Raw genomic sequence first — 57,671 nt, 5'->3', positions numbered from 1 at the left:
GGACCCGGACTGTTGCTGCAGTGTGTAGTACACGGTCCTTCCCTGCTTCGCCCGCTCGATGCTGCTCTTGGCGACGAGGCGCTCCAGGGTGTTGCGCACGGTGTTGACGTCACGGGCCCGCTCGGGGAACTGCTGCTCCAAGGCGACGGTGGCTTCGGCCGCGGTGCGCGGTTCACCGGAGGCCTTGTCCAGGACGCGCAACAGGAGAGCACCCAGGGGAGCCTCACCGGTCTTGGCTGTGGTCTTCGACGCCGTCTTCTGTGCGGCCGCCTTCTTCGCGGTCTTCTTCGCCGGGGGCTTGGCGGTTGTCTTCGCCGCCGCAGCCTTCTTGGCCCTGGCCGTCTTCTTCGTCGGGGCCTCAGAGCCGCTGGTTTCCTCCTGCCGCGGCTGCGGGATGGGCGCCTCGTTTGGCGCGGAGGAGGTCTGCGCCGTGTCGGCAAAGCTGGCTTCCGCAGCCGGCAGGGAGACCTGCACGCTGCGCAGCCACGCCTCCTCCGCCCTGAGCCGCTCCAAATGCGCCTGCAGCTTTTCCTGTTCGGCGAGGTTCTTCTCGAGGTCGGCGGCAAACTGTGACGCGTACCTGTCCTGGATAGAGATGCTGGCGGGCTCGTCGGCCACGGCAGTTCACGCTCCTTGGTCGCTGGTGTGTTGCGCCGGATGCTACCCATCTCAGCCCCACACGGCTGAGGCCCTGGCAGAGCACACCCGTACGAGAACACACCAGCAGCGGACTCACCCCCCGGGCCCGCCCAGGCGTTTGCTCCCCACCTGTGTTGAGCGGACCGGAGCTTATGAGCGTTGTTTCTGGTGGGCGGCGTAGGGTCGTAGCGGGAAGTTGAGGGGGAGCCATGACCAGCGTGCAATGGGTTGAGCTTGCGGCCTGCCGGAGCACCGACCCCGAGGAACTCTTCGCCCAGGGCGCTGAGCAGCACCGGGCGAAGACGGTGTGTGCTGGGTGTGCGGTGCGCACCGAGTGCCTGGCCGAAGCACTCGACCAGCGCATTGAGTTCGGCGTGTGGGGTGGCATGACCGAACGCGAGCGCCGGTCCTTGCTGCGCCGCCGACCGGACGTTGTCTCCTGGCGGACGGTTCTGGAGGAAGCGCGTCAGGCGTTCGAGCGGTCGGCTGTCGGTTGACTGCCCGGTGTGCACAATCGGCTCGTGTCCCGGCGGGTGCCTACCCACGGCCGGTCCTCGCGGGTTTCGGCAGCTCGCACGCTGGGAGGCCTCCGCACGTGCGCCGGGCGGCAGACGAGCAGGCCGCACCCGCGGGCGACGGTCACTCTCCTGTACCGATGAGCGTGCGAACCGCACTGCTTTTTCGTACGGTTCCAGTGCCCGGCTCAGACAGGACAGTAGGGCTTGGCGGTCCCGCGCTCCGATCGCACGCCGCGCGGGACCGTCTCAACGCTCTTGTCCGTCCCCCGCAGGCGGTTCTGCTCCACGACCGTTCACACACAGCCTCCCAGCACCAGTACTGACGGCAGACGTAGGCTGATGCATGCCGATGTGCCAGGTCCTCCTGGCCCTGTGGGGCCCGGCCAGTGAGATCCGGGCCCCACACACCACAGGTCATCGGCCCAGGCCGGCTCCGTCGAGTCGGCGGTGCACCATCGACAGGTCCCGGCCGGAGAAGCACCGTCGGGCTTTCCCCGGTCCCGCATACGCGGCCTTCGGGGATCGGCAGACAACCTGCTCTCGGGCGTAACCGCGCAGTCCTCCGCGCTCCTCGCTAGTGCCGCATCAGACAACGTTCGCCCTGTCGGCATCCCTGCCCGGGCCAGGGTGGAGTCCTTCGTGATACGTTCCTGCCGCCGTGCACTGCTGCGAACTGAGGAGGTGAGACCGATCAACGCTTTGACAGGTCGGGCCTCCCTCCCTCGCATGGCCTAGGGAGCGCCCGCAGAGGCATCCCGAAAGGCATAAACCGCTATGCGCTTCATATCTGAGACGTCGTCCGACGGCGTCCGCGAACAGCTCTTCACCCTCGGCGACATTCCTGGCGTGTTGTGGACGCCAGAAGGTGCCGTCGCCACTCGTCCGCTCGTCTTGATGGGATACGGTGGCGGTCAGCACAAGAAGGCCCCTGACGTCCTGGCTCGTGCACGCCGCTTCGTGACCGAATGCGGTTTCGCGGTCGTGGCGGTCGACGTTCCCGCCCATGGCGACCGGCCGAAGGTTGAGGAGTATGACCGGATCGCGACTGAGAACCAGGCTCGCGTGGAAGCCGGTGAAGAGTTGGCCCCGCTGATCGCCGACTTCCAGGCGCTCGTGGCCCGCCAGACCGTGCCGGAATGGCGGGCGGTCCTGGACGCGGTTCAGCAACTCGAGCACGTAGGCGCCGGCCCGGTGGGTTACTGGGGGGTTTCGCTGGGATGCGGACTCGGTGTTCCGTTCGTCGCTGCCGAACCGCGGGTCCGCGCGGCGGTACTGGGCTTGGGCGGGGTCCTGGCGTCGGCCGAGGCCGCCGCGCGGATCACCGTCCCAGTGGAGTTCTTGGTGCAGTGGGACGATGAGCGGGTGCCGCGGGTTCAGAGCTTGGCGCTGTTCGACGCCTTGGCCTCGGCCGAGAAAACGTTGCACGCCAACCCCGGCAAGCACGGGGAGATCCCGGCATTCGAGCTGGAGAGCACGCTGAGGTTCTTCGCCCGGCACCTCGGCTGATACCGCCGCCTGCAGTCCGCGACGCGCCGATCGGGAACCGGATCCCGATCGGCGCGTTCACTGAAACTGGTCGGCGTGGCCGACAGAGTTCAGGTTCGACACATCGACGATGACGAGGGACAACGCCTGCTGCGGATCATCCGCAGAGGCACCGGGGCAGTGGTGACATGGCGGCGGGCCCAGATGGTCCTACTGTCCGCGCAGGGCATGCCGGTGGCGAAGATCGCCGAGGTGTCGTTCACCAGCGCAGACCGGGTGAGGGATGTGATCCACAACTTCAACACGGACGGCTTCGACTCGCTGTACCCGAAGTACAAGGGCGGCCGGTCGAAGACCTTCACGCTGCCCGAGCGGCGCGAGATCAAGAAGATCGCGAAGTCGAAGCCGGCCAAGCACGACCTGCCGTTCTCCACCTGGAGCCTGACCAAGCTGGCGGACTTCCTGGTTGCCGAGGGGGTGGTCGACGACATCAGCCACGAGGGCCTGCGCATCCTGCTCCGCGAGGAAGGAGTCTCCTTTCAACGCCTGAAGACCTGGAAGACCTCCCGCGATCCGGACTACGCAGCCAAGAAGGCCCGGGTCGAGCACCTCTACGCGATCGTCGACGGCGAGGTCATACCCGAGGACGGCGAGCCCGAAGTGGTCTTCTGCATGGACGAGTTCGGGCCGCTCAACCTGATGCCGCACCCCGGCCGTCAGTGGGCCGAACGCGGGGGCAAGCACAAGGACCCCGACCGGGAACCGCGCCGCAGGCGGCGGGCCACCTACAACCGCTACGGCGGTGTGCGCCACCTCTTCGCAGCCCTGGACCTGGCCCGGGACAAGCTCTACGGCCACATCAAGCCGATCAAGAAGCGCACCCAGTTCCTGGAGTTCTGCCGCTACCTGCGCACTCTCTACCCGGCCCAGGTCCGCATCGCGATCGTCTGTGACAACTTCTCTTCGCACCTGACCACGAGGAAGTGCCAGCGCGTCGGCGACTGGGCCATCACGAACAACGTCGAGATCGCCTACACGCCGACGAACAGCTCCTGGCTCAACCGCATCGAAGCCCAGTTCACCGCCCTGCGCTACTTCACCCTCGACGGCACCGACCACACCACCCACAACGAGCAGGGCAGCATGATCCGCCGCTACATCATCTGGCGAAACCGCCACGCCGACGACCAACGCCTACAGGAGGTCGTCGACAGGGCGAACGTTGCCTGACGCAGCACTAGACAGACCCGGCCCGGGATCCTCGGCAATCATCCGGCGCTCAGGTCCTCTCCTCGCGTGCTTCGCGGTGTCTTCGGTTGTCTGCGGGGTTGGGCGCCGGGCGGCGGTGTCGGGCTGCTGGGCCGGGTGCCCGTGGTCCGGGTGCGGCACCACACCACGCTGCCGGTGGTGACCAGGACGGGCAGCGGCCGCAGGAAGCGGGAGCGGGCGATCGCGCTTTGAAAGGGACCCCGGTGCTGCTGCTCCCGAGTACGCGGGCGCCGAGCGCCCCGTCGACGCCCCATCGGCGTACCCCTGGCGGACCTTGCCTGTTGCTCTCTGGTGATGGCCGGCTTCGCCGTGTAGCGTCGCTGTCAGATGTCGTGGTTCGCAGTGCCCGCCCGCGCTCCGGTGCGGGCGCTTTGCTGTGCAGAGTGGGACCAGGGCATCACCCCGGGGCCGCGTGGTGCGGGTCCGATATCGACTGGAAGGCTGCGACTTCTCACTTCAGTGTCACCATGACTTCTCATTTTGATGTCACGCGTTACCGCTGGTCGTAGCGGCAACTGGGTGACATCTAATGAGAATTTCAAGTGACATCAAGTGAGAATCGCCAGCGCACCGAAATGAGAAGGCCATAAGGAATACCCTTTGACCTGCGGGTTTCTTCTGCCAACCCTATGGTGACGGGTGCTGGAGGGGGTGGGGGGAAGGGCAGTGCGATCATGAGGGGACCAGCCCTGCGCGATCTCCCCGACGTGCGGTCTCATAGCGGCCAGCCGTACTGGCGACGAGGGCCGAGGGCTGGATTCGCTACAACTGCAGGGCCGCTGACGGCCGGCGGCTGGACGCCTGTGATCAGCGCCAGGAGGTTGCGAGGCGCAGGGGCACGGTGATCAGGAGCCAGGTGAGATCCACGCGGTTGAGGACCAGGCTAGACCCCAGTGCCCGCGCGCGTGGGATGTACGGCGGGTTGTCCTGACTTGGGTCTGCTGACGGCGACGTGTGCGAGATCAGCAGAAGCTGCAGAGAGCACGCTTTCCCTCTGGCAGGCCCCCACATGTGCGGGGTAGCCCTTACCTGTCTGGGGAACTTCGCCCTCGCCGCGTGTCAGTGCCTGGGCTGGGAAGCTGCTCAGCCGACTACTAGGCGGGCAGACCCCCACACTCGTGGGGAGCATCGCGGGATGTAGTGGCCCAGCGGGTTGCTCGGGGACAGACCCCCACGCGCGTGGGGAGCATGGCCCGCGCTGCGGTGCCAAGGTCCGCGATCAGGACAGACCCCCACGCGCGTGGGAGCATCCAGCGCCGGACTACCGGTGCCCGGCAACATCGGACAGACCCCCACGCGCGTGGGGAGCATGCTCATTCACCTGCGAGTTTGATGATCGACATCCTCGCTTTTACTCACTTTACTCGATGTTCTGTCTGACTCTTGCGGCCAGTGGTTGCTCGGCTGCTGTTCGTATCAGGCCCCGTCAGTCCCGCCAGACCACCTGCTTGGTTTCTTCGACATCCCGGCCGTCGTTGGGAGATGCTGGCTGCCATGAGCGTGGTCCCTGCTGCCGCTGCCCTTCCGGGTGTTCCAGGTGATTCGTCTTGGGCTGTGGTGGATGTGGAGACCTCTGGACTGAGGCCCTATCAGCATCGGGTGCTGTCGGTGGCCGTGCTGACGTTGGATGCGTCAGGGAAGCTGATGGAGGAGTTCTCCACTCTGCTTGATCCCGGATGTGACCCAGGTCCGGTGCACATTCACGGCTTGACGCCGCAGCGGCTGCGCGGCGCACCCACGTTCGATCAGGTTGCCGACCGGATCGGTTCGTTGCTCACGGGCCGGATCATGGTGGCTGCACAACGCGCAGTTCGACTATGAGTTCCTGGCGCACGAGTTCGAGCGGGCCCGTTCCTGGCTGCCGGTCTCGCAACGCCTGTGCACCCTGGCGCTGAACCGAAGGATCTCTCCACCCGCCGACGACCTGAAGCTGGGATCTCTGGCCTCCTTCTACGGCGTGTCCCAGCGGCAGGCGCACGACGCCCTGGACGACGCCCGAGTGCTCGCCGGGATACTGCGAGGATCCCTCACCGCACAGACCCCCACGCGCGTGGGGAGCATGAACTCCAGGTCCGGCAGGCGTTCGGGCGACGGGACAGACCCCCACGCGTGTGGGGAACACTCCTGGAGCTCACGGAACCCGGAGGAGTTGATGGACAGACCCCCACGCGTGTGGGGAGAGCCGGAAGGGCCAGGTGTTCTGTCTGTTGGTCTTGGACTGAGCCCCACGCTTACGGGGAGCACCCGCGCATCGTCCAACTGGCCGCCCTATTGTACGACAGACCCCCACGTGCGTAGGGAAGGCCGCGCATCGCCCAGCTCGCTGCCCTGCTGTACGGCTGACCCCCACGCGCGTGGGGAAAGTGGCGCGGCTGGACGACTGGGGAGGCGTCACCGTGGACAGGCCGCCACGCGTATGGGGAGCATCCCAAGACGATCGTTGTCGACCGGGGCAAGGTCGGCAGACCCCCGCGTGAGCGGGGAATAATGCGGTCCGAGAGCACGTGATGACCAGCAGAGACACACCCCGCGGAGCGTCAATCAGGTGAAGGCCCGGGCTGCAGGTTACATCCTTGCGTACCTGCTGGGCGTCCATGGCAAGGGGTGATCGACATGCGGCAGGATGAGCGCTAACAGCCCTGACGAACAGGGGGAGTTGAGGCGTGGCGGGAGCGGTTGGTGGGGGTGCGGGAGGATGCCCGGTACGGCGGGATTGATCTGACGCCGTGGGGCAAGTTCGACCGCGGACAGGGGGCGGTGTATGCGCTGCTGTTTCATCTGCTGGATGTCGCGGCGCTCGCGGGCGTGGTCTGGGACCGGTATCTGACCCGCGGCCAGCGCCGGCTGATCGCCACCGGACTGGAAGTCACCGTGGCTGAGGCGCGCTGCCTGGTGATGTTCATCGCCGGCCTGCACGATCTGGGCAAGCTGTCCGCCTTCCAGGAGCAGGAGGCCCACCCCTGGGCCCGGGTCAGCGACACCCTGCGCGTGGACACCGGCAACTGGCGGCGTATGCCGCACGAACGGGCGTCCATGCACAGCGCGCTGCACCTGCTGGCCGAGGCTGGCTATCCAGCGGACACCTCCGACAGCCCCGGGGTGCTGGTGGCGCAGATCCTGGGTGGCCACCACGGCCGGTTCCTGCAGATTGACATCGACGGCGCGGCCAAGGCATCCCGGGTCAACCTCACCTTGGGCGGGCCGGCTTGGCAGGACCTGCGCCGCCGCTACTTCGCGCTGGTGCGCCACCTGACCGGCGCCATCATGGTGCCGACCGATGTGTCGGTGCCGGCGGCTGTACTGATCACCGGGGTCGGCGTCATCGCGGACCGGCTGGCCAGTCAGCGTCACCACTGGCTGCCCAAGGCGCAGGCGCCTGCTTTCGGTGCCGGCGAGCACTACGCGCAGGCCGTCCGGGACGCCCCCGGCCTGCTCGAGCAGTCCGGTCTGGCCCGCATCAGTCTGCCGCACACACCGTTCACCCGAGCGCATGGCGGCCTGGCCGCTCCGAACGCCCTGCAGGCCTCGGTGATGGAGCAACTCGCCCCGGTGGTGGGGGAGAAGGGGCCTGGGATCCTGGTGGTCACCGATGCCACCGGCGGCGGCAAGACCGTCACCGCCCTGGAAGCCGCGCGGATCTTCAACGCCTCCGGGGACACGGCCGGCATCCTGTGGCTGCTGCCGACCATGGCTACCACCAACGCCGCCTACGACGTCCTTGAGGCCTACGTGGCTGCCCACCGGCCCGAGCGTGCCCCGGTCTCCCTGGTCCACAGCCACAGCTACGACAACACCGCCTACAGCGACCACCGTCTCGCCGCCCACGAGCCGTCGACCAGCGACGCCTTCTGGCCCAGTGAAGACGACGCCGACACACCGGCGGGGGAGCGGCCCGAGGAACGGGTGACAGTGCCGGACGGCTGGCTGCGCGGCTGGGACAGGGCCCTGCTGGCCCAGTTCACCGTCGCCACCCACGACCAGGCCCTCATGGCCGCGCTGCCGGTCCGCTTCAGCGCCCTGCGCATGCTGGCCATCTCGGGGCGGACCGTCATCGTCGACGAAGTCCACGCCCTGCCCCCGTTCATGCGGCAGATACTGGGGCGGCTGCTGCACTGGCTGGGCGCTCTGGGCTGCCCGGTGGTGCTGCTGTCCGCGACCCTGCCGACGCAGGTGAGCAGCGAACTCATCCGCAGCTACCTCGACGGCGCCGGCCACCCGCACCCCGCAACCGCCCATCTGGACTGTCGTCCTCCCTATCCCGGCTGGCTCTACGCCGCGGCCTCGGACGCCTCCCTGACCCGCATCACCCCCGCCGCGGCCGCCGCCCACGCCGCCCGCCACCGCCGCCGTGCGGACATCCGCCTTCACTCGGTGCGCCACTCCTCCTGCACCGATCCCGAGGACGCCCCCGTCCGGGAGACCCGTCTGGAGCGCATCGCCCAGGAGATCGCACCCGTCGCCGCATCCGGTGGCTGCGCGGCCGTGTACTGCGCCACCGTGGCCGACGCCCAGACCACCTACGCACACCTGCAAACGGCCCTGGACTGGCCGGACGGCGGTCCCGGCGGCCAACTGCTCCTGCTGCACGCCCGCCTGCCCGGCCACCAGGGCGAGGCCCTCACCCGCCGCGTGCGCACCGCGCTGTCCCGCACCGGCGAGCGCCCCCAGCGCCTGGTGATCGTCACCACCAGCCTGCTGGACATGAGCCTCGACATCGACGTCGACGTCATGGTCAGCGACCTGGCCGCCCTGCACACCCTCCTGCAACGCCTGGGCCGGCTGTGGCGCTTCGACCACATCAAGCGGCCCGACTGGATGCGCCGGCAGGACCGCCCCCGCCTGAGCGTCCTCCAGCCCACCGACCACCGCGGCCTCCTCCTGCTGCCGCCTGCCTGGCGCGGTCTGGACTCCCCGTTCCTGCCGCGCGCCACCGCCGCCTACCTCACCCAGCGGCCCGATGGCCCGCTCACCCTGCCCGACGACGTGCAGCACTTGGTGGAGAGCGTGCACGCTGACACCGACGACCTCGCCCAGGCCGATGCCGCCCTGCAGCGCAGCCACACCCTCCACCAGGCCCGGCAGCGCACCGAGGAACACCAAAGCGCGCTGAACACCGTCCCGGCCTGCCACGACACCCTGTCGCTGTCCGACCTGCACCGCCAGAACCTGCACGCCAGCCAGGCCGCCACGCGCCTGGGAGTCATGCCCCGCCGCCTCCTGCCCGTCTACCGCACCCCGGGCGGCCGCCTCACCTTGGACGCAGCCGGCACCCAGCCGTTGCCCTGGCACCGCAAGCCGACCACCGCGCAGACCCGCAGGATCCTCCAGCACACCCTGCCCGTGCCCGCCGCCTGGGTCGCCGAGGGCAGCCGCCGCAACCAGGTCCCCGGCTCCTGGCGTACACACGCCCTCCTCGCCGACCTCGTCCTGCTGCCGCAGGACGCCGAAGACCCTGCACGGCCGGTGCGTTTCGGACGGCACAGCCTGCGCCTCGACGCCACCTTGGGGCTGGTCCACACCGAGGCCTGAGCCGTCTTCGACCGCATGCCTGAGGCCGCAGTCCTTTCCTGAGCCCTTCAAAGACGCTATGGCTGCTGATCGCAGACCGCGTAGGGCTGTGCGACGACCGGGGAGCGCTGTCGAGCCGGCGTCGGCCCGGTGGGGCCGCCACCTCGCGAGTCCGGCGCCCTCCGACCACTGCGACAGGCCCCCCTCGGGCGGGCCCGCACACCCTGGAAACGGTGGCGCATCGCACCCCCTGGGTTCTTGAGGCGGTTCGGTTGCGTCCGTCCGGGCGGCAGCGAAAAAGGGGATACCGCGAATAGGGTCACTCCAGTATCCGGAAAATGACTCTGGGTCAAAAAGGGGAAACTGGTCGGTAATTGCGGGGTGAACGATGTGGTTCGGAAGTCGGCTGGGCTGTGGTTAATATGGAATTGCGAAGCGGGACGAACATTCGAGTCCGGTATGTCGCACCTGCTGCGCCGCGCTGCGTGCACCGCACCCTTGGTGCTCCCGTGCGGCACTTGCTGCCCGCCGGCGTGGCTTTACCCGGCCCACGACCGCGCGGCCCGCCTCCTTCCCTTGGTTCCCCGCATGTACCTGCGGCACCGCGACCCAGGCGGGCTCCTGATTTCGGCAGGCAACTCTTTCCAGAAACCCCCTCCTTCTTCACACCCGGCAATGGAGCCTGTGTGCCTGCCCCGCATTATGCGACCGACCAAGAGCCCTGCATTCCCGTCCTGTTCCTGAACGGGCGCCAGGAATATCTGGGATGGCGGGATGTGCTGCTGCATGCCCACCTCATCAAGGACCTGGCGCTGCCCCTGCCGCCGGCGGCCTCCGCCGCCCTGCGCCTGCTCGTTGCGATGGCGGCACGGGTGAGTGGCCTGGATGCGCAGGGAGACGGGCGGATGACCGCACGACAATGGGCACAACGCCGCCGTGACCTGCTGAAGAACCCCCAGGGGTTCGACCCGGGTGCCGTCCACGACTACTTCGACCGCTACATCTGGGACCTGTTCCACCCCCAGCGGCCGTTCCTGCAGGACCCACGGCTGGCCACACAGTGCACGAAACGGGCCGGCGTCAACAAGCTGGTCTTCGGCCGTCCCGAGGGAAACAACCTGGCCTGGCTCAGCCCGCACACCGACACCGACCCCCAACCCGTGCCCAGCGACCAGGCCCTGTGGCACCTGCTCATTCACCACTACTACGGTGCGGCCGGCCAGTGCTCCGTGCGCACCGTCGGCGACCGCTCCCTCGGCAACGCCAAAGCCGGACCACTGCGCTCCACGCTCTCCTTCCACCCCCTGGGCCGCACCCTGTACGAAACCCTCCTGGCAGGCGTGCCCAAGCCGTCCCGGCTATGGCCGGACGCCCAGGACCGCTGCCCCTGGGAGGAACCGCTGCCCGACCCGGACCTGGACAACGGCCCCGACCCCGATGCCGCACCACCACCGGTGTCCTCCCCAGGCCGGCTGCTGACCGGCCGATCCCGGCACGCCGCCCTCCTCATCCCCGCACCCGACGGCCGCCACGTGACCGACGCCTACCTGACCTGGGCCAGCCAGAAAAAGCTCCCCGCCCTCGACCCCTATCTCATCCACCACGTCCACGCCGACCAACCCGTCACCCAGCGCCACAAGCCGCGCCCCGCGGACGCCGACCGGGCCCTGTGGCGGGACCTGGACGCCTTGCTGCTGGCCGGCGATGAGGACGACCGCAAAGGAAAAACAGGCAAAGGCCGCAAGAGCTACACCGTCCAGCGTCCCGACGCCTTCACCACACTCAACGACCTGCCTGCCGACCTGCGAGCCGCCTTGCGAGTTCGGGTCTACGGCTTCGACCAGGACGACAAGACTCTCAACCGCACCTGGTACACGGCCCTGACCCCGCCGATCTGGCCCTGGATGCAGGAACACGACCCGGCCGCGGCCGAGCGCATCGCCGAATGCCGCAAGGCCGCCGAGGAGATCGGCGAACACCTCGATCACGTCTCCAAGAGCGCCTGGAGCCAGGTCACTTCTCCATCCGGCGACAAGGCCGGGCGGCCGCCGAGGCGCCTGCCGCCCTGGACCCACAGCGCCCGCACCCTGTACTGGCCCCGCGCCGAGGCCACCTTCTGGGCCCTTTTGGACCACCCAACCCGCGCCGCACGCTCGGCGTTCGCCGCCGACGCCGTCCACGCGCTACGCGCCGCCACCCGCCCGGCCATCGCCCAGCACTTCCGTGCCGCCGAGGCCATCGCCCTCGCCGTGGCCCAGTTGCGCCGCCACAGCCACTGACCCCCCGCACCTCTGCCCCCTCTTCGTCCCGCTGCCGCCCCACCCAAGGCCTTCGCACCCATGTCTTTCACCACCGCGCAACGCCGCGCCCACTACGACGACTTCGTCCACCAAGTCATCACCCTGTGCGCCGTCAACAGCATCCGCGCCGACCTCAACTCAGGGTTCGGACGTCCCGTCGCAGAGTGCCCCCGGATGCCAGAGCACCTCACCCGGCCCATCGCCGGCTTCGGAGCACACCGCGCCCACTACACCGTGGCCGGCCTCATCGCCCAGGACCGTGACCTGCCCCACGAAAACACCCCCTACCAGCCAGAGTTGGTCACCCCAGGCAAGGACCACACCGCCCGCGCCGCCATCACCGCACCGGCCGCCACCGATGCCCCACCACCGCCGGGCCCGGCCCCCGCACCACAGCCCGGCCCGGCCCGGCCCTGGCGCAGCCGCCCCGATCTCGGCACCCACCTCGCCATCGCCGTGGCCCGGTACGGCTTCAAGGAAGCCACCATGACCAACCGCGTCAAAACCCTCACCAAACTCGACACCTCGCTGCTGCACCCCCGGCTGTGGTCACTGACCAGCCACCTGCACAGCCGCAGCGCCGCCCGCCTCGACTTCGCCGTCCTCCTCGAGGACCTGGCCTGGTGGGACCACGACCAGATGGAGACCGCCGCCCGCTGGCGCGAAAACTACTTCCTCACCCTGCACACCCTGTCCTCAGAGGAGCACTGACATGGCCGCCTACGCCCCCGCCCGCTACGCCGACTTCCACGCCCTGCACCCGCTACCCGCCTCCGTGCTGAACCGGGGAGAGGACGACCTGCCCAAAACGCTCGAGCTGGGCGGCGCGGTACGCGCCATGGTGTCCTCGCAGTCCTGGAAGCGGGCCATCCGCATGCAACTGGAGGACGACCTCGACGAGCACGCCGCCCGCACCCGCATGCTGCCCCTGCGCGTCGCCGACGCCCTGCGCGAGGCCGACTGGCCCACCGACCTGGCGGCCTTCGCCGGAGCCCAGATCGTGCGCTCGGCCACCAGGGAGGGACTGAAGACCGAGGAAGACCGAGGCATCACCTCGGTCACCCTCTACCTGCCGCGCACCGTGCTCGATGACCTCACCGACCTGTGCGCCGAACACCGCCAGCAGCTGGAAGAGGCCCTCGCCAAGGAGAAGGCGCAGAAGGCACAGGAAGCGGAGGCCGAGGCCAAGGGCACCCGCAGGAAGGCAAAGAAGGAGAAGACGGAGGCCGTCCTGCCCACACCCACAGTCGCCGCCCTCATCCGCCGACGCACAGCCACCATCAATCTCTTCGGCCGCATGCTCGCCGAAGTACCCGGTGCCCAGGTCGACGGGGCCGTGCAGGTGGCCCACTCCTTCTCCGTCCACCAAAGCAGCCAGCAGCCCGACTACTTCACCGCGGTGGAGGACTGGTCACTGCCCCACGAGGCGGGCAGCGCGCACCTGCAGACCAGCTTCTTCACCACCGGCCTGCTCTACCGCTACGCCACCGTCAACCTCACCGAACTGACCCGCAACCTGGGCGGCGACCACGACCAGGCCCTGCACCTGCTAGAGCTGTTCGCCGAGACGTTCATCGACGTCATGCCCGGCGCGAAGAAGACCGCCACCGCCCCGCACACCTATCCCCACCTGGTCCACTACGCGGTACGCGACCGCCGCCCGGTCTCCTTCGCCGCAGCCTTCGAACAGCCCGTCAAGAGCGCTCCTGGCGGCGGCTACACCGTCCCCGCCGTTAAGGCCCTGTCCCAGCACGCCGGTGCCCTGAACCGGCTGCTGGGCCCCCGCCGCCTCATCGGCTCCGGCTACGCCACCGCGCACGACGCACCCGTCGACCACCTCGGCACCGCGCACGCCAGCTTCGACGACCTGACCGACGCCCTCACCCAGACCGCCGCCCAGCCCTCCCTGACACAGGCGGCCGCATGAACGGCATCCTGCTGCGCCTGGCCGCCCCGCTGATGTCCTTTGGGGAACACGCCGCCTTCCACTACCGCGACACCTTCCCCTTCCCCACCCGCTCCGCCCTCATCGGCCTGTTCGCCGCCGCGGACGGGCTCCAGCGCGAAGAAGCCCTCGCACCCGACCCGGACACCGGGAAAAGCCCCTACACCGACCTGGAGTTCACCGTCCGCATCGACCGGCCCGGCATACGCCACACCGACTACCACACCGCCGGCGGCGGCCGCCCCCACAAACAAGGCCTGCGCACTAGCGCCGGCGACTACCGCCCCCAGAACAAGTCCACCCTCATCAGCAGGCGCGTCTACCTCGCCGACGCCGTCTTCACCCTCGCCGTGCAGGGCCCCGACCCGCTCCTGGAACACCTCGTCCAGCGGCTCGAACAGCCCGCCTTCGGCCCCTACCTGGGCCGGCGCGCCTGCATCCCCGACGAGCCCCTCGTCCTGCACGGCCCGCACCCCGACCCCGTCGGGGAACTCCGCCACCACCTCCCCCTCAGCCTGGCCGCCCCGCCGCGCCCCGACCAGGCCACCGTGCCCGTGGACTTCATCTGGGGACGACAACCCGATCACGTGCCCGCCGCTCCCTCCCACCGTGAAGTCGCCGACGTTCCCGTCGACTTCACCCCCACCCGGCGCTTCCACGACACCCGCCACGTCTGGCGCACCACCGAAGAACTGCCCACCGCCCTGTACGCCTCACCGCCCGCGCTCACCGCGCTGGCCGCCTACATCGACCAGGACATCCACCTGTGACCAGCACACCCGCCGAGACCCTCGCCATGACAGCGACGCTGACCCGCATCCGCCTCAACCGCCGCAGCAAGACCGTCCGCCGCGACCTGACCGACACCGTCAGCCTGCACAAGACCGTGATGCTCCTGGCCCCCGACGACCTCGGCAAGCACCCCCGGCACAAGGCCGGCCTGCTCTACCGCTTGGAAGACGGCACCGACGACACCCCGCCCACCCTGCTCGTCCAGTCCCATCAGCCGCCCGACCTCACCCGCCTGCCCCAGGACTACGGCAGCGCCGAAACCCGACCCCTGCACCCCATGTTCCAGGCCCTCGCCCCCGGCCGAGCGGTGCGCTACCGCATCATCGCCAACGCCAGCGCCGTCCGCCGCGTCCTGGCAGACCACCAACCCGTCGACAACAAGCACGGCAGAAAAGTCGTCGCCCTCTACGGCGACGACGCCCTGGCCTGGTGGCAGCGCCGCGCTCATCAGGCCGGCCTCGCCCTGACCACTGTCGACAGCACACCCGCCCGCTTCCGCCGCGCCCACAAGCGCCCACACCCCACCACCGAAGCAGGCGAAGCCAACCCGCCCCCCAGCCCCCGGCACGCACTGACCCGCTTCGAGGGCCTGGCCACCATCACCGACCCCGACCAACTGCGCCATGCCCTGCTCACCGGCATCGGCCGCGGCAAGCCCTACGGCGCCGGCCTACTCACCCTCGCCCCCGCCTAACCCACCCCACGGAAGACCCCGAACCTCTGTGCCCGCTACACCACCACCCGACGGCCCCTACGACACCACCTCCCTGCGCGCCGCCGCCGTACGCCGACTGCTGCGACTGCGCGACGCAGACCGCCTCGCTCACCACGATGTCCGTACCGTCGCCGCCGCATTCACAGTCCACTGGCGCACCGTGCGCCGCTGGATGGACAACGCCGACACCCACGACGGCACCTACACCCCCCAAGGCCGCCGCCACTTCACCCTCACCCCGGCCATGCACGAAGCCCTGGCCCGATGGAACGGCAACGCGGCAGCCACCTACCGCGAACTCGTCGCCGACGGCATCTTCGGCAGCCCACCCCGCGTATCCCAGGCAACCTTTTACCGCGCTGTAGACCGGGAACTCACGCCCGGCCAGCGCGCCGCCCTCAGAGGGGGCGAAGCCGCCCGCCGCCGACACGACGTGCACGCCCTGCGCCCGCACGGCAACCGCAACGACGTCTGGGAGACGGACCACGTCGAAGCCAGCGTCTTCGTCAACGTCGACGGACGCCGCCGCAAACCCTGGATCACCTGGTTCATCGACCACACCACCGCCGTCATCTGCGGGCTGGCCATCACCCCCCACCAGCCCAGCCAGGACGCCATCCTGGCCGCCGCCCGCGACGCCATCCTCTGCACTGACCATCACCGGCCCTTCGGCGGCATCCCCCGCAAGATCCGCACCGACCGCGGCCGTGACTTCCTGGGCAAGTGCGTGGACGAGGCGTTCAAAAAGTTCGGCACCGAACTGATCGTCCTTCCGCCCTACAGCCCCCACCTCAAAGGCACCGTCGAAGCCATCAACGGCGCCGCCAAGCACATGCTGTTCAAAGGACTGCCCGGCTACGCCCACACCCCCCGAAGCCGCCGCGACCGCCGCGGCCAGCCCCTGTGGGCCCTTAACGAACTCCTCGACTACGAAACCTTCGTCACCGTCGTCCTTGACTGGGTGGACTGGTGGAACAACGACCACACCATCGCCCGCCTCCACCGGCGCACCCCCGCCCAGGCCTGGCACGCCGACCTCACCCCTATCGACACCCTCGACCCCGCAGATCTGCACACCTACACCCTCACCGACGGCGGCCCACCCCGGAAGATCACCAGCAAGGGCGTCCGCTGGAAGAGCGCCTACTACGTCGGCAAGTGGATGCACGGCCACGGCAGCGCCGGCGAGATGGTCCGCCTGCGCCACGAACCCCACCACTACCACCGCGTCGAGCTCTACGACGCCGACACCCTCACCTACCGCGGCCCCGCCTTCCGCAGCGACGAGATGAGCCCCCGCCAAGCCCGCGAACTGCGCAACGCTCGCCGGCGCGAAGCCGACCGCTATGCCGCCAAAGCCCGCCGAGCCCGCAAGAACGCCACACCCCGCTACGCCGCCACGAGCGTCGCCGCCGCGCCCGAGCCCCTCAACCGGCTCACCGCCAGCCAAGCAGCCGCCCAGTTACGCGAACTGCAGACACCGGAAGGTCACCTGCAGGCCGAGGCCCGGCCCGACCTCCTCAACCGGCCCCTGCCCGACTCCGCCCGCTGGACCAAGCCCCGGCCGGGCCCCAAATCCCAGGACACCGAGTGACCCACCCGACTTCTTCGCCCGACGGCCAGCCAGCCACCGGCCCCAACTACCACTACATGGGCCTGCCCGGCGCCCGCGCCATGCTGACCCAGGCCAGCGCAGAGACCTACGCCAACCTTGTCACCACCCTCAACGCCGACGCCGGCAAGGGCGCCATCATGTGCGTCCACGGCGGCGTCGGCCTGGGCAAGACCTTCGCCGTCAACAGCCACCTCGACGACCTCGCCCCCCACACCACCCTGCGCATCAAAGTCGGCTCCGCCAAAATCCAGGCCCTGCGCGCCGCCCTGTACAAGAAGCTCGACCTGCCCGGCGAGGCCCCCCTCAACAGCACCCGCTGCGAAGCCATGCTCAAGGAAGCGCTGTCGGAGACGCCGCGCGTCCTGGTCGTCGACGAAGCGCAGTGGCTGGACACCCGGGCCTTCGAATTCATCCGTGAGCTCTGGGACGACGAAGACACCTGCCTCGCTGTCGTCCTGGTCGGAGCCGAAACCTGCTACCAGAAGATCAAGAACCGTCCGGCGCTGGATTCCCGCATCCTCGTCTGGCAGCGCTACAAGCCCCTCACACCCGCAGAAGTCCTCACCGTCATCCCCGAGTACCACCCGCTGTGGGCGGACGTACCCGCAGACGAACTGCTGTGGATCGACGACGTCGCCTGCCACGGCAACTTCCGTCAGTGGGCCAAAATCACCTACCTGCTCTGGGAACAGCACGGCGGCCCCGGCTCGAAGGGGGCCGGTAGCACGGGTCCGACGAACCCGCCCACTCCGCACGGCGCGGCCGCACCGCTCCCTCCTTACAGCCGGGACCTCGTGCGCGCCGTCCTCAGCCGCCTCGACCCCACCCAACGTCACACCGACTGAAGCGCCGCCCCGGCGTCTGGGCGCATCCGCACCGCCACCGGAGCTGGCGGTGCGGCACCGGCAGCTATCCGCGATACTCCACGCCCGGTGATCCTCAACGGTGGGGGAGCGGCTGGCACATCCACCCTCCCGGAGGTGTCGAACAAGGACCAGCCCGCCCAGCCAACGCACCACACGGGCCGGTTGCCCCGGAGCCCCCTCTAGTGCCGCATCAGGCAACGTTCGCCCTCACCAGGGAGAGCTGGCCTGGCCCACCCGTCGCAGGGAGTGTCAGTAGGCAGTGCGATGCTGACGCCAACAACTCCGCTCACGGTGATCAATGGGGGGCCGATGCCTGGTGAACGATCAGGGTCTGACTTGTCCTCGGTCGGCTTCGACTCTGCTTGGTGTGCTACCGACCTGGGTGAATACCGACCTTGCCGCTACACCTATGAGTACTACCCCTACGAGAGCCTGCCGCCTCTCGACTCCACCGAGTTCACGGGCGTCTTTCAATGGCTCGGTGGTACCGGCGAACCTGTTCCCCAACAGGTCACGGCGCTCAATCGCCTGGCAGAGAACCTTGCGGCCAAGGGCTTGACGCTGCCTGGGGACTTCGTCGCCTTCCAGGCTGACTCGAAGCTGCACTGCTCGCTGGATGAGGTCTCGGTGACCTGCTGCTGGACCGATATCTCAGAGCCCCTGCCCAGTCCGGTCGAGCCTGGTGCCTTCCTCGTGCGATTCCTGCGGGATCAACAGGACTGCGTCATCTGGTACCTCTACCTCCGTCCTTGGGGTGAGGTGTTCGTGGTGCACTCCTATCTCGACTACGAATACGAGTACGAGGCACGGCGCGATGGGGAAGAGACGGAGACCGATCTCGACGATCCGGAGGAGCAAAGGGCCGCAATCCTCTGGTGTGCACCTTCGTTCGAGGAGTTCGCCCATCGGTTCTGGATCGAGAACCGTCTCTGGCATGCCCTCAACGGCAATGACCTGTCCGAACTCGAGCCTCAGATGCGTGACTACTTGCGCCACTACGCACCGCCCGGGATACCGGCATGACCTTGCATTGAACGAGATCATGTGCGGATGGCAGAGCGGGTACGCGTTCGCGAGATCGATGGCGACGAGGGGCAGCGCCTGCTGCGGATCATCCGTAGAGGCACCGGTTCGGTGGTGACCTGGCGGCGGGCACAGATGGTGCTGTTATCCGCGCAGGGCATGTCCGTGTCTCCTCGCCACCTCCGGAACCCCGCCCTCCCATGGATGTTGGGGTGGTCTCTCGGTCAGAGTCGGGAGTGATCGCGCCAGTTCCTGCGTGCCATCTGATGGTTGGAGTATTTGTTCGATAAGGGTGGTGGTGAACAGGCGGCGGGGCAGCCCGTTGCCGTGTATGACCGGGGGTTTCGTTGAGCCACAGACCATGGCTTCGTCGTGTCCGCGTCCGGGCGGCTGTCTTGTTGACGGTGGGGGTGTTGACGGGGGTGGCTGCTCCGGGAGCGGCTGCCATTCCGGGGGAGGGCCTGCATGCCCAGACGCTCATGCTGCCCATGAGTACTCCGGTGCCGACTTTGAAGCAGCTGAGCGATCCTGCCACGCGCACGCAGTTGGGGGAGCAGAGTCGTCGGCTGGCGGCCGGGCAGACGGCGCTGGAGACGGTCGGGCCTGCGGCTAAGTTCGGCACGCGGATGTCGGTGCCCGCATCGGTTCCGAAGCCTTTGCCTCCGCGGCGGGTCAAAGCGACGGGTCCGGCGGCGGTGTCGTATCCGACGCCGGCGCACACACTGTCGCTGGCCGACTGCGAGAAACACATGCGTGGGGATGCCGCGATCTACATCAAGTCGCGGTTCGCGGTGTGCACCGGCATCCACGTCATCACGATCTGGATGCGCACCCACGACAAGCCCATCGGCACCAGCTCCTTCGACCTCTACGTCCGCGGGACGGTCAAGGAGAACGACCGCACCATCCACTTCGACTACGACGCGGTGAACTTCAAGAAGCAGAACACGACCGCGACCAGTGGCCTGAAGATCAAGCTCGAGGGGAACATTCCGAAAGACTGGCCGGCGCGCGCCAACCCCAAGATCGCTGGCAACCTGCCCGTCACCAGGACGTTCGACCAATTGCAGCAGATGCCCGCCGCCCATTTCACCCACACCGTGCGCTACAAGCCCGGTCAGGGCACCGGCTCGGGCAAAGCGGACGTGGTCTTCGCCGTGTACCAGCCGCTCGTGACCCTGACCCTGCCGCCCGGCTGGGTCGGTGACAGCCCCGCTGTTGGCAAGCCCGCGATGTTCGCACCCCGCTGGGACGCCGGGAAGTACCTGAGCAACCCGACCGGCGGCGCCAACCCCGACAACCGGGGCGCTGCCTCCTTCAGCTACCTGGCAACCCTCGTCTACAGCACCAACGCCGCCGCGCCCGAGCGTGGAGTGGCCGCGCACATCAAAAAGGCCTACACGAACCCCGGCGCGACGAAGCCGACGAACCACAACAAGAAGATCGCCGGACAGACCCCCGCCGACCCGCTGTTCCGCCTGATCCTGGACGACCGGCGCCGCAAGGCCAACCATTCAACCGCGGTGAGCAACTGCCGCCGCTACTTCGGCGCCGGATACACCGACCATGGCACCAAGGACTGCGACGAGTTCCCCTTCCAGAGCACCTACCAAGGGTGCGCGCAGCCCCGGTTCGATCCGCATGCGGAGAAGAACAACTTCTCCGTCCTGCCCGTGAAGGCTCGGCAGAACCAGGACGCCGGGATCCTGCTCGGCCAGTTCTACAAGAAGAACCGCATCATCGACGGCATGGACGACGGCTTCCTCATCAAGATCACCTCATAGCCGGTCCTCGCTGGGCCAGGACCTCCATGAAGGGGACCTGGCCCAACGTCATTTGCCCGCCGGCCAGAACTGCACCAGGTAGTGCTCGATGCCCTCCGGCACGCCCTCCTGTGCCAGGCGCCGCACTTCCTGGCGGCCCTCGCAGTACACCCGCACCCGCCACGTGACATCCTTCTCCGGCAGCTGCAGGTAGGTCTCACGGGGCCCGCTTGTGACACCCCACAGGGCCAGCTCCCCCGACGGGCAGTGCAGAACGACTTCTCCCCGCTCCTCCCAGTCCCCGCGATCGTCAGCGGCTGGCGGCTCCGTGTCCCACACCTCAGTGGCCAAAGTGGCGGTGTGAGTGTGCCCAGCGCTCTCGATATCCAGACGCGCTTCGCGGGCGGTCAGGAACGCGCCGCCGGGTTCACGCCCCTCCGGGTACTCGAGGGGCACCAGCGTGTCATCGACGTCTTGCAGAGCGAAACCGTTAAAGTCCACTTCCACGTCAGCATCCTGCTGGCGGATCAACTCGGCCACGCTGGCTCCCCATACCGATCAACGCGTTGAGATCCCTACGGTGATCGTACGCCGCCGTCCGTGTGCTTGGATTTCAACTTCCGGGAGAGCACACGGGAGGCTGCCCTCGGCGGCCCGACCGGCGATGTCGACGTCACCGTGGCTTTGTCCATCAGAACGGGGTCTGGCTCATCTTCTGTGGCGGGGGCGGAAGCCGGTCGACGGCCTCATCGCGGACGTCAGCAGGCGGTCTGCTGGGGCCGGGCCAGTGGCTCAGAACGGGCGGGACGCCTGCTCGGTGCCAAATCGGCATGCCGAGCGTAGCCGCTCGATGCGATCATGCTGTCCGCCAACAGAGCGGGGAGAGCGTATGGCCGGCCTGACAGTGACGGTGTGTCTGTCACCCGGAGCCGCGGACGACATTGACGGGGCCCTCACGGCGGCCCTCGCGCCGTTTGACCAGGACAGTGACAACCCCGTGGACCGCGGCATGTGGGATTCACGCCGCATCCGCGGTGGCAGCAACGGTCGGGGGTTCGCGGTCGTCCGCGGATACGAAGACGATCCCAGGCTGGTTCACGACGAGCCCCGATATGACGGCATCCCCGCTCCCAGCGCTCCAGGAGTCTGTGCCGGAGGACCGCGTGCCCTGCTCGACTTCTCACGGCCGCAAGCCGCTTCCGAGCGAGTGACAGCCGCGTCCTGGGACCTGTGGCAGCATCTGTCCGCCGTACACCCGCCGGCACTGCCCCTCACGGTTTTCGTGGACCGTTGGGAAAATGATCCGCACGCCTCGGCCTGGGCCATCCAGCCCCCCCGTTTTATACGGAGCATCCCGTCATCGGCTTCCGCGGCAGCCGTGCCGACTACATCCGTGAGTTCTCCTGGGTTCCGCAGGACACGGACGTGCTCACCGTGGACGGCTGGTGGCGAGAGAGCGATGGAAGAGCCCTTCACGCGTACTGCGACCCGGATTCGTGTCCTCACGAACCCCCCGGGCCCGCTGTCTGGCCGGGCAGCGAGGCATACCTGTCGCAGCTGCCCCACGACACGATCCTGGTACGAGTGCACTGCCACTGCTGATGCCCCACAAAAGCTGTGCCAGAGCCTCAGAACGGGTTCTGGCTCAACTTCTGTGACGCGGCCACTCTGAGTGACAGCTGGACCTCTTCGAGCCGTACGCGAAGTCGCCCGAAAATGGCCCGTCGGCTCGGCGGTTGGGCTGACAGTTCGCGGCCGTGGAAGATGTTGTGCTCCGGCTCAAAGAGTTGTTGTTCCCGTCGATCGCGGACGTCGCGGTGCTGTCGGTGGACGTGAATATCGAGATAGTGCGCGTTGATGCGCAATCTGTGGCGGACGGTGCCGTGTGCCCGGTCTGCAGAGTCTGGTCGAACCGGGTTCATGGTTCCTACCTGCGGTTTCCCGCTGATGTGCCGAGCGGTGGCCGAAGTGTTGTTCTCCAGTTGAGGGTCCGTCGGTTCACCTGTGGGAACTCGGGCTGCGCGCGCCGTACCTTCGTCGAGCAGGTGCCCGGCCTGACCCGCCGGCACAGTCAGCGGACCGAGCGGTTGCGTTCCACCCTGGCCGCAGTCGGCCTGGCCCTCGCAGGCCGCGCCGGGGCCCGCATCGCCAGCGTTCTCGGGGTGTCCGTCAGCCGCAGCACGGTGCTTCGGCTGGTGGACGATCTTCCCGAACCCGAGATCCCCGCGCCGCGGATGGTCGGCGTCGACGAGTACGCCACCCGCAAGGGCCGCCACTACGGCACTGTCCTCATCGACATCGAGACCCGGCGCCCTGTCGATCTGCTGCCGGACCGGGAGGCGTCCAGCCTGGCGGCCTGGCTCGCCGCACGGCCGGGCGTCGAGGTCGTATGCCGCGACCGGGCGCCTTTCTTCGCCGAAGGCGCCTCCGCCGGCGCCCCGCAGGCCGTCCAGGTCGCGGACCGGTGGCACCGCGCCGCTGCCTGCGAGCCCTTGTCCCGGCCGCCCCCGAACCCGAACCTCACCCCGCCCCGGAAGACGAGCCGTCCGGTTCACCCTGGCCGACAGGACACCGGTTCGCCGACCGCACCAGGTCTCGGCACGCCGCCGTTCACGCACTCCTGGAGGCAGGACACAGCCTGCGTTCGGTCCAGCGGCAGCTCGGCATGGCCTGGCACACCGTCAAACGGTTCTTCGACGCCGCGAAGCCGGAGGACCTGTTCACCGGCCAGTGGCAGAACCGGACCTCGGTCCTCGACGACTACAAGCCCTACCTGGACGACCGCTGGAACGACGGCATCACCAACGCCTGGAAGCTGTGCGAGGAAATCGTGCCGCTCGGCTACAAGAGCAGCTACCAACGCGTCCGCGCCTACCTGCACAAGAAGCGCACCTCACCGCAACCGGTGACCGCCCGGCCGCCGTCACCCCGAACAGTCTCCGGATGGATCCTCAGACGCCCGGAAACCCTCACCGAGCCCGAACAACTCCAGCTCAAGACCGTCCGCACCCAGTGCCCCGAACTCGACGCCCTCACCCTCCACGTCCGGTCCTTCGCGACCATGCTCACCGAGCGCCAGGGCGAGCGCCTCCCGGCCTGGCTCGATACCGTCCGGCAGGATGATCTCCCCAGCCTCCACACCCTCGCCGCCGGCATCGACCGCGACATCGACGCCGTCACCGCCGGATTGACCCTGCCCTGGAGCTCGGGCGCGGTCGAAGGCCATGTCAACAGGATCAAGATGCTCAAGCGCCAGATGTTCGGCCGTGCAGGGTTCCAACTTCTGCGCAAGCGTGTCCTACTGGCGTGACGGAGGGTGGCCGCGTCCCGGGCGTTGAGCCAGAGTCTTCGCAGTGAACGAAGCCGAGGAGGTCAGATGCTGGCGCATTCGTCTACAACGGCGCAGGCGAGGCGGATGCCGCCCAGGTAGCTAGAGATGCCGTCATCGCCGTGCATGTGGGGCGCGTCCTGGAACCACTTCCGCCACAGGCCGCCCTCCTGGAGGAGGTGGCTGGCCCGGTCGCCGTGCAGGACGGACTCCGTGTAGGCCAGGGCGCCCATGGCTGTCGGCTGGTCGTAGGCGAGGTCGGGCCGGCGCAGGTAGCGATCCAGGTAAGCGGCAAGCAAGTCGGCGTCCCGTGCGGTGCCGAAACTCGCCAGTGCCACACAGTAGGCCCCACCCGCGCAGCAGACCTCACTCTCCAGCAGCAGCGCACCCAGACGCTCACGGAAGTGGTCACGGCGCGAGATGGCGGCGAGCCATGCCGCGGTCCGCCGCTCGCGCCAGCTGCCTTCGAAGAGGATAGTGAGCTCGGCGTCGGTAACAGCCCTCGCATCAGCGGCCAGGTGCTGAACGAACGGCTCGTACTCCTCGCGCGACATGCGAAGTACCGCTCCGCCGAGCTTCAGGTAGCGGCGCGCGGGGAGGCAATAGCGGCGGTACAGGGCCTGTATCTCGGTGTCGTAGCGGATCACCACCCCATCCTCTCGCGACGAGCACGCAGCTGAGGGCGTGGGGCGGAATACGCCTGCAGTGGCCCCGAGACGGGTGGGACGCCATCTGGGCCGGGTCGGGTGCGCAGGGTTTCGACAGCACGCAGGGTTACTGCTCCACAGAAGGTGAGCCAGAACCCGTTCTGATGGACAAAGTCATCACCGTCACCTTCCACACCGAAGCCCCTCAACCAGAGGACACCCGCTGGGAAGTGATCGTCGAAGTGTCACTGCACTCGGTGTCGGCACCGAGTGATACCTCGTCCAGGTATGGCCCGCCCCGGCTCAGGAGGTGTCGGTGTTCCGCCAGAGCGACAGCTACGGAGCCTGCGTCCGGGCGCGTTGACCAGCGCCAGACGGCAGGCGAGCGTGCTGGTGCGGACCTCCACAGGCCCGGGGCCTAACCGGCGGTTTCGGGCTGGGCCTCGCCCGTGGGTGCCGTCGGCTCCGGCGCATGGGCAGCGGTGTAGAAGACAGAGCTGCCCTGCTTGCTCCGCTGAGCCAGGCTTTTGGCCACGAGGTTTTCGAGGGTGGTGCGCACGACAGTGGTCGCGATGTTGCGGTCGGGGTGCGTGTGGCCGAGTGCCTCGGCTACTTCCGCTGCGGAGCGGGGTTCACTCTGCTCGGTGAGGTGGCCGTGGATGAGATTGACCAGGGTGGGCCGCGCACTTTTCGCTGCCGCCTTCTTGGCAGCGGGCTTCGTGCCGGGCTGCTTCTTGGTCCTGGGCTGTTGCGCAGTGCCCGACTTCGCCGGCCGGCGAGTGCCAGGTGCCTTCGTGGCCTTCTTCCTGGGGGAGGGTACAGAGGCGCTGTCGGCGCCGGCAGGCTCAGGGGCTGCTGCCGGGACGCCGAGGGCCTGTTGCATGCTGACCAGCACGGTGTGGTCATGCTGCAGTGTGGCCAACTGTTGTTGCAGTGCGGTGAGTTCTGCCGTGATCCGTTCCTGCTCCTTGATGTTGCGTTCGAGGTCGCTGCCCACCTGGCTGATGTACAGCGAAGTCAACTCGGTGGCAGTAGCCGTGCCTTCGGGCATCTTTCTCTCCTCGGTTCGTGGCCGGGCTGAAGTCCTTCGCGGGTCGTCGCGGCGGGTCAGGGAGGACGTTCACGGCCGTAGAGTGTGTGGTGCAGCGATAGTACGGGTGGGAAGCCCTGTTTCCGCTGTGCATGCAATGCTTTCCTGTGTCAGGGCTTTGGTGTGGGATCTCCGGCGAGAGTTGCGCTACCGGATGATGGGCCGCGGACGCCGCGCTGCAGGCCGCACCCTTGAGTGTTGCACAAACGGTTGCCACAACACCTCGTCGGTGTACCGGTTGTGGTGCCAGGCTGCTAGCGCATGCACGGCGACCAGCCGGTCGAGTAGTTCTGCGAGTTGATGGGTTGAGTGCCCGCTCAGGCGGGTGAGCACGTCGATGTCGACGCTGTGCACAGTGCGGTCGCTGATGTGTGCGGCCAGGACGAGTGTGATCAGCCGCAGTGCGTGCGGCGAGGCCGCGGGCAGGTGCAAGGGTGTGGGGCGCAGCGCCCAGTGTGCGGCGCGGCAGCGCGCCCTTCGACCCGGGACCTGCTCCAGGACCGTGGCGTCGAGCAGCTGCACCTCCACCGGCGTTGACCTGAGGTCGGGGGAGTGCAGCCAGGCTGCGTGGGCGAGTTCCTCCCAGATTTCCGTGCGTCCGTGCAGGCGCATGCTGCGTAGCAGTCCTGCGGGCAGGCGGGCGTGGCCACGGGCGTCGGCACGCAGGGCGCACTGCAGGGCGAGCATGCGGGCGGCGGGTGAGGTGAACCGGGGCAGGGCGGTGGCGAGGTAGGTGAGCGCCTCCTGTACCCGCATGCGTTCTTCCGGCCCGGGCTGATGGGTGCCACGTGGAGGCGCTGGCGGGGTGGGGGAGTGCGGCCTGCGGAGCTGTGTGTCGGGGACGACAGCGGTGTGGCTGGTGGCGGCCGCGCAGGCTGCGCAGGTGTCTGCCAGCCGCCAGGTGCGGCCGCTGTGGTCTCGGGTGAGGGCGAGCAGTACCGGGCCGGCGCAGCCGCGGTGGCGCGGATGCCAGCGGCAGCCTTGAGCCCGGCACTGGCATGTGCGCAGATGTCTGGGCAAGGTGTCAGCGCGCGCGTGACAGGCCAGATGAGCCAGAGCGGCGGACCGCGCGGATGCGGCCTCACACGCAGATGTGCGGGCGGTGCAATGGGCGCAGACGAGGTTCGGCCCGCCTGCCCGTGGACGCAGTTCCACCGTCCAGATCCGCCGCACTGCGGCACCGCCGAACCTCATCGGCCGACCGTCCTCCTGTCTGTCCATGCCGAAGAACCGCAGATGCCTGCAGTCGGGCGTCCTGGGACGGACGCACGGTAGTGCAGATCTCTGCACCGTGACCGCCGCGCCCCTCCGGGACAAATAGTGCAGAGGTCTGCACTGACAGGGCAGATGTCTGCACCGTCGGATGGTGGGGTGACGATCTTCCCGCCCGACCCCAACCTCACCGCGCTGCGCGTCGAACTCGCGCGGCTCAGGGGCGAGCGCGGATGGACCTTCGACGAACTCGCCGAACGCAGCGGCCTGGCCAGGCGTACCCTCATCGACCTCGAACACGGTCGGACCACCGGCAGCCTTACCACCTGGCACGCCCTGGCTCATGCGTTCGGCGTCCCCATCGAACGCTTCCTCGCCTCCCTGTGCGAGGGGCATCCCGCCCCCGACGCGCCACAGCCCTGACCCGGCAATGCCGTCGGCCGCTCGCGGCATAGGAGAGATCACCCGCGCAGGCGAGACGGCATCGAACGACAGATCCACACATCGGGCGTGTGTTCCCTCTGGTTGGGCCGGTCGTGTGACATCCCCGAAAGCCGCCACCAGCCATCAGCGTGGCACCTGGCACGGTCGCCGCTATGCGCTCCCACCCCGCACACACCGACCACCATTGGGATGGCAGTCCCCGTCACGTCCCTCCCCGCCGCTCTCTGCAGATCGCCCCGAACAGTCCCAGCCGCCTGCTGCGCGCCGGGCAGATGGGCCGCTGCCGCTACTGCGGCAACCGCATCGACTGGTACCCGCGGCCCGACGACCGGCCCATCGCCCTGCACCCCGCGGAAGTAGCCAGCGCCGACGTCTCCCAAGCCTGTCGCTGGCACCTCAGCGGCGGCATCGCTCACCCCCACGACGACGGCAGCGGATGGTGCCGTATCCCGCATGCCGCCCTCTGCCCTCAGCAGACCCCTCACTCCCGAGTCAGCAGCCCCCGCCTGACACCGCTGCGTCGCCAACTGGCCCTGCGCTCCCGGCGCCTGGTCGACACCGGTGCCTTCACCCCGGCATCCCACACGCCCGCCACTACAGCCCCGGAAGACGGTGACAAGCAACCCGCCCGGCCCGTCGTCCGGATCCTTCTCGTCGCGTACCTCGGCGAAGGTCCCGTCGAAGACATCCGCTGCGTTGCCCAGACCCGCCAAAGACGCCGCTGCACACACCCCGTCCTCAACCAGAGAAGCCCCGCAGGACGCTGGATGCTGCTTCCCACCCAGCCCCGAAGCGGACAACTCACCCTGCCCGACACACACATGGCCCTCTACGACCTGGGCCACCTGCCCTACGCCGAGCAACTGCGCTGGCGGGCCCAACGCTGCATCATCCACGCCGCCACTCCTACCGCAGCCGATCTGGCCCTGGCCGGCTGGCAGCCCTTCGACCCGCTCCTGCACACCGCCCACATCCACACCCGACTGCCGGCCCCTGCACCGCACCACCACCCCGGTCGCCGGTGACAGATGCCGCACCATGCCCTGGAAATTACCCTCACCCGCCCCCTGGACCAGGCCGAACTCGACACCGCCTGCCGCAGCATGCCGCTCGCCGCCAACCACGACACCACCCGCCTGATGGCCCTCGTCAAAGCCGAGACACCCGACCAGGCCGCACGCCGACTGCGCCGACGACTCAACGACCGGCTGCCCATCGACGTGATCACCACGCACTACCCCGACGCAGAGCACAAGGTGCTGCTCAACGTGGCTCTCCCGCCCGCCACACACGCCGTCCTCACCGCCGAAGCCGGCCGCGACGGCCTGACCCCGGAACGCTTCCTGGAACTGGCCGTGCACCGGGCCCTGGCCCACCACGCCAAGCAGGAGATCGACCGCCTCCACCAAGAGGTACTCCAACTGCTGGCCCACACCACCCCCGCACACCTGCTCGCCGCCGTCGGGCACGCACTCACCCGACTCCCCAAGGACCCCACCCCGTGAAGCCCACCGACGAACAGACTGCCGCGGCCGACGCCTTCCACGCCGGCGAACACCTCGCCCTCCAGGCCGGCGCGGGTACCGGCAAGACCACCACCCTGGCCCTGCTCGCCTGCACCACCAAACGCCGCGGCCGCTACCTCGCCTACAACCGGGCCATCGCCCACGACGCCACCGCCCGCTTCCCGCGCACCGTCCAGTGCAAGACCACCCACGCCCTGGCCTACGCCGCCATCGGCCACCGCTACACCCGCCGCCTGAACGCACCCCGCCGCCCCGCCTGGCAGACCGGACAGGCCCTCGGCCTCACCAAAGCCATCCGCATCGGCGAACGCGACCTCTCCCAACGAGCCCTGTCCAACGCCCTCCTGCGCACCGTGACCCGCTTCTGCCACACCGCCGACAACCAGATCACCCGCCACCACGTCCCGAAACTGCGCGGCCTGGAAGACACAGACCTCCACCGCGAACTCGCCGCCCACATCGTCCCCATCGCCCGCAAAGCCTGGAGCGACCTGCAAAACCCCGACGACGGCGCCGTGCGCTTCGAACACGACCACTACCTGAAAATCTGGGCCCTCACCCAGCCCAAACTCGACGCCGACTACCTGCTCCTGGACGAAGCCCAGGACACCGACCCCGTCGTCGAACAGATCTTCCTCAACCAGCGTGATCACGCCCAGCTCGTCATGGTCGGCGACTCCGCCCAGGCCATCTACCACTGGCGCGGCGCCAAAGACGTCATGACCGGCTTCAACGGCACCCACCTGACCCTGTCGCAATCCTTCCGCTTCGGACCCGACCTCGCCGAGGAAGCCAACCGCTGGCTGCACCTGGCCGACGCCCCCATCCGCCTCACCGGCACCCCCGCCGTACCGACCGAAATCGGCCCCGTCACCAGCCCCGACGCCGTCCTGTGCCGCACCAACGTCGGCGCCATGGCCCACGTCATGACCCACATGGCCGCCGGACACCAAGTCGCCCTGACCGGAGGAGGAGACAGCCTGTACGCCCTCGCCCAGGCAGCACGCGACCTGAAAGAAGGCCGCCGCACCCACCACCCCGAACTGACCCTCTTCCCCTCCTGGGGCGACCTGCAGGACTACGCCGCCCACGACCCCGCCGGCCGCGACCTCCAGCCGCTGGTCAACCTCGTCGACACCCACGGCACCGACGCGATCCTCACCGCTGTCGCCCGGCTCGTCCCCGAACAGGCCGCCCACATCACTACCTCCACCGCCCACAAAGCCAAGGGACGGGAATGGCCGTGCGTCCTGATCGCCGACGACTTCGCCCGCCCCAAGCAGCACCAGCCGGGAGAACCAAGCGATCCCGCGACTGCCCCCGAGCCGATCGACGACGCCGAAGCACGCCTGGCCTACGTAGCCGTCACTCGTACCCGCCAGCGTCTGGACCTTGGCGGCCTGTCCTGGATTCACGACACCCCTGGCAGAGCGTGCTGAGGAGTCGGGACTCAGCCAGCAGCAGGGCTTGTGCGCCCCCGGCCGGTGACGCGGTGCACCCGTAGCCGGCGTACGGGGCGCCAGTTCAGGGTCCGCGAGTTTCTGATCAATGGGAAGAGCGTTCGGGCAACGTGTACAGCAGACCGTCCGGCGTGAGGGCATAGAAGTCGTCGTTGTTCCGTATGATTTCCGGCCGGTCAAACGGTGCCATCTCCGGGGCGCTGTCGCGCGGATGGTGGAGATCCACTCGGGTCCCACGGTCGGCACTGAAGGCGCTCACGTTCCCTTCGTCCGTCATGACAAGGAACTGCCGGTTGGTGTATACCGGGTCGGCAATCACGGCGCCCTGCACGGAGACGCTCCAGCGCTCCTTGCCGGTGCGGGTATTGATTGCCGAGATATGGCCGTCCTGGTAGGCAAGGAGTGCGGTGTCTCGGCTCAGGGTAAGCCGGAATTTCTGGCCCCGGAGGGGGATGCGGGACGCAGTGTTGGTCGCGGTGTTGAGAACGAGAAGAAAGGTGGAATCTGCCTCGCCAGCGCTCCGGTTGCCGAGAGCAACAAGGCCGTTCGCCGACGCCAGGAGATGCAGCTTCCCTTGCAGGACAACGGGCGTTTGGACTGAACCCGTCGAGGGATTCAGTGCGGTCACCTCTGTGCGCTGCTGTCCGCGCACGATCAGGTAAGTCCTGTCCCCGAGCGTTGCGACGGACGTCTCACCGGTGAGAGGCCGCTGCCAGAGCGTCTTTTGGGCCGTCGCGTCGAGGCCTTCGATCCGGCCGCTGGAGATCAGCAGGAAGCTGCCGTGGGACAGAACGATCTGCGAGGGATAGGCGAACTTCCGTGTGCGCAGGATTCTTCCAGTCCTCACGCCCAGGGCCCGGAGCACCGGCTGACCTCCCGCGCTCGTGGCGTAGAAGAGTTCCTCCCCGCGGACGCCGACCAGCGTGGCCTGTCCCTCGTCGTCACCGTCAGGACGGACGCGCTCCCACACCGTCTTGCCGTGATAGACCTCGATGCTGAGGATTCGGCTACCGGCCAGACAGTAGAGGAATGCCCGCATCCCCGATGCGGAATCGCCAGGAACGCACTGCTCTCCGGGAGCCGCCGCGACGCGCACATTCGATACCCAGGGCTGTGCGTTCTCCAGCACGATGTGTGGGCGTTCCGTTTTCGGAGAGGAGGGCTGGTGCTCGTTCGTCATCCCCACGGCGACCAGCGTCAACGGCACGGCAGCCAGGACAGCTGAGGCGGCTGCCCAGGCAGGCACACGCCGGGTCACTACCTGCTTGAGGACGCCCCACCTACGCCGTGCGGACATCCCCCGCCGCACTGGCGTCGGTGGCGGGGCCGGCGGACTGGTGAGCCGTCTCCGTATCGCCGCAGGCGTCGGGCGATTCGGGGGCTCTTTGCTGAGACAGTCGGCCACTAGTTGCCGTAGGCCGTCCGGCACACCCGTGAGATCTGGCTCCTCGTGGACGACCTGGTAGGCGGCACCGAAGGCGCCGTGCGCCTTGAACGGTCCGTACCCGGTCGCCGCGAAGGTCAGAACACATCCGAGGGCGAAGATGTCCGCTTCCGGCCCAACGATGTGGGAGGCTTGCAGCTGCTCCGGTGCCATGAAGGCTGGCGTGCCCACGATGTGACCGGTTTCTGTCAGCCCCCGGCCGTCGGTGGCTTGGGCGATTCCGAAGTCGATGACCCGGGGCCCGTCCTCAGTTAGCAAGACGTTGCTGGGCTTGAGGTCGCGGTGGATCACTCCGGCGCGGTGGATGTCAGCGAGAGCCTGAGCCAGGGAGGCGGCCAGTTCGGTCAGCTCCGCCCCGCTCAAGGGGCCGTTCTGCGACACCTGCGTGTGAAGGCTTTGGCCTGGCACGTAGAGCGTAGCCATCCAGGGCTCCGGTCCCCGCGGGCTGGCATCGACGACGGGCGCGGTGTACTGACTGTGAACCATCCTCGCTGCAGCGACCTCGAGTTCGAACCTCTCCCGGAATGCCTTGTTTTCGGCCCACTCAGGCCGAACCACCTTCAAAGCGACAGGTGTTCCTCGCGGCGAACGGGCGAGGTACACCACACCCATGCCGCCCGCACCGAGGCGCCCTTCCAGTTTGTATCCGCCAACCTCGGTCGGATCGTCGTCGCGCAGCGACACCACACATGCCTCCCTAGGCGCCCGGAGCCGGGCGCCCTCCGGTTTCCTTCACGCACCGACGTTGCGATCGGTTGCGCCCCGCAGACGATCTGTCGCCAACAGGCCTCCAGCTCAGCATTGCCGGAAGGGGGGCGGAGCAGAGTCTCCTCGGGGTGGCCTCAGACATGCACGAGCCCCGATCGCATCCGAGCGCTGGCCAGGCCGCATGAGGTCTGTCCGCCACCGGCCTCGGTACTGGTGGGCTCTCGTATTCAACCGTCGCTGGTTCCTCCTGGGGGCCAGCCGGTCGGTGACCCTACGTGGTGGCCGGGTGCGTCGGCGCCCGTGCTGACGTGCAGCATGAAGCGGGCCCGCCAATCGGTGGGCCCGCCGTCAGAGCGTCGTCAGTGGTGGGTTTCCCACCACAAGATGAGCAAGGTCACTGCGCCACTGCCGAACTTCTGTGCCGCGCCCCGCAGGAACTCACCCGAGACGCTCCGTCCTTGCCGACCGACCCACTTCCGAAGGGGACCCGCAGTCTCCGTGCGCGACCTGTCCCACCGGGCCAGGTGCCTCCACCAGCGGTTCGGGCTACTCTCCTCCATACGGAGTTCCTCCCATCTGTAGGTGTGACGGAACACCGCGCAGGGAGCCCTCCCAACATCGTGGCCTAGGAAACCCGTTGGGACCGCAGGGCTCCTTCTGCGCGTTCGGGGAGCGTACTGCGGGTGGCGTGCTGCCCGTCCAGCACGATGCCGTTGGTGGATCCGAGATCCTGGATCGCGAAGGTCCTTCTGGTCCAGATCTCAGGTGTCGGTTCCTGGCAGTTCGTGCATCAACGGTCACCTCTCCGCGGGGTCGAGGCGGTTGGTGATCGTATGCTCGCCGGGGGCGTACCGGCTCCATGTCCCTGGGAAGAGCCAGCTGGAAGCCGGGTTGGTGGCGGTGTTCATGTTGTCCCGGCTTGCGATGTGCTCCAGTAGCAGGTCAGCGACCGGTGCGGGTACGGGTGAGGCTGGCTCCCCGAGCCGTAGCAGCACGGTGTCGCGGTCGCGGATTACGTCGGCGACGCTGAGCCGGACGATGCGGCTCACGGGCTACGCGTAGAGGAGCACGATGACTCCCGCAACACGCAGACGCGCGGCCACGGTGGTTCCGGCTTCCAGCAGTCGGTCCGGCCTGTCGGCCGGGCGTGGTGAAGGCAGTGCCTCCAGAGGGTGCCGGTCATCCCCGGCCACGGCGAGCGGCGGCGTGCGAGGAGAGGGTTGCTGCTGCGTGGGCCGTTCGCCGGCGCCCTGATGCGCCAGACTCAACAGGTTCAGGGTGTGTGTGTGAACTTGTGGAAGTCATGCGGGCTGGAGGGAAACGTCGATGACAGGATGTCTGAGTGGATGTCGCCCTGGAGTACAGCTGTCAGGTACTCGGCGAAGCCCATCTCGTGGAACTCCCAGCGTTCACCGCGGGCTTCGTTGACCAGTACGGCGAAGTCGGTGGGTTCTTGGCCAGGCAGGATCCGCCAGAAGAGCCATTCACCGTTGTCGGTGGTGGCCCATGGGATGATGCGGCTTCCTTCCGGTTCGAGTTGGGCTGGTTTGTCCTCGAAGTCGAAGATGTCTTCGTAAGCCTCTTGCCGCTCGGCGGCTGACTTGGCGAGATCGTAGTGCTGGTTCGGAGAGGACGGCGCGAGGATGTACAGGTAGCCGTCGACCTTGCCGCCGCCGACGTGCTCGATGAACTCCTTGTAGTCGTCGGGCAGCGGCACCTGGAGTTCTGACTCGATGCCGGACCAGTCCTGCTGTTGTGCAGCGGTGGTGTCTGCTTCCAGGACCTCGATCAGACGACGTACATGCTCGTTCACTGGAGCTGTCCTTTGTTTCAGTTCTTGGGTTCGTTGGGGATGTAGACGCGGTTGGTGCCGGTGGTTGCGCCCTTCGGCATGAACTGGAATCCGTCGGAACCTTGTGCCTCCAGCCAGACACCCTCGGGGATGACGCTGTCTCCCTTGTAGACAGGGGTGGCGGAGTATTCAATCACCTCGCCCTTGTCCACGGCCTTGCGTACCTGGGTCTCGTAGCGCCTCATTATGGGGCTGTTGGCGTAGGCGTGCATGGTGACGAAGTTTCGTGGGTCCTTGTTGGATCCGCCGATCTGGGCGCCCAGAAGATGGGCGCGGTTGTATCCCTTGTCGCTCTCCCAACCGGCCGGGTCGACTCTGGGGTCCGTCTTGCCGCCCATCATGCTGCGGGTCAGAGTGGCGGTGACGCCTTGGGCCCGTCCGCCGGGACCGGGTGCGCGGTAGTGGACACGCCCGCCCCAGGTCACGTCCTTTTCGTCGCAGGGGGCCAGGCCGAGCGGGTCGAACTGCGTGTGGGGGCTGCCGACATAGGCGACAGGGTTGGGTGCGGGGGCCAGGCCGAGGGGGTCGGGGGTGGCGTAGCGCGCGGTTTCCGGGTCGTAGTGGCGGAAGTAGTTGTAGTGCAGGCCGGTTTCCGGGTCGGCGTACTGACCGGGGAACCGCAGCGGACTGTAGGCGGTCGCGTCGGTGTTCCAGGCGGTCGTGCCCCACACGGTGGTGCGGGTCTGCCAGGCGACGTGACCTTCTTCGTCCACGAGCTCGGTGGGGGTGCCGATCAGGTCGGTGACGATGGCGAAGAAGCGGGTGTCGAACTCGTCCTGGGTGCGGGGTCTGCGCTCGTACTGGGCCAGCGGGCGGTATCCGTCATATTCCCAGGACACAAGGGTGCCGGTGGCGGTGTTGGCTTCTTCGGCCAGCCGGGTGCCGTCCCAGGCGAAGCGGATCTCTTCGACGACTTGGCCATCGTCGGCGAGACGGCATTTGGCGGTGCGTCGCCCCAAGGGGTCGTAGCGGTACTGCCAGACGGTGCCGTCGGGGCTGGTGCAAGCCGTGAGACGACCTTCTGGGTCCCAGGTGTAGTGCCAGACGTCCGGCTTGTGGGAGAGGCGCTTCTTGCGGCGCTCGACCACCCGGCCGGCCTCGTCGTAGCGATAGGTGGTGCGCCCTGCGGCCAGTATCCGGGTGCCGTCCAGCGAGCGTTCACCTGCAGCCTCTGGTGCAGCAGGGCTGCTCGGCCAGTCGGCGAAGCTCTGGTTGCCCGCCGGGTCGTAGTGGTACGCCTCGGTCTGCCGTGATCCAGTCTCGGCAGCCAGGGGGCGGCCCAGCGGGTCCAACTGAAACTGTGTGGCACGGCCGGTGGCAAAGTCGCTGATGCCCGTCAGCATGCCGTCGGCGCGGTAGCTGAAGTGCCGGTCGCGCATCCGGCGATCGCCGGCACGCAGCGTCTGGCTGGTCAGCTGCCCCATCTGGTCCCACTGCGAGGTGATCGCAGCATCGGGACTGAGAATGCGCTGGATCTCCCGGCCCAGGACGTCATGTTCGAAGGCCAAGTGATGCGCCTGGCCCAGCCGCAGGCCAATACGGTTGCCGACAGCATCCCAGGCTTCCTCACTGACCGCTCCGGTGGGAGTGGTCCGGCCCGTGCGCTGTCCGAGCACGTCGTAGCGGTAGCGCATGGTGCGCCCATCGACAGTCTCGGCAACGACACGACCGACGGCGTCGTAGGCGAGGCTGAGCTCCGAGGTGGTGGTGCTGGCGTGCTCCAGACGCCCGGCGGTGTCATACGAATAGGCGGTGCGTTGCCCGTCCACGTCCTTGGTGACGAGCCGGCCTACCTCGTCGTAGGCGAACGTCCACGTGTGGCCGTCCGGCATACGGCGTGAGGCCAGCTGCCCGGCCGCATCGAAGACACTGGTGATGCCACGGCCGTCGAAGTCCGTCTCCGCGACGAGATCACCGCGTTCGTTGTAGCGAATGTTCCAGGTCAGACCCATCGGGTTGGTAACAGCGGTGAGCCGCCGCTCGGTGTCATAGCTGAATGCATAGGTGGATCCGTCCGGCAGCACACTGGAGCGCAGCAGATCAAAGGAGCCGTATGCGTAGCGGGTGGATACGCCGAGTGCGTCGGTGTGTTGCAGGCAGTTGCCCTCGCCGTCCCAGCGCCACGTCTCGCGCGTGTCGTCGGCCGCAGTGCGTTCAAGGAGGCGACCCTCGGTATCCCGAGCCATGGTTGTGGTGGCGCCGAGAGCATCGACCATCGAGACAACCCGGCCGAAGGCATCGCGACGGCACACGGTGCGAGATTCGTGTGCGTCGGTGAGGGCCAGCGGTAGTCCAGCCGGATCAGCCTCGATCGTCAGCACCGCCCCCAACGCGTCAGTCACGGTGGCGGGGGCACCCGTTGAGTGGTGGGTGTACCGGGTGGCGGCGCCGTCCGGACCGATCACCAAGGTGCGGTTACCGCGTGCATCGAATTCCTGGTGGATCTGTGACCCGTCCGGGCCCGTCCACCGCGTCGGCAAGTGCAGGTCGTTGTACTCGACGCGACTCATGGCACCGTCGGGCGCGGTGACGGCGACGAGGTCGCCGGCGGCGTCCCACCCCCAACGAGTCGTGCGGCCGAGCGGGTCAGTACGGGAAAGCAAGTGGTCGTAGCGGTCCCACTGCTGGATGGTGGTGTGCCCGAGCGGGTCGGTGATAGCGATGATCTGACCGTGCCGGTTGGCGCGGTAGACCGTGGAGTTCCCGAGCGAGTCGGTGTACGTGACGGTGCTACTGCCATCCTCCTGCATGTCCCCGTATGCCACACGGGAGTTGAGGATGCCGTCGGTGCCGCGGGTCTCGATCACCCGGCCGGCGCTGTCGTACGTGTAGGTGAACTCGGTGTCGTTGGAGTCCCGCCAGCCGGTGACGCGGTGGGCGGTGTCGTACGTGAAGTGCGTCGCGGCGTCGACCGCGTTGTGCACCTCGGTCAGGTCCCCGGCGTCGTCGTAACGGAAGGAACGTATCCGCACCGGCTCGTCGTCGGTGAGTATCGACAGCCCGGTGACGAGGCCCTGTTCGGCGTCGGAGTCGACCCGGACCCGGTAGCCGCCGCCGTGGGTGACGGTGAGCGGCATGTCGTCCTCGTCGCGTTCCACGGTGACGGAGTTGCCGTTGCGGTCCTCGAGGCCCACCAGCCACCACACCTGGTCCGCCGAGGCGGCGGGTTCGAAGTGACGTATGAGACCGCTGTGCGGGTCCTGCACCGTCAGGACGTAGCTGCTGCCGCGCGTGACATAGGTGAGCGGCAGCCGTACGCCCTCGGCCGGGCCGACCCGGTCGCCGGGCAGGTCGGGCAGGCGCGGATAGGCGAGCGCGGAGCCGTCCTCGCGATACCACCAGTACCCGCCCAACGCCTCGTCCTTCTCCAGGCGTTCGTCGAGCGTGGCGGCCCACGACGGTCCGAAGGAGCGTCCCGCGACGTAGCCGGACAGGTGGGTGCGGCGCAGCACCAGCGGCAGTACGCCGGGCAGGTCCACATCGGTCTGGGCGAGGATCATCTGGCCGCTGGCCATGTCGATCGGGTCGCCGCACGTCTCCTTGGCCTCCAGCTCGCGGGCCTGCTGGGACAGCTTCGACGAGTCGATCTTGAGGCCGTCGTCGGGCTTGCGGCCGGATGCGGGACCGGCGCCGTGCCCCGAACCGCCGCCCGCGTCGCCCTTGTTGACGTGGATGCCGTGGGCCCGCTTGCCGATCTCGATGTCGTTGTGCTTGTGCAGTCGGGAGGTGGCCTTCACCCGGTCCGGCACGGTCTCCGTGACGTGCTTGGCTATCTTGCCCAGGGCCTTCTCCGAGCCCTTGAGCGCGCCGTGCAGCACGCTGTCGAAGGCCTTGGTGAACGGATCGCGGCCCTTGCTCCGCCCGAACGCCCCCCTGGCCCGGTTCAGCGGCGAGGACGAGGCCAGGTGCAGCTCGCTGCCGTGCCGCGAGACCTTGCCCGCGCCGTCCTCGAACTCGACATGGTCGATCTTGGTGCTCTTCTGGGCGCCCCCGGTCCCGCCGCCGTCCGAACCGCCGGCCGAGGCGAGCTGCATCCCGCCGTGACCGCCGTGTCCACCGTGGCCGCCCTTGCCTCCGGCGGCGGGCGGCATGTGGAACGCTCCGTCGACCAGGTCGAGCACCATGTCCTCGACCATTGCCTCCAGTTTGGCGTTGATCGGCTCGGTGATCTTGGCCAGGACCTCGTCGACGATGCGGTCCACGGCCTCGTCGATGATCCGCTTGATCGCCTGGCGCATCGCCGTGACCTCGGCGGCGCCGATCAACGCGGACAGACCGCCTGTCGCCACCGCGAGCCCGGCCGAGATGCCCACCGAGGCCGCCATCGCGGCCAGTTCGATCTCGGCCTTGGTCTTCATCCCGAAGATGATGTCCGCGAGCACGTCACAGGCATCGGCGAACAGGCGTGCAAGTTCCGGGAGTTTCTCGAGGTGGCTCGCCTTGACCTGGTTCCAGTGCTTCTCCATCGCATCGACGGCCCAGCCTTCCGAGGACGACAGGATCCGCGAGACCGCCTTGTGCGCGTCGCCGCCATGGCCCTCGAACTTGTCGGCGAAGTCCCGCATGGCATCGGCCATTTCGCGGTAGTCGTCCTCGTCCACGTTCGGGAACTTGATCCCGATGAAGTCCAGGACGTCGTCCAGCCAGCCCGGGATCGTGTATCCCATCCCCGTTCCTCCCCGTCGCCTTGCATACGCTCGCGGAATCCAAGATCACGCGTTGCGGCTGAGAACACTAGTGGGTGGTGGTGACACCCGTGCAAGCGCGCCTACGTTGTGTGCGTCAGCACTGGGCAAGTGTCCATAGAGCCTCGTCGGCTGCCATGTCGCCGGCGGTGCGGTGGAGCACCCGGCCAAGGACAGGCTCTCGCCACACCATTGGGAATCAGTAGCCAGCCTGGGCAGGTCTTTGCTGAACTCATGGCCCGGTGGAAGCCAAGGGACGGTCGTGAGGCTGGCGCACCGGGTCGGTCCAAGCTGTGGCGGGTGACCGTGTGGTGAAGGCCGCGTGGGGGAGTTGTCGCATATGGTCAACGCGCGTAGCGAACCGTGCCAGGACTGCGGTTTTCTCGTGTGAGCATCTCCAACCCCCCACCCTCCTTGGAGACTTCATGCGCCGCGCCGTCTACGGCCTACCCGCAACCACCCTGCTCCTGATAGGCATCTGCGCCGCCCCGGCCCTCGCGGAGCCGCCCCCGCCACCCTCGACGGCAACCGCACGCACAGAGCTGGCCGCGCTCACCGTGGCCACCCCGCATTCGATGGACGGCTACGCCCGGGACAAGTTCGACATCTGGTCCACCCAGCCGGACGGCTGCACCACCCGCCAGGCCGTCCTGGCCCGTGACGGCAAAGACGTGCAGGACAAGCCGGGCAGCTGCCAGCCCTCCAGCGGTTCCTGGTACTCCGTCTACGACGACACCACCGTCACCAACGTCGCCCAGGCCACCATCGACCACATGGTCCCCCTGGCCGAAGCCTGGCGCTCCGGCGCCGACACCTGGACCACGGACCAGCGCAAGAACTTCGGCAACGACCTCAACGACCCCCAGCTGCTGATCGCCTCGGAGTCCGCCAACTCCTCCAAGTCCGACAGCGGGCCGGCCGAATGGAAGCCCACCAACCACGCCTTCTGGTGCACCTACGCCAAGGACTACACGCACATCAAGTCCGTCTGGAAGCTGACCACCACGGACGCGGAGAAGTCGGCGCTGTCGACCATGCTCGACACCTGCACCAACTAGTGCTACGACCGGGACGGTTCACCGGGGAAGCGTGCCAAGTAGTCTCCTGATCATGACTGCTGCCGAAGTTCTCGTCTCCGTGCACAAGTTTGACGGCCACCTGCATTGGCATCATCCGATGGTCCGTCTTGGTGAGGACGAGTACGGAGTGTGGCTGGGTGCGCGTGTCGGTACGGTCTACAGCAAAGGCGGGGTGGGCCCGGTCTACGCGACCGAGGAGCCGCGGGTCATGCTCTTTCCGCGCGATGTCTGGTGGACCGCGCTCTTCCAGGCGGCTCCTGCGCGCCTGGATGTCTACTGCGATGTCACCACGCCGTCCCAGTGGCCGAACCCGGCAGAGGTCACCATGGTCGACCTGGATCTCGATGTGTGTCGGATACGGGCGACGGGTGCCGTCTTCATCGATGACGAGGACGAGTTTGCCCGTCATCAGGTCCAGTACGGTTACCCGCCGGACGTGGTAGCGCAAGCCACTGCGACAGCCGAGTGGCTCAAGGCAGCGCTGCGAGACAGCGCAGAGCCTTTCAGCAGCCAGTGCCACATGTGGCTTGACATGGTCGGATAGAAGCTGTGCGAGAACCTGGGATTCGAGGGTGCTCCATACGTGGCTGCTGTGCTTGCTGTTGAATGAGCTGAATGAGTGAGGCTGCTCTGCGACTTCGTCAGGCCGTCCGACGTATCCAGGACGCCACCCGTGAACGTGCCACCACGGGCCGTGGCCCGGAGGAAGCTGACGACGTCGTCGGCACGTTCGCCACGGACGGAGCGCTCGGCTTCGATCCGTTCCCTTTCCTTCGGGCTCTGCATGAGGCCGGTTCGCATGCGGTGGTCATAGGTCAGGTCGCCGGCATCATGCACGGCTCGACAGAGCTGACCGGCGACCTCGACCTGCTGTAGGACGGCACGCCCGAGCAGGCGCGCGTCCTGCGCGAGGCCCTGACCACCACGGGCTGCACGGACCTGCCCGACCTCGACCGGCCTACCAGGTGACTGGCGCCGACGGTGACCTGTGCACACCCGACCTGCCCTGGGGCGACATGGACATCACCCCCTGCCTGGCCCGGGCGGTGAGCACCCACGACCCGGCGGGCTTCACCATCCGCTACGCCGCCCTGGACGACCTGATCCGTATGAGGCGATCCCTAGGCCGTCCCAAAGACCACCGTCGCGCGGACGAACTCGAGCGCTTGCGCCCCTGAGGGGCTGCGCGAGAATCTTCGTGACGTGGGCCGGGCGGCGTGGAGCAGACCCGGCAGCGGCCGCGATACCGCCGAAGACCCAAGCATCCTTCACGTCTCCTCCGTCAAGCCGTCACTTTCCAGACACTTCCTGTGTAAGCTCCTGGCGCTCCATTCGCACCACTGAGGGGGGATTCCTCATGCGTACCCGCTACGCCCTGGCGGCCGCCGTCACCGCCGCCCTGACTGCCATGCTCACCGCCGCACCGGCACAGGCCACCGAGTACACCTCAGCCCTGAAGATCAAGGGCGTGCAGTACAACGCACCCGGCCCGGACTCCAACCGGTGCTCCGGAGGCAACACCAAGGACGAGTACCTGACGATCAAGAACTACTCGCGCAGCACGACCGTCAACCTCAAGGGCTACGTCGTCAAGGACGCCACCGGCAACCACTTCACCTTCCCCACCAACCACTACCTTCAGCCCGGCGACTACGTGAAGCTGCGCGGGGGCCACGGCACCGATTCCGACGCCCACAACGTCGTCTACCGCCAGAACTGCAACTTCATCTGGAACAACGACAAGGACACCATCTACCTGTACAAGCCCTCTGGAGCCCACGCCGACACCCACTCCTACACCAGCCACGGCTCCGACCCGGACGGCAACGGCTACATCACCTACCACGGCTGACCACACCCCACCCATGACGAACAGCCGGCCATACCGCCAGGCGGGGCCGCACCCGTGCGGCTGCAGCGACTGGTCGCCGTAGCCGCTGGCCGCTTGGACGCGCCGAGGTGGCAGTGGCCGGCCATGAACCTATGACTCAAGATCGGGGCGACGAGGCCGGGCAGCGCTCGCCCGGGATGGCGGTGTACTGGCGTTCGGCGACTTCGACAGTCTCGCCAGCGCTCTCGCGTTACGGACCGTGCGAATCGTCCTGGCCTGCTACGAGGCCGACTGGGGCCGGGAGGGCCATGGCCGACTGGCGCCAACCGCGATGGCGCAGTGTACCTTCGCCCGCCGGCCAGGGTGGCGCGGATGACGAGGATAAAGTCGGCCCTCCGATGTCACCACCAGCGTGACCGCAACGGCAAGGAACGACAGTGAGCAATCCACGAGTTGAACTCGGAGCGCCGCAAGCGGTCGCCTTCTTCGACGTCGACGGCACTCTCGTCCCGGGGACCTCCTCGGCGATCTTCCTGGCCGAGAAGCTCGGCCACGCAGACCAGGTAGCCGAGGCCGAAGCTGCGTGGGACGCGGGGCTCGTCACCGCCCGGTACGTGGAGGAACTCGATGCACGCGGCTGGGCCGGTACGAGCGAGATTCAGGTCCGCAAGTGGCTGACGGAGCTCCCCCTGGTGCAAGGGATCGCGGAGGCCGTCGACTGGTGCCGGGATCATGGTGTGGTACCCGTCCTCGCGACCCTTGCCTGGCGTCCGGTGGGCTCCTACCTGTGTGAAATCTTCGGGTTCGAGGACGCCTGCGGCCCCCGGCTGGAGACACAAGACGGTGTGTTCACCGGGAGGGCGCTCGACTCCTACGACGACTACGTGAAGAGAGACTTCGCCCATCGGGTCGCGACTCGCCATGGCCTGTCGTTGGACCTATGCGTGGCTGTTGGTGACAGCAGGTCTGACCTTCCGCTCTTCGACGATGTCGGCTGCGCGATCGCCTTCAACGCGGATTCGAAGGCGCGCTCCCGCGCGTACGCTGTCGTCGACAGCGGCGATATCCGTGACGTTCTGCCGGTGCTGAGCGAATGGGTCTCTCGGTCGCCCGTCTAGCTTCGGCCTTTCATCAGAGCTGACCAACGGTTGAGTCGCGGGCACCGGTATGCCCCATGACCTGCTGCAATGCTCTGACCGCCGCCACCGATGGCGACTGATGCTCGGCACTTGGTGGGTGACGTGCCGGTCCGCCCTCTGGAACGCTATGCGGCGTGGATGCTTCGCAACTCGCCGCCGAGGACTATGCGTCTGCCGATCGTGCGCAGCAGCTTCTGGCAGACCGATTCAACGGTGCTCCGAGCCTCTATCGTCAGATGAAGTCCTGGGAGGACTTGGTGATAAATGTCGAGAAGGGCTTCGACACCACGTGGATCTGGGAATACCACAGCGACCTGGCCTGCCGCGACTGGCTCCACGACGCCTTGCCGATCCTCACTCCGGCGATGCAGATGCTCTGCCAGAGGCGAATAGAAGAGTTGGATGCCCGCTACCGGGCCGCAACGGGGCCGGCCAAAGAGCTGAATACGCCGGTGACCCGACGGTCCGCGCGGGACCGGTGGTGGCATGACCGCTACCCGCTGCTGATCGATCATGACGAGGACACCCCGCTGCCGCCGTCCTGGTCGCCGGCGCCTACGCGCATCGCCTGAGTGCTTGTCCGCCACCTGGTCAGCTCAACAGGAAATGCCTCTGACCTGGGACGATAGGGCTACTCTGGAGTCCATGTCGTCGCAGGAAAGAGCACTCTCCAGGTGAAGAAGGGCAGCTGGTCGTACCCCTCTGTCTACGTTCAGGGCAACGGCCGGGCGTGGTCTCGCAGGGCGGTGCGGTGCTGATGGCGGAGACGGCCCAGCGGATCGGCTTGGACACGGCGTTGTCAGCAGCGCTGGCACCGTCGCGCAAGCTCAGGGCGGTGCACGATCCGGGCAAGGTCCTGCTGGACCTCGCTCTGGCGACCGCATTGGGGGGTGACTGTCTGGCGGATGTGGCGATGCTTCGGGCCGAGCCGGAGGTTTTCGGGCCGGTAGCTTCCGACTCGACCGTCTCTCGCCTCATCGATTCCCTGGCTGCGGCCGGGCCCGGGGCCCTGGCGGCTATACGGCGGGCCCGGGCCGAGGTCCGCGAGCGGGTGTGGAGGCTGGCCGGGCACCAGGCCCCGGACACCGGCGGCGAGGTGGTCGTGGACATCGACGGGGTGCTCGTTCTTGCGCACTCCGAGAAGGAGGACGCGGCCGCGACCTGGAAGAAGACCTTCGGGCGCCATCCGCTCGACGCGGGTGGTGACCTTGTGGTGGGAGGTGTGTGTTCCTGCTTGCAGGGCGGGAGTTCGGCCTGGCCTTCTCCCACGGCGGCAGGGTGCCCGCCCACCGCTTGCGCAGGGCAGCTACAGGAACAGGCCTTTCGAGCTCGTCAGGATCGACAAGCCGGCCGAGGTGCGCGCCAGCCCCGTTGCCTGCGTGGGCACGACTACGTGATGTGGGGCCTGAGTTCGGCGGCCGCCTTCGGCCTGCCCCACTTGCCGTTGTACGCCCACCACTCGCTGGTCTGGTGGAAGTTGGTGCCGCTGCCCGGGGCGAGGTAAACGGGCTTGGGCTCGTTCCCGTCGGTCAGGACGGCTCCCGCGAAACCGTCGTGGGAGTTCCCGAACTCCTCGCTCATCCACGCCATGAAGACCTCCCTGCCGATCGCCGGACACGCCGTGCCCACCACTCGTGACGTCATGCTTCCAGCCGAGAGCGCAGGCCATGGCCGGAACTAATTGAAACGCCCCGGAAGCCTGGCCGCCGCCGACAAGACCCTGCTCACCGCGAAGCGATCATTGTCACCGGGAGGCCGGGCACACCCACGCCGGTAGACCGGCGAACACAGGTCCTCGCAAAGCCGGGAGTAGCCCCGGGAGAGGTTCGGGCCCGACCCTGGCGGTAGGACGGTCCTCGAGCGGGGGAGCATATGCCCGAGTGTCACGCTTTCGTGAGGGGTCGTCATGGGTTCCATCCGCCGCGCCGTGCCGCCGGTGCTGCTCGCCTGTCTGCTGTTGGCGGGTTGTTCGTCGGGTTCGCTCTCCGACTCGGAGAGATCCGGGAAGAACGGGAGTCCCCCGGCCGGGCCGTCGGGTGCCGCTGCGCCCACGGGTTCGGCGGGGCAGGAAATCGCGGTGGGTGCCGGGCCGCAGACGACGTACACGGTGCAGCAGCAGCCGCCGGCGGGCAGCTGTCACTACCGGTACGAGAACGGGGAGCCGCTGGAGGACACCAAGTGCACGCCGGGTGCGATCTCCCCGGCTGTCACGCAGGCGAATCTGAAGTCGACGATCTGCCGCAAGGGCGGCTACACCGGGGACATCCGGCCGCCGGAGTCGGTCACCCGCAAGGAGAAGGTGCTGAACGCCGCCTCCTACGGCTACACCGGACGTCTCAGGGACGCGGAGTACGACCACCTGATCAGCCTTCAGCTCGGGGGAGATCCCAACGACTACCGCAACTTGTGGGTGGAGCCCGCGGACCCCGGCCACAAGCCGGGAGTGGGTGTGAACAACAAGAAGGACCCGGTGGAGACGAAGCTCCACACCGCGGTCTGCAACGGCAAGGTCCCCCTGGCCGCCGCTCAGCACGCCATCGTCACCGACTGGACCACCGCGCTCAGCAGCCTCGGCCTCGGCTGAGCACGGGAGGTTCGGTCCCGTCGTCGTATGCGCCCGGTCCGGTTCGGTTCACCACCATTACGGGAACAATTGTCGACGCCGGCTGCGCCGCATCCGGGCACAGGAACCCCCTAGGGCGCGGGCCCCGGACTGTTGGTCCAGTGGGGTCGTTCAGGGTCGGTGAGGCGTTAGCTTCTGGTTTAACGTCTGCTGCCATCTTCGGCTAAGGGCTGTCCCGTAACGATCTTGGGGGCGGGGGCAAGGTGTCTGTTGCTGCACTATCTGTTTGCCTATCCGGCGAGTGTGAGGTTGTGCAGGCGGGCGATGCCGAGCATGGCGTGATGGACGCCGTCGCCTTTGAGTCGGCAGTCGCGGAGGATCTTCCAGCCCTTCATGCGGGCGAAGGTGTGCTCGACGCGGGCGCGGACCTGTTTATGGGAGCGGTTGTGTTCCTCCTTCCAGGCTGGAAGTTCCTCTCCTTTGCGGCGCCGATGCGGGATGACGAGGCCGGTGCCTTGATAGCCGCCGTCGGCGATGGTGATCGTGTTGCCGACGGCGGCCTTGGCGCCGGATTCCTCCCAGCCGCGTGAGTCGTGGCGGTTGCCCGGCAGGGGCCGGCCGACGACCACGACCAGGTGGGTGTCGGCGTCGATGACCACCTGATGGGCCGTGGAATAGCGGTAGTTCTTCGACTGCTCGGCCACCGCATGGTCGCGGGTGGGCACGAGGGTGCCGTCGACGATCAGGACGGTGTCCTTACTGAACCGCTTGCGCGGCTGCAGCGCGAGCAGTGGCCCAAGATGGTCAATGATCCGATCTGCCGCCGACTTCGAGACACCGAACAGCGGAGCGATCTGGCGCATGGTCAAGTTCGTCCGCCAGTACACCGTGACCAGCAGAATTCGGTCCTCGAGCAGGAGCCCCCAGGGCCGTCCGCGGTGGAGCTCGGCCGCGGTCTCGCGCCTCACAGCGGTCACCAACTTGCCGAAGCAGCGTGGGCTCAGCCCGGTGAACGGGGCTATCCAGGACGGCTCCGACGCCGTGATCACACCAGCCACACGAAGATCATCTCAGCCGTGGCCAGCCGTTCGTGAGCAGGTTCAACTGCCGCTCAGGGGTGAGTCCCATGCGGGATCGTGCCACGATCTGTTCGTCAAGCGAGCGAGTAGATAGTCCGCCGTGCTGGAAGCGGTGTCCTGCGGCGCCCCGACCGCGATGAGGGCGGTGCTGACCCTCGCAGAGGCACCCTCCGAAACGTCCGGATCGCCCAGGAGGGGCAGGATCAGCAGGAGGCGGGCGGCGCAGTCGTCGACCCCGGCGGCCCCGGGTGCTGGATTGTCCGCGATCCTCACAAGGTCCTGCCACGTCAGCCCGGTTCCTGACAGTTCCCCTTCCCAACCGGCGATCCGTTGCACGCCGCCTTGGCCTTCGGGGACGAGCAAGAAGTCGGTGCCGTAGTCGCCGACCAAGTTGCGGTAGACCACGACGATTCCGGGGCCACCCGAGGCCGGCACCCGGAACACAGGCCACCAGTCGGGGTCCATGAGGGTCTCGGACAAGGCTTCAGCATCAGCGCCATCATCGCCGAACCACTCCGGGGTGGGACGCTCAACGCCCGTCCCGCCAGCGCAAATCTCCAGTAGGTAGTTCGACCAGAACCCGGGGCGAGTCAGCAGAGACTCCCCGGCAGCCAACGGGCCGTCGTCGTATCCCTCGATCAGCATCCCGCAAGCCTGTCACCTGCCGCTGATCAAGCTCGCACCGGGGACAGGAGCAAAGGCCCATCCGTTACGGGACAGCCCTTAGCTGAGCGTGAAGATCTGTCGGCGCATCGTCAATTTGCGGTGACACACCGAGGTCACGGCGCATTGCGGTCCTCATGGCCCGGAGCATGCCCCAGATCTCTGCCTGAGCCCGGGCCGCAGTGGCCAGCGTCTCCCCTGGTTCGGGCTCCCCTCGCTCAAGGCGTTTCACCTGGCCATAGACCTTGTTCAAAGCCTGGTTGACTGCGCTTGCGCGTGCGAGCACCGCGTCGGGGGCGATCATCTGTGCTTCGGAGTATCGATCGCGATGGGCTCCCTTCGCTTCATCGAGTGCACCTCTGTCGGATTCCTCGATACTGCGTTCCCGCATCACGTGCAGATGGTGGTTGAGCGCCGTGGTGAACTGACGTGCATCCCGATTGAGCTCCGCGTAGCAGGTACGTCGGAGATGAAGGTTCTCGCGGCTCTCCTCGTGACCGCGAACCAGTTCTATCTCCCGACGTTTTGCCCGCTCGGACGCACGTTGGGTAAGGAACGATGCCCCAAGCGTTCCAGCCACACCTGTCACAGCGATGATCACAGAGCCGAGATCCACAGACCCCCCCGAAGCCGTTTGTGATCCCATCACCGTTGGTCTCTGGCGGACTGTCAAGAGACCAGGTCGTTGATGCGCCGGGGTTTGGTGCCAACCTTGTGGTGGATGAGGCGGCTGTAGGCCTTGCCGGTCGCGAGGACTCAGCCCCCGTCATGGCAGGTGGCTGGGTGTCGGTTCTTCGAGCCCGGCGGGCGGCCGGGACCGGGACGGGACGGTTTCGGTGCACCGGCTGGGGAGCCGGTCTTCACACGCAGGTTTCTGAACCCCCTCCGGACGCGGGCGGGCGTCACCTGTCGGCCGCCTTCGAGCTGCGCAGCCGCGGCTTGGTCCACCCAAGCGTCTGCTTGAACAGGCGAAACGTGTGCTCCAGATCGAATCTACGAAGGAACGACTGCCAGCAGCGGTCGACGTCTGCGACGGTGGCACCAGTACCGGACCACCACAGCCAGACCGACTTGTTCAGCCCCCCGCTGGGCAGCTTCTCCACGGTCAGCCGGATCACGGTGCCCTCGATGACGGGCAGCGGTCCGTCGTGGTCGATCCACGCCGCGCGCCGGGTCAGCCTCGGGTGCAGCCGGTCCCACGCCTGCGCGGCTGCCTTCCCATAGACCACTGCGGCGTCATCTCCATCAACGGCCCCAGCTACCGCCTCAAGAACCGGCTCGCTGCCATCGAACGAGACCGCGACGACGCAGCCTGAGCCACCACCGCGTCAGATCAGTCATCCGAAGCAAAGATCAACGTTCTTGTCGATGCACACACGAAGCACGGCTGAAAGCCGCCGGGCGTCCTCGATGTGACTCTCCACGCCTGCATCGAGAGGTTCCGACACCCACCGCCCGAGGATCGCCTCCAACCTGGGGCGAACAGCGGCGCAGTCCTGGGGGGACAGATCCTTGCTGTGATCGTCTGGATGATTGAGGAACGGTTCCAGCTCGGTTGAGACCTCTGTCCATGGCCGGTCTCCGCCGAAGCCGATCATCTCGCCGAGGACGAAGCCTTCAACATGAGCCAGCTGGCGACGGAACTGAGCGAAGCCTCCATACGAGAAGCAAGCGTCCGGTCCATCGATGTCACCGTCACCGGGAAACAGACACAGCCCCATGGCACCCCTTCTTTCTGGATGCACATGATCGGCGCCTGCGGGCATTGATGGCAACGGGGTATCGGGCGGCCTGCCGCACTGACCGTCAACTCGCCGAGCCTGGTGCAGATATCCCCGTACGCCGTGGAGCACTCAACGGAGTACGGGGATACACGGCCTGGCGCCGTCTGCGGGACTGGACGGAGGCTGGTGTCTGGCCCCGCCTGCACGAGATCCTTCTGGCTGAGCTGCGGGCAGCAGGCCTGCTGGACATGGATGATGCGGCTATCGATGCTTCACGCGTCAGGGCCTTGAAAGGGGGCTCACGTTGGGCCTTCGCCGATCGACCGTGGCCGCCCGGGTTCCAAGCACCACGTGATCGTCGATCGCCGAGGCACCCCGCTTGCTGTCTCGCTGACCGGCGGAAACCGCCACGATGAAACAGTCCCGGCACGGCCGCTGTCTGACGGCAGCGGATGGTGCCAATGCGGTCCGTGGGTCAGGTGGCCGAAGGGATGCGCGCGGCGAGTCCACGGGCCAGCCGTCGCGCCGTCCCTGCCTGGTCGCCTGTCTCTTTCCCGAGCTGCAGCAGGATCGCCAGCACCCCGTGCGTCTCATCAAGGGTCAGAACAGACAGGCCCTCCACGGTGGCCTCAGCCGGAGCGACGTCGACGTGGCGAACTCGAAGACCTCGTCGAGGCAGGCATCATCCACGCGCCTCCAACCGAATCTTCTGTGCTCCGGTTACGCGTGATCGTGCTCGGGCCTACGCCCTTGGTTGCGGCGCTGTGGTGCCGGCCGGGTCGATTGGGGATCGCTCTGATCGCGGCCCGGATCGTTGTCATGCTGTCGAACAGACACAGCGTGTGGTTTGTCGGCGGTCACACAGTTCTCCACTTACGACTGCTCGAGCGTCACGTAATCCCCCACCCCCGCAATCAGGGCTCCCCATGGGGACGGCGGACGTCAACCGTGCCGGTGTCGGTTCCCGGCGTGGTGGGGCGGTGTGGCATCGCTGACAGTCGGAGGAGGCTACCCGTGATGCCTTCTGGTGCGGGCCTGCTGCAGTTTGCGGGTGAAGCGGTGCATGTGGGGGTCGAGCAGCTCGGCCGGCTCCTTGAGTACCTGCTCGTCGGTAAGCCACCGGATTGCGTTGAACTCGCCTTGGTCGTAGGAGGTGATGGTGTGGGCGTCGGCATTGAGGAGGTACCAGAGGGATACGTCTGTGTGCGGGCCCTGTCCCCGCGTTCGGGTGACGGTGAGGAAGAGGGGATGCTCGCCGGTGACGGGCGATGCCATGGCCTCGATGCCCAGTTCCTCATGGCATTCGCGGACCACCGTGGCCCACGGGTCCTCACCCGGCTCGACGTGTCCTCCGGCCGGCAGCCACAGGCCCGCCTTGCGGTGCGCGACGAGCAGCAGCTGCTTGCTCGTGTTGTCAAGGACGACGAAGTAGCTCACCAAGTGCATCGCCGGGACATCCGGTTTGCGTGCCCGGTAGAGCGGGGCTCCGCCAGCGATCCACTGTGTGGCGGTCTCCAGATGGGTGCGCTCCAGGTCGTCCCACGGTTCGATGGCACCGACCAGCTCGAGAAGGCGGGCACGCGGCTGCTCGTCAGGGGCGGTGAGTAGGTGGTCAGTTGAGGTCATCTGCGCATGCTGGCAGGAGCCACTGACAACCGTGCTCGACGGACGCCATCCACCGTAAATTACGTGTCCAACGCCCCGGGGAATCGCGTGACCGTTGATGTGGTTGTCCGGCCGTCACATGGTCGAGGTATTTGTCCTGTGCCGTACCAACGTTGATCTGCCCTCCGCGCATGGCTGTGATGGAGGCTTCGGGGTGGGGTGTTCGAAGATCTCGTAACCGCGTCCCCGTGGGTGTGAAGGACGAACCATACCGAGTTTGGCAGGTCCCCCAGGACGCCTTGCGCGCGCTGTTGATCATGTCCTGTCTGCGTGTTGGGGGTGTCTTCGTCCTGCTGGTCCGGCCTGTGTGTTGTTTCTGTGAACGTCCTGCTTTACGTGTAAGGGCTCGGTGGCTGAAATTCATCTGTGCAGGTCAGGGTGATACTGGACTTGACGCGTGATCAGTCTCACAGTCGATTGACTGCTCCTGGTAACCGGATCTTTACTTTGCGGGACCTTTACAAGATTCATACTCGGGGGGATTCGGTGAAGGCTGAGCGGGCTGGTGTGACGCCGGCGCGGAGGGGACGAAGAGCGCGCGTCTGCCTGTGGGGTGGTGTCGCCGCCGCGCTCGTGCTGTCGGTGCTGCCTGGGGCGTCTGCTGTGGCGGCCCTTCCGATGTCGACGACCACTGCGGGGGAGACCGGGGCGGTGGATGAGCCCACCGCTTCAGCTCGGGCCCAGGCGTCGGGTGAGCCGGTGGAAGTGACGGCGGACCGTACCGAGTACTCCACGACCAAGGCGAATCCGGACGGTTCGTTCACGCTGACGCAGTCCACGACACCACAGCGGGTGAAGGAAGAGGACGGCGGCTGGGGTGCGGTGGATCCGGTGCTGGAGCGTCGTGCTGACGGCCGGTTTGCTCCCAAGGGTGCTGTGGTGGACCTGTCCTTCTCGGGCGGCGGTTCGGGGTCGGACATGATCCGTCTGGGCAAGGACGGGCGGTCGATCACGCTGGGCTGGTCCGGGAGCCTGCCGGAGCCGACTCTTGATGGTGCAACGGCGACCTATGCGAACGTGTTTGACGGTGTGGATCTGCAGCTGACGGCCACGGCCGAGAGCTACCGGGAAGTCCTGGTCGTCAAGACACCCGAGGCGGCGCAGAACCCTGCCCTGGAGCAGGTCAGGCTCACCGCATCCGGGGATGGTCTGTCCGTGGTGCCGGGTGCCGGCGGAGGCTTGCGGGCCATCGACGACGACGGCAATGCCGTCTTCCGTGGCCCGGCGGGCCAGATGTGGGACTCCGCCGGTGACAGCGAGTCAGGCCCGCAGACACAGCTGATGCGCACCGACACCCCCGTGCCCGCAGAGGGCCAGGCGCAGGACGACCCATCGCAGCCGGGGGAAGGCGATACCACTGCGGTGCTGCCGGTCAAGGTCGATGAGGGCGCGGTCGCCGTGCACCCCGATCTGGACCTGCTGCGCGGCAAGGACACCGTCTACCCCGTCTACATCGACCCGTCGGTCGGCCTGGGCGTCTCGGAGCGCACGAAACTGTCCTCCGACGGCGACAAGTTCTGGATGTTCGACGGTGACAAGGGCGTCGGCAAGTGTGGTGTCGCGGACGGCTATTACTGTGGTGGTGGCTACGTCGACCGTATGTACTTCGAGTTCGCGCCCACGAAGCTGGCCGGCAAATACGTGCTGGACGCCACCTTCCGCGCTCACGAGACGTGGTCGTTCAACTGTGATCCGCACTGGGTGGACCTGGTGCGCACGGACAACATCTCCGAGGGCACCCGGTGGCCCGGTCCCAAGCAGCTGGACCTGATGGGCGACAAGTACGTTGCGGCGGGCCGCGGAACCTTGTGCAGCCCCGACCAGCCGGATGCGTGGGTGGAGTTCAACGACAACCCCGATGAGCCGGACGAGAACCTGAAGAGCACCGTCCGTTCCTTCGCGGACGGCAAGATCAGCCGGCTCACGCTGATGCTGCGCGCCAAGGATGAGAGTGACCCGCGCGCCTGGAAGCGCTTCGACGACAGCGCTGAGCTGTCGGTGAACTTTGCCTACAAGCCGGGTGTGCCCACCGACGTCGGCATCATCCCGGGCAGCGGCACCACGGGCTACTGCAACAAGTCGTCATCCGATCCGCTCGTGGTGACGCGTAAGGACCCGATGGTCCAGGCCCGCGTCCAGACGCAGGTCGAGTCCCACAAGGGCAGCGAGGAAGGCGCGCTTCAGGCCGAGTACGTGGTCGAGCGTGGTGATGATGCGTCCTGGCATCAGGTGTGGACCGGGCATTCGCCTGACAGCGGCTGGGACCCGGACGGGACGTTGGAGAAGCTGCGCACCAGCGACCGCGCCGATGGGGGCTTGTACCGTTACAAGGCGCGCACCCAGTCGCACTGGTCCTATCACGACAAGAGCGGCGACCTGTGGTCCTCCTACAGCCCCTGGTGCTACTTCAAGATCGACTCGTCGGCGCCGAAGGCACCCCGCATCACCGCGGGTTCCCCGTACACGGAGTGCACAGCGAACCTCTGCGAGGGCAAGGGCGGCCCCGGCATTGCCGGATCGTTCACCTTCGAGCCGAACACGGCCGACATCGACTCCGCTGGCCATACCGACATCACCGCCTACAAGTACAAGCTGCTGTCCACACCGACCAAAACGGCCTACGGAACCACGAAGGACGGCGTCAAGGTGGACAATGTGACGCCGCCACTGTCGGGCACGCAGGTGCTGTCGGTATGGGCCATCGACGTCCATGACCGAACGGGAACACCTCAGGAGTTTGCCTTCAAGGTGTCGCCCGCCCAGGAAGCGGTGGGCCGCTGGCACCTGAACGACGGCACCCCGGGCTCGGACGTCATGAAAGCCAAGGACACAGCCACCGAAGGCACGCGCCACGAAGCCACCCTGGTGGGTGAGGCGGGAACCGGCTGGTCGACCCGCGCCCGGCGCGGCGAGTTGGACAACTCGCTGCGCCTGAACGACAACACCCCCGATCCCGCCCAGCAGACCGGCTACGCAACAACCTCGACACCGGCGATCAACACGCAGGACTCCTTCACCGTCTCGGCCTGGGTACAGCTGTCGAACGCCTCCGCCAACCGGGTGGTGCTGTCCGAGCCCGGAACTGACGGCAGCTCGTTCGCCCTGTACTACTCGGCCTCGTACAAGAAGTGGGTGTTCAACCGGACGGACAAGGACCAGAAGACCCCCGTCTACATCCGTTCGCTCGCGGACCACGACAACCCGCCGTTGAACGTGTGGACACACGTGGCCGGGGTGTTCAAGACGGAAGGCGACGACAACCTTCCCGACACGGATCCGTCCAATGACACGATCCAGCTGTTCATCAATGGCCAGCCCCAGGGCGACCCCGTCCTGCTGTCCAAGGCGGCCGCCACTTATACGCCGTGGGCGGCCACCGGTGGCCTGCAGTTCGGGCGCTCCAGGGCCGGCGGCGCCTGGGGCGACTACCACTTCGGCCTCATCGACGAGGTTGCCGTCTGGCAGCGCGCCTTGCAACCGGCGGAGGTCGTCGACGAGGCCCGGCTCCGCGAGGACGGGGTGTCTGCCACCGAGCGGGTGGCCGAGTGGGATGCCACCTCGGCCAAGGGCAGTGAGATTGCCGAGATCACGGCCTATCCGCTGCCGTCGATGAAGCTGTCGCCCAGCGGGACCACCGTGAACGAGGACGACAACGCTCTCTTCCTGGACGGCGCTAGCCAGTACGGCGCCTCCACGGGTCCGGTGGTCGACGAGACCGGATCGTTCACGGTCTCCGCCAGTGTCCGCCTGGACGCAGAGGCGCTGAAGGCCAAGCCGATCGGCTACAAGGCCCAGGTGGCAGCGCAGCGCATGGGAGGGGAGTCCTCGTGGGCCCTGTGGGTGGTCAAGCCTGGCGACGACCAATACCAGTGGAAGTTCACCCGCACCGCGGTGGACTCCGCCGGCAAGGTGACCCAGAACGCGGAAGTACCCGCCGGCGATTTCGCCCTGACCAACTCCTGGGTTCAGCTCACCGGCGTGTTCGACGCGCAGGAAGCCTGGGAGTGGACGGACCCGTCCGACGGCACCAAGACTGACACCCGCTACGGCAAGTGCCACCTGTTCGTCGGTGAGTTCGACCAGCGCGCCGACACAGACACCTTCACCACACCGCAGCAGGGCAGCGGCGAGCTGAGCCTGGGACGAGGCACGACGGCCGGCAGCACCGGCAACTACCTGCTGGGTGGCCTGCAGGAGTTGAAGATCTGGACGGGAGCCATGAACGCCGACCAGGTGCGCTCCCAGATCCTGGTCAGCCCCGACAGCGTCTGAACAAGCGCCACGACGGTCGGCCCGCTCACCGAGCGGGCCGACCTGGCAGCGGTGCCTACGCCCCCATTGCTTCTTTGCCCTGCATCCCCCGTTCCCAACGGCACGCACCCGGCCGGGACCCCCCGGGCGCCTCGTAGGAAGAACCCATCATGAATCCCTTTGGCATACCCCGACCTCCAGCAGGTCGCGGGCCTGGGCCCAGAAAACGCTGGTCGCGGCGTATTGCCGCGGCAACCGGCCTGGCACTGTTGCCGGGGCTGCTGACTCCCGTTGCTTTCGCCGCGGACATCGACCCGCTGGGACGTCCGCACCTCAAGGCCCCGCACGCAACCAAGGTCAGGCCGTTCACCGCCAAGGTGAACAAGAAGGCCGCGGCCGAGGTGAAGAAGGCTGCCGAGGCCGACCGGGTGGCAGCCGCCCGAGCCCGCCACGACCAGCAGCGCAAGGTCACCTGGCCGACGGTCGGCAAAACGTTGCTGAGCCTCCCCACCAAGGGAAGCCGCAAGGCCAAGCCCGGCTCGCTGCCCGTCACAGTCACCGCACCCGGCAAGGGCAGGGTGGCTGATTCCGTCGCCGTAGAGGTCCTCGACCAGAAGACGGCCGCCAAGCTGGGCGTCAAGGGCGTGGTCCTCAAGCTCACTGGGCCCGACGCCGGGGGCAGAGCCCGGCTCGGCATTGACTACTCGGCCTTCGCCTCCGCCTACGGCGGTGACTGGGCCGGGCGCCTTCAACTGATGCGCCTGCCCGACTGCGCCCTGAAGGACTCGTCGGCCGCGAAGTGCCGCACGCGTATCGAGCTGGACTCGGTCAACAACCGCGAGAAGGACAGCATCGCGGCACCTGTGAGCTTCGCCTCCGGTGGACAGACGATGATGCTGGCCCTGGCGGCGGGCACGAAGTCCGGCGCCGGCACCTACAAGGCGACGCCGCTGTCCTCCTCCTCGACCTGGGAGGCCGGAGGCTCGTCCGGTTCGTTCACCTGGTCGTACCCGCTGCGGGTGCCGCCCGCAGCGGCAGGGCCCCAGCCGGACCTGTCGATCTCGTACGACTCCGGTGCCGTCGACGGTCAGACGGCGAACTCGAACAACCAGGGCAGCCAGGTCGGCACGGGCTTCGATCTCACCTCGTCCTACATTGAACGCAAGTACGGCTCCTGCGACGACGACGGCCAGGACGGCAAGTACGACCTGTGCTGGAAGTACGAGAATGCCTCGCTCGTGCTGAACGGCAAGGCCACAGAGCTGGTGCTGGACGACACTACGGGTGTTTGGCGCCTGAAGGACGACGACGCCTCCACTGTCACCCATTCCACCGGTGCCGACAACGGTGATGAAGGCTCGACCGGGATCGACGGTCAGGGTGAGTACTGGACAGTCGTCACGGGCGACGGCACGAAGTACGTCTTTGGCCTGAACAAGCTCGACGGCGCAGGTGATAGCGACCGCACCAACTCGGTGTGGACGGTGCCGGTCTTCGGCGATGACCCGGTCGAGCCTGGCTTCACCAGCGGCGACTCGTTCGCCGACCGCTCGAAGATGCAGGCCTGGCGGTGGAACCTCGACTACGTCGAGGACACTCACGGCAACGTCATGTCGTACTGGTACACCGCCGAGCACAACAACTACGACAAGCTCGGCGACGACAACACCGGCACCGACTACACCCGGGGCGGCTACCTCAAGGAAATCCGCTACGGCCAGCGCGCCGACACCATCTTCTCCGGCTCTCCGGCCGCCTCGGACAAGGTGGTCTTCAGCTACGACGAGCGCTGCCTGGCCTCCGGCACCGGCTGTGACTCACTCACCGAGGACACCCGAGACAACTGGCCGGACGTACCGTTCGACGCGATCTGCAAGGACGGCGACAAGTGCACCGGCAACGTCGGCCCGTCATTCTTCACGCGCAAGCGGCTGACGGCGATCACCACGTACGCGTGGAACGCAGCGGCCACCACGCCCGGATTCGAGCCCGTTGATGTCTGGTCGCTCAAGCAGCTGTACCTGGACCCGGGTGACACGGGTGACTCCACGGACCAGTCGCTGTGGCTGGACGAGATCAAGCACACCGGCAAGCGCGGCGCTGACCTCTCGCTCGACCCGGTCACCTTCAACCACGTCATGCTGCCGAACCGGGTCGACGGTGCAGCAGACAACATCCTGCCGCTGAACAAGCCCCGCCTGAAGACCGTCACGTCCGAGACCGGCGCTCAGACGATCGTCACCTACATGGACGCCGACTGCACCGCAGCCGGTACCAAGCCGAAGGTGGATGAGAACACCAAGCGCTGCTACCCGGTGTACTGGTCGCCCAACGGTGAGAAGGACCCGATCCTCGACTGGTTCCAGAAGTACCCGGTCTATGCGGTGTCCACCACGGACCCCTTCGGCGGCTCGGAGGCGGTGCAGCACAGCTACCAGTACACCGGTGGTGGCGCCTGGCACTACAACGAGGACCCGCTGACCCCCGCCAAGGAGCGCACCTGGTCCATCTGGCGCGGCTACCAGCAGGTCACCCACCTCACCGGCATCTCCACCGGAACGCAGAGCAAAGAGGTCACCGTCTACCTGCGCGGAATGAACGGCGACCGCGTACTCGGCTCGGACGGCAAAACCCCCGACCCCGACAATCACAAGGCCGTCGACGTCACCGGCATCAAAGCCGACAAGATCACCGACTCCGACCAGTACGCCGGCTTCACCCGCGAGTCGGTGACCTACGACGGCGACACCGAAGTCGGCGCAACCGTCAACGACCCATGGTCGAAGCGGACAGCGACACAGCACAAGTCGTACGCGGACACCGAGGCGTACTACGTACGCACC

Annotated in this window: 45 protein-coding genes and 7 pseudogenes (2 of these 52 cut by a window edge); 35 read left to right on the top strand and 17 right to left on the bottom strand. The window is 67.5% G+C overall.

Annotation, left to right across the window (positions count from 1 at the left end):
- Positions 1-618: the 5' portion of a hypothetical protein gene (locus ACFYZZ_RS25255; protein ID WP_389180066.1), read on the bottom strand. The gene continues 96 nt to the left of window position 1, outside the view; only the first 618 of its 714 coding nucleotides appear in the window; the start codon lies at positions 616-618; the stop codon falls past the left edge of the window.
- Between the two features lie 230 nt (positions 619-848).
- Here ACFYZZ_RS25255 and ACFYZZ_RS25250 point away from each other — a divergent pair, with 230 nt between their 5' ends.
- The 16 genes and pseudogenes from ACFYZZ_RS25250 to ACFYZZ_RS25175 all read left to right on the top strand — a co-directional run bounded on the left by ACFYZZ_RS25250 (position 849) and on the right by ACFYZZ_RS25175 (position 20,459).
- Entirely contained in the window at positions 849-1,136 is a 288-nt protein-coding gene (locus ACFYZZ_RS25250; protein ID WP_389180063.1) for a WhiB family transcriptional regulator, read from the top strand.
- A gap of 795 nt (positions 1,137-1,931) precedes the next feature.
- On the top strand, positions 1,932-2,663 hold the full coding sequence (locus ACFYZZ_RS25245; RefSeq protein WP_389180060.1) for a dienelactone hydrolase family protein: 732 nt from the start codon (positions 1,932-1,934) through the stop codon (positions 2,661-2,663).
- A 75-nt stretch (positions 2,664-2,738) separates the two neighbouring features.
- Positions 2,739-3,872 (top strand): IS630 family transposase, encoded by a 1,134-nt coding sequence (locus tag ACFYZZ_RS25240; protein ID WP_389180058.1) that lies wholly within the window; start codon positions 2,739-2,741, stop codon positions 3,870-3,872.
- A 66-nt stretch (positions 3,873-3,938) separates the two neighbouring features.
- Positions 3,939-4,103, top strand: coding sequence for a hypothetical protein (locus tag ACFYZZ_RS25235; RefSeq protein WP_389180055.1), 165 nt, complete (start codon positions 3,939-3,941; stop codon positions 4,101-4,103).
- A gap of 1,302 nt (positions 4,104-5,405) precedes the next feature.
- A pseudogene (locus tag ACFYZZ_RS25230) lies at positions 5,406-5,940 on the top strand (exonuclease domain-containing protein); the annotation flags it as partial.
- A 650-nt stretch (positions 5,941-6,590) separates the two neighbouring features.
- Positions 6,591-9,440, top strand: coding sequence for a CRISPR-associated helicase Cas3' (gene cas3, locus ACFYZZ_RS25225; protein ID WP_389180052.1), 2,850 nt, complete (start codon positions 6,591-6,593; stop codon positions 9,438-9,440).
- A gap of 665 nt (positions 9,441-10,105) precedes the next feature.
- Positions 10,106-11,698 (top strand): type I-E CRISPR-associated protein Cse1/CasA, encoded by a 1,593-nt coding sequence (gene casA, locus ACFYZZ_RS25220; RefSeq protein ID WP_389180049.1) that lies wholly within the window; start codon positions 10,106-10,108, stop codon positions 11,696-11,698.
- 60 nt (positions 11,699-11,758) lie between these two features.
- Entirely contained in the window at positions 11,759-12,430 is a 672-nt protein-coding gene (locus ACFYZZ_RS25215; protein WP_389180046.1) for a type I-E CRISPR-associated protein Cse2/CasB, read from the top strand.
- Between the two features lies 1 nt (position 12,431).
- Complete coding sequence (gene cas7e / locus ACFYZZ_RS25210; protein ID WP_389180043.1) at positions 12,432-13,646, top strand: type I-E CRISPR-associated protein Cas7/Cse4/CasC; 1,215 nt, start codon at positions 12,432-12,434, stop codon at positions 13,644-13,646.
- Complete coding sequence (cas5e, locus tag ACFYZZ_RS25205) at positions 13,643-14,434, top strand: type I-E CRISPR-associated protein Cas5/CasD (RefSeq protein WP_389180040.1); 792 nt, start codon at positions 13,643-13,645, stop codon at positions 14,432-14,434. Before cas7e ends, cas5e begins: the two co-directional genes overlap by 4 nt.
- Positions 14,431-15,150: a type I-E CRISPR-associated protein Cas6/Cse3/CasE gene (gene cas6e / locus ACFYZZ_RS25200; RefSeq protein ID WP_389180037.1), complete on the top strand. Its 720-nt coding sequence runs from the start codon at positions 14,431-14,433 to the stop codon at positions 15,148-15,150. The genes cas5e and cas6e overlap by 4 nt, the downstream gene beginning before the upstream one ends.
- 28 nt (positions 15,151-15,178) lie before the next feature.
- Positions 15,179-16,765, top strand: coding sequence for a Mu transposase C-terminal domain-containing protein (locus tag ACFYZZ_RS25195; RefSeq protein WP_389180034.1), 1,587 nt, complete (start codon positions 15,179-15,181; stop codon positions 16,763-16,765).
- Positions 16,762-17,631 (top strand): AAA family ATPase, encoded by an 870-nt coding sequence (locus ACFYZZ_RS25190; RefSeq protein WP_389180031.1) that lies wholly within the window; start codon positions 16,762-16,764, stop codon positions 17,629-17,631. Before ACFYZZ_RS25195 ends, ACFYZZ_RS25190 begins: the two co-directional genes overlap by 4 nt.
- Positions 17,632-17,988: 357 nt before the next feature.
- Positions 17,989-18,675: a hypothetical protein gene (locus tag ACFYZZ_RS25185; protein ID WP_389180029.1), complete on the top strand. Its 687-nt coding sequence runs from the start codon at positions 17,989-17,991 to the stop codon at positions 18,673-18,675.
- Between the two features lie 27 nt (positions 18,676-18,702).
- Positions 18,703-18,846 (top strand): annotated as a pseudogene (locus ACFYZZ_RS25180) (IS630 family transposase); the annotation flags it as partial.
- Between the two features lie 233 nt (positions 18,847-19,079).
- A complete protein-coding gene (locus ACFYZZ_RS25175; protein ID WP_389180026.1) occupies positions 19,080-20,459 on the top strand; it encodes a hypothetical protein in 1,380 nt (459 codons plus the stop codon).
- A 48-nt stretch (positions 20,460-20,507) separates the two neighbouring features.
- Here the strand turns inward: ACFYZZ_RS25175 and ACFYZZ_RS25170 are convergent, their stop codons facing one another.
- The gene (locus ACFYZZ_RS25170; protein ID WP_389180024.1) at positions 20,508-20,978 is read right to left on the bottom strand and encodes a hypothetical protein; all 471 of its coding nucleotides are present in this window, start codon (positions 20,976-20,978) and stop codon (positions 20,508-20,510) included.
- 1,217 nt (positions 20,979-22,195) lie between these two features.
- Here ACFYZZ_RS25170 and ACFYZZ_RS25165 point away from each other — a divergent pair.
- Positions 22,196-22,849 (top strand): annotated as a pseudogene (locus ACFYZZ_RS25165) (ISL3 family transposase); the annotation flags it as partial.
- 254 nt (positions 22,850-23,103) lie between these two features.
- Positions 23,104-23,748 carry a transposase gene (locus ACFYZZ_RS25160; protein WP_389180021.1) on the top strand — a complete coding sequence of 215 codons (645 nt, stop codon included), beginning with the start codon at positions 23,104-23,106 and terminating at the stop codon, positions 23,746-23,748.
- A gap of 62 nt (positions 23,749-23,810) precedes the next feature.
- Here ACFYZZ_RS25160 and ACFYZZ_RS25155 read toward each other — a convergent pair whose 3' ends face one another.
- The 3 genes from ACFYZZ_RS25155 to ACFYZZ_RS25145 all read right to left on the bottom strand — a co-directional run bounded on the left by ACFYZZ_RS25155 (position 23,811) and on the right by ACFYZZ_RS25145 (position 26,259).
- Complete coding sequence (locus ACFYZZ_RS25155; protein WP_389180019.1) at positions 23,811-24,413, bottom strand: DUF6000 family protein; 603 nt, start codon at positions 24,411-24,413, stop codon at positions 23,811-23,813.
- 418 nt (positions 24,414-24,831) lie between these two features.
- On the bottom strand, positions 24,832-25,464 hold the full coding sequence (locus ACFYZZ_RS25150) for a BlaI/MecI/CopY family transcriptional regulator (protein ID WP_389180017.1): 633 nt from the start codon (positions 25,462-25,464) through the stop codon (positions 24,832-24,834).
- Positions 25,465-25,650: 186 nt separating this feature from the next.
- Positions 25,651-26,259 (bottom strand): hypothetical protein, encoded by a 609-nt coding sequence (locus ACFYZZ_RS25145; RefSeq protein ID WP_389180015.1) that lies wholly within the window; start codon positions 26,257-26,259, stop codon positions 25,651-25,653.
- Positions 26,260-26,874: 615 nt separating this feature from the next.
- On the opposite strand from ACFYZZ_RS25145, the gene ACFYZZ_RS25140 reads away from it, so the two are divergent.
- The 4 genes from ACFYZZ_RS25140 (at position 26,875) to ACFYZZ_RS25125 (ending at position 30,124) form a co-directional block, all read left to right on the top strand.
- Positions 26,875-27,138 carry a helix-turn-helix transcriptional regulator gene (locus ACFYZZ_RS25140; RefSeq protein WP_389180012.1) on the top strand — a complete coding sequence of 88 codons (264 nt, stop codon included), beginning with the start codon at positions 26,875-26,877 and terminating at the stop codon, positions 27,136-27,138.
- A 173-nt stretch (positions 27,139-27,311) separates the two neighbouring features.
- Positions 27,312-28,184, top strand: coding sequence for a DUF6083 domain-containing protein (locus ACFYZZ_RS25135; protein WP_389180009.1), 873 nt, complete (start codon positions 27,312-27,314; stop codon positions 28,182-28,184).
- A 3-nt stretch (positions 28,185-28,187) separates the two neighbouring features.
- Positions 28,188-28,664: a hypothetical protein gene (locus tag ACFYZZ_RS25130; RefSeq protein WP_389180006.1), complete on the top strand. Its 477-nt coding sequence runs from the start codon at positions 28,188-28,190 to the stop codon at positions 28,662-28,664.
- A complete protein-coding gene (locus tag ACFYZZ_RS25125; RefSeq protein ID WP_389180003.1) occupies positions 28,661-30,124 on the top strand; it encodes a UvrD-helicase domain-containing protein in 1,464 nt (487 codons plus the stop codon). The genes ACFYZZ_RS25130 and ACFYZZ_RS25125 overlap by 4 nt, the downstream gene beginning before the upstream one ends.
- A gap of 106 nt (positions 30,125-30,230) precedes the next feature.
- On the opposite strand, the gene ACFYZZ_RS25120 is transcribed toward ACFYZZ_RS25125, so the two are convergent.
- The 4 genes from ACFYZZ_RS25120 to ACFYZZ_RS25105 form a co-directional block, all read right to left on the bottom strand.
- Positions 30,231-32,273, bottom strand: a complete 2,043-nt coding sequence (locus ACFYZZ_RS25120; protein ID WP_389180000.1) for a protein kinase — start codon at positions 32,271-32,273, stop codon at positions 30,231-30,233.
- Positions 32,274-33,094: 821 nt separating this feature from the next.
- The gene (locus tag ACFYZZ_RS25115) at positions 33,095-33,346 is read right to left on the bottom strand and encodes a hypothetical protein (protein ID WP_389179997.1); all 252 of its coding nucleotides are present in this window, start codon (positions 33,344-33,346) and stop codon (positions 33,095-33,097) included.
- Between the two features lie 224 nt (positions 33,347-33,570).
- Positions 33,571-34,110, bottom strand: a complete 540-nt coding sequence (locus ACFYZZ_RS25110) for an SMI1/KNR4 family protein (RefSeq protein WP_389179994.1) — start codon at positions 34,108-34,110, stop codon at positions 33,571-33,573.
- A 17-nt stretch (positions 34,111-34,127) separates the two neighbouring features.
- Positions 34,128-38,816: a DUF6531 domain-containing protein gene (locus tag ACFYZZ_RS25105; protein ID WP_389179991.1), complete on the bottom strand. Its 4,689-nt coding sequence runs from the start codon at positions 38,814-38,816 to the stop codon at positions 34,128-34,130.
- A gap of 443 nt (positions 38,817-39,259) precedes the next feature.
- Between ACFYZZ_RS25105 and ACFYZZ_RS25100 the strand changes: the two genes are divergently transcribed.
- From ACFYZZ_RS25100 to ACFYZZ_RS25065, 8 genes and pseudogenes are all read left to right on the top strand, one after another.
- Positions 39,260-39,892, top strand: a complete 633-nt coding sequence (locus tag ACFYZZ_RS25100) for an HNH endonuclease family protein (protein ID WP_389179988.1) — start codon at positions 39,260-39,262, stop codon at positions 39,890-39,892.
- A 52-nt stretch (positions 39,893-39,944) separates the two neighbouring features.
- Positions 39,945-40,457 carry a DUF402 domain-containing protein gene (locus tag ACFYZZ_RS25095; RefSeq protein ID WP_389179985.1) on the top strand — a complete coding sequence of 171 codons (513 nt, stop codon included), beginning with the start codon at positions 39,945-39,947 and terminating at the stop codon, positions 40,455-40,457.
- 71 nt (positions 40,458-40,528) lie between these two features.
- Complete coding sequence (locus ACFYZZ_RS25090; RefSeq protein WP_389179982.1) at positions 40,529-40,789, top strand: hypothetical protein; 261 nt, start codon at positions 40,529-40,531, stop codon at positions 40,787-40,789.
- A gap of 89 nt (positions 40,790-40,878) precedes the next feature.
- Positions 40,879-41,091, top strand: a complete 213-nt coding sequence (locus ACFYZZ_RS25085; protein WP_389179980.1) for a hypothetical protein — start codon at positions 40,879-40,881, stop codon at positions 41,089-41,091.
- Between the two features lie 179 nt (positions 41,092-41,270).
- Positions 41,271-41,765, top strand: coding sequence for a lamin tail domain-containing protein (locus tag ACFYZZ_RS25080; RefSeq protein WP_389179978.1), 495 nt, complete (start codon positions 41,271-41,273; stop codon positions 41,763-41,765).
- A gap of 416 nt (positions 41,766-42,181) precedes the next feature.
- Positions 42,182-42,862: an HAD family hydrolase gene (locus ACFYZZ_RS25075; RefSeq protein WP_389179975.1), complete on the top strand. Its 681-nt coding sequence runs from the start codon at positions 42,182-42,184 to the stop codon at positions 42,860-42,862.
- Between the two features lie 155 nt (positions 42,863-43,017).
- The gene (locus tag ACFYZZ_RS25070) at positions 43,018-43,455 is read left to right on the top strand and encodes a hypothetical protein (RefSeq protein ID WP_389179972.1); all 438 of its coding nucleotides are present in this window, start codon (positions 43,018-43,020) and stop codon (positions 43,453-43,455) included.
- 102 nt (positions 43,456-43,557) lie between these two features.
- Positions 43,558-44,285, top strand: a pseudogene (locus tag ACFYZZ_RS25065) (transposase); the annotation flags it as partial.
- Here the strand turns inward: ACFYZZ_RS25065 and ACFYZZ_RS25060 are convergent.
- Positions 44,273-44,527 (bottom strand): hypothetical protein, encoded by a 255-nt coding sequence (locus tag ACFYZZ_RS25060; RefSeq protein ID WP_389181001.1) that lies wholly within the window; start codon positions 44,525-44,527, stop codon positions 44,273-44,275. The pseudogene ACFYZZ_RS25065 and the gene ACFYZZ_RS25060 overlap by 13 nt on opposite strands.
- A 262-nt stretch (positions 44,528-44,789) precedes the next feature.
- On the opposite strand from ACFYZZ_RS25060, the gene ACFYZZ_RS25055 reads away from it, so the two are divergent.
- Entirely contained in the window at positions 44,790-45,467 is a 678-nt protein-coding gene (locus ACFYZZ_RS25055; protein WP_389179969.1) for a hypothetical protein, read from the top strand.
- Positions 45,468-45,736: 269 nt separating this feature from the next.
- Here ACFYZZ_RS25055 and ACFYZZ_RS25050 read toward each other — a convergent pair whose 3' ends face one another.
- From ACFYZZ_RS25050 to ACFYZZ_RS25035, 4 genes and pseudogenes are all read right to left on the bottom strand, one after another.
- On the bottom strand, positions 45,737-46,504 hold the full coding sequence (locus ACFYZZ_RS25050; protein WP_389179967.1) for a transposase: 768 nt from the start codon (positions 46,502-46,504) through the stop codon (positions 45,737-45,739).
- 42 nt (positions 46,505-46,546) lie between these two features.
- A complete protein-coding gene (locus tag ACFYZZ_RS25045) occupies positions 46,547-47,170 on the bottom strand; it encodes a hypothetical protein (protein ID WP_389179963.1) in 624 nt (207 codons plus the stop codon).
- Between the two features lie 64 nt (positions 47,171-47,234).
- A complete protein-coding gene (locus ACFYZZ_RS25040; protein ID WP_389179960.1) occupies positions 47,235-47,789 on the bottom strand; it encodes a hypothetical protein in 555 nt (184 codons plus the stop codon).
- A 164-nt stretch (positions 47,790-47,953) separates the two neighbouring features.
- A pseudogene (locus tag ACFYZZ_RS25035) lies at positions 47,954-48,414 on the bottom strand (transposase); the annotation flags it as partial.
- On the opposite strand from ACFYZZ_RS25035, the pseudogene ACFYZZ_RS25030 reads away from it, so the two are divergent.
- Positions 48,409-48,504, top strand: a pseudogene (locus ACFYZZ_RS25030) (AAA family ATPase); the annotation flags it as partial. The pseudogenes ACFYZZ_RS25035 and ACFYZZ_RS25030 overlap by 6 nt on opposite strands.
- 21 nt (positions 48,505-48,525) lie before the next feature.
- Here ACFYZZ_RS25030 and ACFYZZ_RS25025 read toward each other — a convergent pair.
- Entirely contained in the window at positions 48,526-48,909 is a 384-nt protein-coding gene (locus ACFYZZ_RS25025) for a hypothetical protein (protein WP_389179957.1), read from the bottom strand.
- A 137-nt stretch (positions 48,910-49,046) separates the two neighbouring features.
- Here ACFYZZ_RS25025 and ACFYZZ_RS25020 point away from each other — a divergent pair.
- A pseudogene (locus ACFYZZ_RS25020) lies at positions 49,047-49,332 on the top strand (transposase); the annotation flags it as partial.
- A 55-nt stretch (positions 49,333-49,387) separates the two neighbouring features.
- Here ACFYZZ_RS25020 and ACFYZZ_RS25015 read toward each other — a convergent pair.
- Together ACFYZZ_RS25015 and ACFYZZ_RS25010 are read right to left on the bottom strand one after the other, a co-directional pair.
- Positions 49,388-49,534, bottom strand: coding sequence for a DUF6417 family protein (locus ACFYZZ_RS25015; RefSeq protein ID WP_389179954.1), 147 nt, complete (start codon positions 49,532-49,534; stop codon positions 49,388-49,390).
- A gap of 386 nt (positions 49,535-49,920) precedes the next feature.
- The gene (locus ACFYZZ_RS25010; protein WP_389179951.1) at positions 49,921-50,538 is read right to left on the bottom strand and encodes an NUDIX domain-containing protein; all 618 of its coding nucleotides are present in this window, start codon (positions 50,536-50,538) and stop codon (positions 49,921-49,923) included.
- A 657-nt stretch (positions 50,539-51,195) separates the two neighbouring features.
- Between ACFYZZ_RS25010 and ACFYZZ_RS25005 the strand changes: the two genes are divergently transcribed.
- Positions 51,196-54,849, top strand: a complete 3,654-nt coding sequence (locus ACFYZZ_RS25005) for a LamG domain-containing protein (protein WP_389180940.1) — start codon at positions 51,196-51,198, stop codon at positions 54,847-54,849.
- Between the two features lie 149 nt (positions 54,850-54,998).
- A protein-coding gene (locus tag ACFYZZ_RS25000) for a polymorphic toxin-type HINT domain-containing protein (protein WP_389179948.1) crosses the window boundary here: on the top strand, positions 54,999-57,671 show its start. 4,323 nt of this gene lie beyond the right edge of the window; only the first 2,673 of its 6,996 coding nucleotides appear in the window; it begins with the start codon at positions 54,999-55,001; its stop codon lies off the right edge, out of view.

The organism is Streptomyces sp. NPDC001816 (assembly GCF_042892235.1).
In the GTDB taxonomy this organism is placed as follows: Bacteria; Actinomycetota; Actinomycetes; order Streptomycetales; family Streptomycetaceae; genus Streptomyces.
The sequence above is the reverse complement of the archived record's forward strand: the minus strand, read 5'-3'. Positions and strand labels throughout refer to the sequence as shown.

What these genes read in the sequence shown, in the direction of transcription:
- ACFYZZ_RS25150 (WP_389180017.1), bottom strand. Translation starts at nt 25,464, where the DNA reads ATGCCCGAAGGCACGGCTACTGCCACCGAGTTGACTTCGCTGTACATC.
- ACFYZZ_RS25215 (WP_389180046.1), top strand. Translation starts at nt 11,759, where the DNA reads ATGTCTTTCACCACCGCGCAACGCCGCGCCCACTACGACGACTTCGTC.
- ACFYZZ_RS25250 (WP_389180063.1), top strand. Translation starts at nt 849, where the DNA reads ATGACCAGCGTGCAATGGGTTGAGCTTGCGGCCTGCCGGAGCACCGAC.
- ACFYZZ_RS25045 (WP_389179963.1), bottom strand. Translation starts at nt 47,170, where the DNA reads ATGCTGATCGAGGGATACGACGACGGCCCGTTGGCTGCCGGGGAGTCT.
- ACFYZZ_RS25145 (WP_389180015.1), bottom strand. Translation starts at nt 26,259, where the DNA reads ATGCGGGTACAGGAGGCGCTCACCTACCTCGCCACCGCCCTGCCCCGG.
- cas5e (WP_389180040.1), top strand. Translation starts at nt 13,643, where the DNA reads ATGAACGGCATCCTGCTGCGCCTGGCCGCCCCGCTGATGTCCTTTGGG.
- ACFYZZ_RS25090 (WP_389179982.1), top strand. Translation starts at nt 40,529, where the DNA reads ATGAGTGAGGCTGCTCTGCGACTTCGTCAGGCCGTCCGACGTATCCAG.
- ACFYZZ_RS25010 (WP_389179951.1), bottom strand. Translation starts at nt 50,538, where the DNA reads ATGACCTCAACTGACCACCTACTCACCGCCCCTGACGAGCAGCCGCGT.
- ACFYZZ_RS25060 (WP_389181001.1), bottom strand. Translation starts at nt 44,527, where the DNA reads ATGACGTCACGAGTGGTGGGCACGGCGTGTCCGGCGATCGGCAGGGAG.
- ACFYZZ_RS25105 (WP_389179991.1), bottom strand. Translation starts at nt 38,816, where the DNA reads ATGGGATACACGATCCCGGGCTGGCTGGACGACGTCCTGGACTTCATC.
- ACFYZZ_RS25080 (WP_389179978.1), top strand. Translation starts at nt 41,271, where the DNA reads ATGCGTACCCGCTACGCCCTGGCGGCCGCCGTCACCGCCGCCCTGACT.
- ACFYZZ_RS25025 (WP_389179957.1), bottom strand. Translation starts at nt 48,909, where the DNA reads ATGGGGCTGTGTCTGTTTCCCGGTGACGGTGACATCGATGGACCGGAC.
- ACFYZZ_RS25005 (WP_389180940.1), top strand. Translation starts at nt 51,196, where the DNA reads ATGTCGACGACCACTGCGGGGGAGACCGGGGCGGTGGATGAGCCCACC.
- cas7e (WP_389180043.1), top strand. Translation starts at nt 12,432, where the DNA reads ATGGCCGCCTACGCCCCCGCCCGCTACGCCGACTTCCACGCCCTGCAC.
- ACFYZZ_RS25055 (WP_389179969.1), top strand. Translation starts at nt 44,790, where the DNA reads ATGGGTTCCATCCGCCGCGCCGTGCCGCCGGTGCTGCTCGCCTGTCTG.
- ACFYZZ_RS25245 (WP_389180060.1), top strand. Translation starts at nt 1,932, where the DNA reads ATGCGCTTCATATCTGAGACGTCGTCCGACGGCGTCCGCGAACAGCTC.
- ACFYZZ_RS25100 (WP_389179988.1), top strand. Translation starts at nt 39,260, where the DNA reads ATGCGCCGCGCCGTCTACGGCCTACCCGCAACCACCCTGCTCCTGATA.
- ACFYZZ_RS25160 (WP_389180021.1), top strand. Translation starts at nt 23,104, where the DNA reads ATGGCCTGGCACACCGTCAAACGGTTCTTCGACGCCGCGAAGCCGGAG.
- ACFYZZ_RS25135 (WP_389180009.1), top strand. Translation starts at nt 27,312, where the DNA reads ATGCGCTCCCACCCCGCACACACCGACCACCATTGGGATGGCAGTCCC.
- ACFYZZ_RS25095 (WP_389179985.1), top strand. Translation starts at nt 39,945, where the DNA reads ATGACTGCTGCCGAAGTTCTCGTCTCCGTGCACAAGTTTGACGGCCAC.
- ACFYZZ_RS25130 (WP_389180006.1), top strand. Translation starts at nt 28,188, where the DNA reads ATGCCGCACCATGCCCTGGAAATTACCCTCACCCGCCCCCTGGACCAG.